Consider the following 57,306-nt stretch of genomic DNA (forward strand, 5'->3'; position numbering starts at 1 on the left):
GGGAGGTCGTGGGAGAGTAGGACGCCGCCGGACATTCACACTGTTAAGGGCCACCCCACAAAGGGGTGGCCCTTAACATATGTCCGGACAACTTCGGCACGCGAGCCGCCTGCAGGGAAGCCCTCGATGGGGCTGATCGTTGTAGGTGGCGGTACGTTTGTCCGATTACTGCACTTCAGCATCGTTAGGAGTCACCGTGGCGACGCCACCTCGCAATCCTCACTCCGGTTCAGGGGACCGTCGCGGTTCCTCCGGAGGCAGCGGCCGTTCCGGCCGTGCCGGTGGTGGGCGTTCGGACTCCGGTTCCGGTCGTTCTGGGTTCGGTTCGGGCCGTTCCGGCTCTGGTGGCCCTCGCTCTTCGGGCGGCGGGCGCGCCGGCGGGACTGGCGGTTCCGGTAGCTCTGGTGGGTCGCGTTCCTCTGGTGGCTACCGGGGAGCCTCGAGTCGTGGTGACGGACCGCGGGCCGGTGGGCCGCGTGGCGGTTCGCGTTCTGGTGGGTCTTACCGGGACGGGGATCGTGATGACGCACGTTCCGAGAACCGGCGGGGTTTTGCCGGCGGACGTGGCGATGACAAGGGTGAGCGGGATCCGTTCGGTGGTCAGTTGTCCGGTCAGGGCGGCGGTGGACGCGGCTCCGGTCGAGACGACCGCTCTGGTGGCTACAACAGAGACGATCGAGGCGGTGCGGGCCGTAGTGCCGGCGGTGGCCGTGGTGGTCCCCGTCGAGACGACCGTAACGAGCGGTCCGGTGATCGTGGTGGCTACCGCCGCGACGACAGGTCAGGCTCCGGCGACCGCGGCGGCTATCGCCGCGACGACCGTGGTGGTGACGATCGCGGCGGCTACCGACGGGATGATCGTGCTGGCGGCGACCGTGGGGGCTACCGACGGGACGACCGCGCTGGGCGCGACGACCGTGGTGGCTTCCAGCGAGACGAGCGTTCCGGGTCAGGCGACCGCGGCGGCTATCGCCGTGACGACCGTTCCGGGGGCGGGGACCGCGGTGGGTATCGCGGGGATGACCGTTCAGGCGGCTCGGATCGTGGTGGTTACCGCCGTGATGAGCGTGGTGGCGGTCGGCGCGACGACCAGGGGTTCCGGCGTGATGAGCGTCCCGGCGGTGGCGATCGCGGTGGCTATCGCCGTGATGAGCGTGGCGGTGACGACCGCGGTGGCTACCGGAGGGACGACCGGTCCGGACGCGACGACCGTGGCGGTGCCCGGCGGGACGACCGTTCCGGCTCTGGCGACCGAGGTGGCTTCCGTGGAGCTGACCGGTCTTCGGCTGGCGACCGGGGCGGATTCCGGCGTGATGAGCGTGGAGGGTCGCGGTCTGACGACAGGTCTGGGCGGAGCGGTGCTCGTGGCGGCGCGCCGGCTCGTGGCGAGCGTGGCGCGTTTCGGCGAGATGAGCGTGGGGGTGACTCGCGCGGCCGCGGTGGTTCGCAGCGGGACGGGCGGGATGATCGCCGCGGCGGTTTCCGCAGGGACGACCGTGGAGAGGAGAAGGCCGGCCCGCGTCGGGACGACCCAGCGATTCCGGAAGGGATCACCGGAGCCGAGCTCGACCGCGGTGTGAAGGCGGAGCTGCGGTCGTTGCCGCGGAGCCTCGCCGACCTCGTCGCACAGCACCTGGTGGCGTCCGGGCGGCTCCTCGATGACGACCCCGAGCTCGCGTACAAGCACGCCCGTACCGCACGGCGGTTGGCCGCGCGGCTGGGCGGCGTACGGGAGGCTGTGGCAATCACGGCGTACCTGGCTGAGCACTACGACGAGGCGCTGACCGAGTTCCGGGCAGTACGGCGGATGACCGGGAACCACGAGGTTCTCGCGATGATGGCCGACTGCGAGCGGGCGCTCGGGCGGCCGGACAAGGCGCTCGCGCTGACGCGGGACAAGCACGTCCACGACGTCTCGGAGGCCACGCAGATGGAGCTGCTGATCGTGGCCGCCGGTGCGCGCCGCGACATGAAGCAACTCGCGGCCGCGATCCAGACCCTCGAGGTGCCGGAACTCACGAAGCGCACGCGCGCCGAGTGGTTGCCGCGACTGCGCTACGCGTACGCCGACGCCCTCGAAGCAGCCGGCCGCACCGAAGACGCCCTCGAGTGGTTCCACCGAGCCGCCGCAGCCGACGCCGACGGCTCCACCGGCGCCGCCGAACGAGCCGCCCAACTAGAAGGCCTAGAGTTCACCGACCTAGACGAAGAAGACGACGACTTCGAACAGCAGCCCGCTGACTCCGACCAATCAGCCGAACCCGAGCCCACAGACGAACCGGAGCTCACGGACGAAGCCGACCTGACCGACGAATCCGAGCTCATGGACGAATCCGAGCCGGAGCTGGCGGACGAAGCTGGCGCTGCCGACGAGGCCGAGCTCGTGGACGACAAGCCCGTCGACGAGGCGGAGCTGGCAGACGAGCCGGCCGACACCGAAACACCCGACAAGCCGGAGAACTAACCGCGTAGCCGCCGACCGGCGCCCACGCGGTGGTGGGGGAGCGGCACGGCAGGCGCTGGAATGTGGCGCGGCCGCGCTACACGCGTTCGAGCGGTGGTAGGGCCAACACGGCTGCGAGACAGCCCGGCGGCTGGCCGGCGGTGATGAAGGCGTACACGGCGCGCGCTGGATCGTGATGTGCTGCACGCGTTTGCGGGGTGGGTCGGGAGCGGCACGGCGCCTTGATAGCGCTGCGCCTGGCCGGGCGGTGGTGAAGGCGCGCTGGACGGGAGCGTGGCGTGCTGCCCGTTTGGGTCGTGGTGGGAGCGGCACGGCCGCGAGCAGGGTGGTTGGGGTGAGGCGGGTGTTGGGGGTTGAGGGGGAAGACGTGGGGGTGGGGAGGTTCTCCTTGTTGGTGGGGGTCGGGAGAATGGGGTAATGGGTGACAACTTGGGTGGTTGGGGTGGGGGCTTGAGTGCTGAGGCTCCGGTGGGGGTGTTGGTGGGGAATGCGCTCACCAAGGGGGCTGCGCGGTTGCAGGGGGCGGTTTTGATGGTGGAGAAGGGCGAGGATGACGCCATCCATCAGGTGCGGGTCTCGTGCCGGCGGTTGCGCAGTGATCTGAAGCTGTTCCGGAAGTTGCTGGCGGGGGACTGGTCGACGAAGCTGCGGAGCGACCTGTCTGCGTTGGCTAACGCGTGTGGGGAGGCGCGCGATCTCGAGGTGATCGCGGCGCTGGTTCGTGAGACCGCGAACAGCGAGGACGACGAGGAGCACGTCGAGACGATCCTGACGACGCTGACTCTGGGGCTGGATCGGGCTGCCAAGCGGTCGGCTGAGGTGGTGACTGGTGAGAGTACGGCGGAACTGTTGCAGACCCTCGAGGTGGTCGCGGCCGCTCCCGAACTGAAGCCGGAGGCGAGCAAGCCCTGCGGCGAGGTCCTACCGGAGCTGCTGGCCGCGGCCAACGAGACGTTCACTCAGGAAGCCGACAAGCTGAAGCCATGGACGGTTGACGACGACTGGCATGAGGTACGTCTGTTGGCCAAGAGAGTCCGGTACGCCGCTGACACCAGTGCAGCTGTGCTGGGGGATGAGGCGAAGGCGACCGCGGCCCAGGCTGCGAAGTACCAGGAGTTGCTGGGCCAGCACCAGGACCACTGTGCCGCCGCAGACGCTCTGACCGCGATGGCAGCGGATGCGGCTGCCCAGGACGACCCAGAGCTCTCGTTCACCCTCGGCCGACTCACAGAGCGCCAACGCGCCGCCCGCAAACCCCTGCGCGAAGAGTTCCTGAGCCTCTACCACCGGCCCTAGCCCCTCAGGCGGCGCTAGGCGGTTACAGCGTGCGGAACAGGAGGCCGACGCGTGGCTTGGGGCCGAATGAGGTTGCTTTTTGGGGCATGACGACGCCTTGCGCGGCGGAGCGTAGTACCTGGTCCATTCGGGGCGCTGTGAGCTCTACAGCCGCCTGGTGAGGGCCAGCGAGCGCCAGAGCGTCGGCAAGGGCGTGGTGGAAGGTGATGTCTTCCTCGATGACGCCCCACGCCGGCAGCAGCTCTCCGTGCAGCATCGAGACTGTCGGAGCCTCCTGCCCAGCCGTCGACCGTACTGTCACCCAGCTGGACCCGTCCGTCACCGCGATCCGGTCTGGCACACCCTCCACACGTCCAGGCAGCACCTGCCAGCCGGCCGGCGTACGCGAGCCGACCGTGGCCAGGTCCAGCCCCGGTATGACGCGGTGGATCGGGTCCAACGTGAGCGGGTGCCGGCTGTGGTCGACGAGCATGGCCAGACCGACCGACGTCCCCTGCCGGCCAGGCTCACGCTTCTGCCGTTCCAGGTACGCCGCATAGCGGTGGTGGCCGTCGGCAATGAGCGCCTCGTGCTTCGACAGTTCGTCGGAGATGGTTGCCAGCACAGCTGGGTCCTCGATGCGCCAGATGCGGTGCAGGGCGGTGCCGTTCTGCGTCTCCGCCTCGACCCACGGCTCTCCGGCCCGTGCCGCGTCGACAGCGTCGCTGGCCGCGCCTCCGTCGGCGTACGCGAGCAGGATGGGCTCCAGGTCGGCGTCCGTCGCCTCCATCAGCTTGAGGCGGTCGTCGACCCAGTGCGGCATCACATCCTCATGGGGTAGCACCACTCGGCGGGCCGGATCCAGGCTGAGGGACCCGACCAGGCCGCAGAGCACGGCACTGCCGAGTTGCTGCTCGTACACGTAGAGCGCGGGCCGCGGGTCCTGCACAACCACGCCGGCATCTTGCCAACCGGCCAGCCGTCGTGCGGGCTCGTCGTACCGGCCGGAACCGAGCTCCGGATCGCGTGGAAGGATGAGCCTCACCATGTTGTGCAGATCAGAGTCAGTCAGCCGCCGGACGATGGCGGGTTCGAGTACGTCGTACGGCGGCGAGGTGACCGCGCCGAGCGCACTCACCTTCCCGGCCACGAACCGCCACGCCCGCAGTGGGTCGAGTCGCAGCACGCTCCTCCTCGAATCCGGCATGGGCGGCATCGTACGGCGGGAAGCATGAGCGCGGAACGAAATGCACCCGCGCCGCTGTCGGCGTGTGACGAACCGCTCGCCAGCCGGTACGACGTGGCGCTGCTCGACCTGGACGGTGTCGTGTACGTCGGGCCGGACCCGGTGCCGGACGCGCCCGAGAACCTGCGCAAGGCCTCCAAGGAGGGCATGCGGATCGGGTACATCACCAACAACGCGAGCCGGCCGGCGCGGGTCGTTGCCGAGCACCTCGCATCGTTCGGCCTGGAGGTGATCGCGGACGACGTCGTCACGTCCGCGCAGGCGGCGGCGAAGCTGGTCGCGAACGACTTCCCGCAGGGATCGCCCGTCCTCGTGGTCGGCGGAGAAGGGCTGTACTCCGCGCTGGAGGAGTACGGGATGAACCCGGTCCGGAGCAGCGACTCGCACCCGGTGGCCGTCGTCCAAGGGTTCCACCCGGAGGTGAACTGGGTGATGCTCGCGGACGGCGCGCACGCGATCAACGAGGGCGCGAAGTGGTACGCGACCAACCTCGACCTGACCATCCCGACCGCGGCCGGGATGGCGCCGGGCAACGGCACGCTGGTGCAGGCGATCCGGGCCGCCGTCGGCGTGGACCCGATCGTGGCCGGCAAGCCGGAGCCGCCGCTGCTGGAGACGAGCATCGAGCGGCTCGAGGCGAAGCGGCCGTTGATGATCGGGGACCGGCTGGACTCGGATATCGCGGGCGCGCACGCGGTCGGCATCGCGAGCCTGTGGGTTGCGACCGGTGTGAATGACCCGCACGACTTGGCTCGCGCGCCGAAGAACCAGCGTCCGACGTACATCGCGCCCGACCTGAGTGCGTTGGCGGAGAAGCAGCCGGGCGTGACGATCGAGGGTGGCAAGCACACCTGTGAGGGCTGGACCGCCGAGGTTGTGAACAACGCCGTGTCGGTGAAGGGCGAGGGGGCGCCGTACGACGGCCTGCGGGCGATCCTGTCCGCGGTGTGGGCTGCGGTCGACGCGCCGCCGAAGCCGGCCGCCAAGACGGCCAAGGCTGCCGGCCGCAGTCGCCGGCCGCTGCCCAAGCCCGCCCCGACCCCCGACTCGATCGCCATCGACGCCGCGCTCCACCGCGTGGGCCTGGAATCCTGAGGCGCTAAACCGCTCAAGGGCGGTGGCTGGGTGGTGTTCGGGTGGGGAGGCGATACCGTTGCTGGGACGAAGCGAGGAGGCAGTCATGGTTCTGGACGCACTGCGCGGCTACGTACAACTGGCGAGCGGACTGACCGAGGTCACCAGGCAGAGAGCCCAGGCGGCGGCGAAGGCGCTGTTGCAGCAGACCGGCGCGGACACGCTGACGACCGGGCTGACCAGCAAGGTGAGCGAGCTGACCGACGAGATCGTTGCCACCAGCAAGAGCAACCGTCAGCTGCTGCAGGCGATCGTGTCGAACGAGGTCGAGGGCGCGGTGGCGCGGCTCGGGTTCGTCCGCTCGGAGGAGGTCGCAGGGCTGACCCGCCGGGTGCAGAGGCTGGAGCAGGAGCTCGCCGAGGAGCGTGCAGCCCACCCGGCCGCCGATGTCGACGCACACGCACCGAAGCATCCGGCCAAGAAGGCCGCGGCGAAGAAGGCTGCGAAGAAGGCTGCCGCGAAGAAGGCGGCGGCCAAGAAGACGGCGAAGAAGGCGTGACGTGACCGAGCATCCTGGCGAGCAGTTCCCGCCGGACGTCGACCCCGACGTCGAGCCCGGGTTCGAGCCCAGCCCGGCCGAGGAGGCGCCGGCCGCCCCCGATTACGACGCCGAGCCCGGCTCACAAAGCTTCGAGTCCGGCGAGGGATCCGGCGACGAGTACGCCGAGGCGCCAGGCGAACCGACTGGCGACGAGCCGGCGCATGTGGATCCGGCCGAGGTGGAGTTCGGGCCCGAGTTCGCGCGTGAGCCTGGGCAGGAGTACGAGCACCCCTACGAAGCCGAATCCGCCGAACCCGAGCACCAAACCGGACCCGAGCACCAAGCCGAGCCCGAAGACCAAGCCGAACCCGAGCACCAGGCCGAGGCTGAGGAGCACGAAGGTGAGGCGGGGCATCCGTTGGTGGACGAGGTGATGGGCCGGTTGGACGAGTTGCGCGAGCGGCCCGTGGACGAACATGCCGACGTGTACGCCGACCTGCACGAGCGACTGCAGACTGCCTTGGTGGAAGCGGATGCCGAGCACGGCGACCGTGGCTGACCGGAAGGTCTGAGTGGCCAAAGGAGTCAAGCGATCCCGGCTGGACGCCGAGCTGGTACGGCGCGGCCTGGCGCGGTCCCGGGAGCACGCGAGTGAGCTGATCGCGGCCGGCAGGGTGAAGGTGTCCGGCACCGTCGCCTCCAAGCCCGCGACCGGTGTCGGTGCCGACGCGCCGATCGTCGTCGACACCTCGGAGACCGACGACCCCGGGTACGCGAGCCGTGGCGCACACAAACTGGTCGGCGCACTGGAGGCCTTCAGCGCCGTTCAGGTGAAGGGCCGCCGGTGTCTCGACGCGGGCGCGTCCACCGGCGGATTCACCGACGTACTGCTGCGCAACGAGGCGGCGCACGTGATCGCCGTCGATGTCGGGTACGGCCAACTGGTGTGGTCGTTGCAGACCGACGAGCGGGTCACGGTGATGGACCGGACCAACGTCCGCACGCTCACCCTCGACGATATCGGTGGTGAACCGGTTGATCTCGTCGTCAGCGACCTCAGCTTCATCTCGCTCACGCTCGTCCTGCCCGCGCTGATCGGGGTGGTGACGCCGGACGGCGACCTGATGCTGATGGTGAAGCCGCAGTTCGAGGTCGGCAAGGAGCGGCTCGGCAAGGGCGGCGTGGTCCGGGACCCGGAGTTGCGCGCGGACGCGGTCCGGGGCGTCGCGGCGAAGGCCGCCGAACTCGGCTGGGGTATTCAGGCAGTGGCCGCCAGCCCGTTGCCTGGTCCGTCAGGAAATGTCGAATACTTCCTGTGGATACGCCGGAATGCACCGCCTCTCGATGAGACGATGCTCCAGACCGCCATCGAGCGCGGTCCGCAGTGAAGGAGGCAGGGTGGTAGAGCACGAGCCGCGGCGCGTGCTGGTGGTGACGCACACCGGCCGGGAACAGGCGGTCGAGGTGGCCCGGGCGGCGCACCGGCTGCTGACCGGCGCCGGTCTGCAGGTCCGCCTGCTCGGCGACGAGGCCGAGGCGCTGAAGCTCGAGCCGGCCGAGGTGGTCGACGACCACGAGAAGGCTGCGCTCGACGTCGAGCTGATCATGGTGCTCGGCGGCGACGGCTCGATCCTGCGCGGTGCCGAGCTGGCCCGCCCGCACGGTACGCCGGTGCTCGGCGTGAACCTGGGCCATGTCGGGTTCCTGGCCGAGGCCGAGGTGGACGACCTGGAGCGGATCGTCCAGGTGGTGGTCGACCGCAGCTACACGGTCGAGGAGCGGATGACGCTGGCCGTCGAGGTGCGGCTGGCCGGCGAGCTGATCTTCGACACCTGGGCGCTGAACGAGGCGAGTATCGAGAAGGCGGCCCGCGAGAAGATGCTCGAGGTGCTGGTGGAGGTGGACGACCGCCCGCTGTCGCGGTGGGGTTGCGACGGCGTCGTGGTGGCGACACCCACCGGCAGTACGGCGTACGCGTTCTCCGCCGGCGGTCCGATCGTCTGGCCTGAGGTCGAGGCGATCCTGATGGTGCCGCTGAGCGCGCACGCACTGTTCTCCCGGCCGATCGTGGTGGCGCCGACATCTCGCCTGTCGATCGAGCTGGTCCCGTCCTGGCACGGTCGCGGCGTGCTGTGGTGCGACGGCCGCCGGATGGTCGAGGTGCCACCGGGCGCCGAGATCGAGGTCCGGCGCGGCAAGACCCCGGTCCGGCTGGCCCGGGCGCACGAGGCGCCGTTCACCGACCGGCTGGTGGCGAAGTTCGACCTCCCGGTGCTCGGCTGGCGCGGCGCCGCCGAGCGCAAACGCAACGGCAACACCAACACCAGCGGCAACACCAACGACAGCACCATCAGCAACAGCAGCGACAACGGCAACGGCAGCAACAGCCAACAGGAGACCTGATGCTCTCTGAGATCCGCATCACCGGGCTGGGCGTGATCGAGGACGCCACGCTGGACCTCGATCCGGGCTTCACCGCGGTGACCGGCGAGACCGGTGCCGGCAAGACGATGGTCGTGACCGGCGTGAACATGCTGCTCGGCGGCCGAGCGGACAGCGGCCTGGTGCGGCACGGGACCCGTCGCGCACGGGTCGAGGGCCGGGCCAGTGCTGTGCCGAAGTCGATTGTCCAGCAGGCCGAGGACCGCGGCGGCGAGCTGGATGACGACGAGTTGCTGATCGCTCGCGAGCTGTCCGCCGAGGGCCGCTCCCGTGCGTTCCTCGGTGGTGCCTCCGTACCGGTGTCCGTGCTGGGCGAGGTGTCCGGTGACCTGGTCGCGATCCACGGCCAGGCGGACCAATGGCGGCTGCTGCAGCCTGCACGGCAGCGTGAGACCCTGGACACCTTCGCCGGCAAGCCGTTGCTCGTGCCCCTGCAGGAGTACGTCGCTGCCTACAAACGCCACCGTCAGGTCGAGGCGGAGCTGACCGAGCTGACCACACGCCAGCGTGATCGCCTGGCCGAGGCGGACCTGCTGCGCTTCGGTCTCGACGAGGTCGCCAAGGCCGAGCCGCTGCCGGGCGAGGACACCGAGCTCGCCGCCGAGGAGGACCGTCTGGCGTACGCCGATGGCCTGCGTACGGCGGCCACCACGGCAGCCGATGCACTCGCCTCCGAAGCGGACCAGGACTCCACCCGGCCGAACGACGTACTCGGGCTGCTGGCCCTCACCAAGCAGGTGCTGGACGCGGAACGCGAGCACGACCAGAAGCTCGCGGATCTCGCGGACCGGGCCGGTGAGCTCGGTTACCTGGCAGCCGATCTGGCCGGCGAGCTCTCGTCGTACGCCGCCGATGTGGACACCGATCCGGCACGGCTGGCGGTGGTGAGCGAGCGGCGGGCGTTGCTGACGAGTCTGGTCCGCAAGTACGGCGCTGAGCAGGGCACTGTGGACGAAGTGCTCGAGTGGACCAAGCGATCCGCATCCAGGTTGGCCGAGCTGGACGGCAGCGACGAGCGCGTCGAGCTTCTGACCGGCGAGCTGTCCGAGCTGGACGCCAAACTCGCGGAGCTCGGCCGGCAAATGCGGGAAGCCCGGATCGAGGCGGCCGAGCGGCTGGGTGTCGCAGTGTCCGAGGAGCTGACCGGACTGGCGATGCCGCACGCGAAGCTCTCGGTCGAGGTGCACGAGACCACGGCCGGGCCGTTCGGCATCGACGAGGTCGAGTTCTGCTTCGCGGCGAACCCGGGCAGCCCGGCCCGCCCGCTGCAGAAGGCCGCGTCCGGTGGTGAGTTGTCCCGCGTGATGCTCGCGCTCGAGGTGATCCTGTCCGACACCCATCCGGTGCCGACGCTGGTGTTCGACGAGATCGACGCGGGCATCGGTGGCCGGGCCGCGGTCGAGGTCGGCAAGCGGCTGGCCCGGCTGGCGGAGAAGGCGCAGGTGATCGTGGTAACACACCTGCCGCAGGTGGCCGCGTTCGCGGACCGTCACGCTGTGGTGCTGAAGAGCGACGACGGCTCGGTCACCACGAGTGGTCTGGTCGCGCTGGACGAGGACGCGCGGCTGAAGGAACTCTCCCGGATGATGGCCGGCCTGGAGAATTCCGACGCCGCGCAAGCGCACGCCGAAGAATTGCTCGCGCTCGCCGCCGAACGGCACAAACCGCGCAAGAAGAATCGTTCCAAAGGATGATTTGACGCACAGTCACCGTTAATTCAGTGCGTGAAGGGGGCCCCGCCCGGGTAAATGGCCTGGGTAGGGGCTCTTGACATGGCAGGATGAGAGCGCGATGAAACTGCCCAGCCTGCGGAGAGCACGACCCACTGAACTGCCCGGTATCGCCGGTGTGGTCCGGCTCGATCGCCGTACCAAGAATCTCACCAAACGGCTCAAGCCGGGCGAGATCGCCGTCATCGACCATGTCGATCTGGACCGGGTCAGCGCCGAGGCGCTGGTCGACTGCCGGGTCGCCGCCGTCGTGAACGTCGCCGACTCGATCAGCGGCCGCTACCCGAACCTCGGTCCGGAGATCCTCGTCGAGGCCGGCATCCCGCTGGTGGACGGGGTCGGCCGCGAGGTGTTCTCTGTCCTGCACGAGGGCGAGCGGGTCCGGCTGAACGAGGGCTGCCTGTACCGCGCCGAGGAAGTCGTCGCGAAGGGTGTCACGCAGGACAGCCAGTCGGTCGCGGAGCTGATGGACGACGCCCGGTCGGGCCTGTCGACCCAGCTGGAGGCGTTCACTGCCAACACCCTGGAGTACCTGCGCCGCGAGCGCGATCTGCTCCTCGACGGCGTCGGCGTACCCGAGATCCACACGCCGATGGACGGCCGGCACGTGCTGATCGTGGTCCGCGGGTACGACTACCGCGAGGACCTGGTCGCGCTGCGGCCGTACATCCGCGAGTACCGGCCAGTCCTGATCGGCGTCGACGGCGGCGCCGACGCTCTGGTCGAGAACGGCTACGTCCCGGACTTGATCGTCGGCGACATGGACTCGGTCAAGGACGAAACGCTGAAGAGCGGCGCCGAGGTCGTCGTGCACGCGTACCGCGACGGCCGGGCACCCGGTTCGGAGCGGCTCGAGCGGCTCGGCGTCGACTCGATCGAGTTCCCGGCCACCGGCACCAGCGAGGACGTCGCGATGCTGCTGGCCGATTCCAAGGGTGCGTCGCTGATCGTCGCGGTCGGCACCCACAACTCCCTGGTGGAGTTCCTCGACAAGGGCCGCTCCGGCATGGCGAGCACCTTCATCACCCGGTTGCGGGTGGGTGCCAAGCTGGTGGATGCCAAGGGCGTCGGCCGGCTGTACCGCAGCCGGGTCTCGACGCTGCAGGTGGTCGCGCTGGCTGTGGCCGGCCTGTTCGCGCTGGGCATGGCGTTGGTCGCCATCGGCGCCGACGACGTGCTGTGGTCGATCCTGCGGGCGCGCTGGAGCGACTTCGTCTACTGGATCCGGGAGCTGTTCACGTGATCGACTTTCGCTACCACATCGTCTCGATCGTGGCGATCTTCTTCGCCCTGGGCGCCGGTGTGGTGCTGGGTGCCGGACCGCTGAAGGGCACCGGCAGCGAGCTCGTCCAGAGCCAGGCCGAGAAGGACCGCCAGCAGCTCGCCGACGCGCGGGCCGAGCTGGTCCAGGTGAAGGCGCTGGACAAGTACCGCGACGACTACGTCGCCAAGGTCACCGCCGGGCTCACCGACGGCAAGCTGGACGGCAAGCGGATCGTGGTCGTCACCATGCCGGGCGCCGACGGCGACCTGACCAACGGGCTGCAGGACGAGCTGGAGCAGGCCGGCGGCCAGGTGACCACCCGGGTCGCGCTGGACGCCAAGCTGTTCGACCCCGGTCAGCGTCAGCTGGTCGAGCCGCTCGTCACCGATCTGGTGACCGCGGACAACCCGTTCCCGCCGGACAGTACGACGTACGAGCGGGCCGGGCTGATCCTGGCGCGTGGTGTCGCGGCGAAGGAAGAGGGCATGCCCGCCGACGCCGACTCCACCAAGATCATCAGCGGCCTGACCGGCGCCAAGCTGTTGTCGCTGAAGCCGGCGCAGATCAAGGACCGGGCCAGCCTGATCGTCGTGGTCGCCGCGAAGCCGCCGACCCCGGCCCCGGACAACTCGTCGTACAGCGATGCCGTCGACTTCATCACCGGCCTCGACCAGGCCAGTGGCGGGGTCGTGGTGGCCGGTACGCCGGAGACCGCGCAGAACGGTGGCCTGCTCAAGGCCTTGCGGAGTGACTCCGAGGCCACCAAGATCGTTTCCTCCGTGGACGTGGCCGACATCCCCTCCGGGCGGATGACTGTCGTCTTCGCGCTGGCCGAGCAGGCGACCGGGAAGGCAGGGCAGTACGGCGCCATGGACGCCAAGAACGGCGTAGCGCCGCCGGCCGTACAGACGAAGGACAACTGACGTGGGAATTCTGAGCGCTGCCGTCGCGGCAGCCGCCACCGCTGCGCTCGAGCGTGCCGCGGAGAAACTGCCCAAGGAGAACCGGGAGCCGTTCGAGCGGACCAACCACCGGGGCGAATCGGTCACGCTGCTGGAGGGCCCGATCGCGGTCCTCGGCGCGTTGGCCGGCGTAGCCGCGGCTGGGAAGACGCCAGGCAAGGTGAAGGCCGCCGCGATCCTCGCGGGATCGGTCTCCGGCGCGGTCGGTGCGTACGACGACCTGCGCGGGACCACGCAGGCCAAGGGCTTCCGAGGCCACCTCAGCGCGTTGAAGCGCGGTGAGGTGACCAGCGGCGCGGTCAAGATCCTCGGCGTCGGTGCGGCCGGTCTGGCCGCCGCCGCATTGCTGCCGCGGAAGTCGACCGGGGTGAAGGCGCTGGCCGGTGTTGTTGCCGACGGCGCCTTGATCGCGGGTACGGCGAACCTGACGAACCTGCTCGACCTACGGCCCGGCCGCGCGCTGAAGGCCGTCGCCGCGGTGAACGCTCCGCTGGCGGCCGTGAACGGACCGGCCGGCGCAGTCGTCGGTGCGGCCGTGGTCTCGGCGCCTTCCGACCTGGGTGAGCGCTCGATGCTCGGCGACTGCGGTGCGAACGGCCTGGGCGCGATCACCGGGACGGCGCTCGCCGCGTCGTTGCCGCGGCCGTTGAAGACGCTCGCGCTGGCTGCGGTCGTCGCCCTGAACCTGGCCAGCGAGAAGGTCAGCTTCACCAAGGTCATCGCGGAGAACCCGGTGCTGGACAAGATCGACCAGTGGGGCCGACGACCCAGGTGAGCACGGGCGGTCGGGTCGCCCGCGCCGCACTGCTGATCGCCGCGGTGACCGTGCTGGCGCGGGTAGTGGGATTCGGCCGCTGGCTGGTGTTCTCGAAGACTGTCGGTGCGGGCTGCCTGGCCGAGGCCTATGCGACCGCCAACCAGCTTCCGAACATCCTCTTCGAGGTCGTCGCCGGTGGAGCTCTGGCCGGTGCGGTGATCCCGGTGCTGGCCGGCCCGGTCACGCGCGGCGATCGTGTCGCACAGGGCCGGATCATCGGTGCGCTGCTGTCCTGGTCCCTTCTGCTGCTGGCGCCGTTCGCTGTGCTGTCGTGGGTGCTGGCGTCCACCTACACCGACGCGATGCTGGACCCGGGCACGGACTGTGGCGGCTCGACCGCGACAGCGACCCGCATGCTGGTGATCTTCGTGCCGCAGGTGTTCGGCTACGCGATCGCCGTGATCGCGACCGCGGTTCTCCAATCCCACAAGCGTTTCGCGGCCGCCGCGTTGGCGCCGCTGATCTCGAGCCTCGTGGTCGTTGCCACCTACCTCCTGTTCGCGGCCGCGGCTCCCGACGCGGACGCGGCCTCCACTGATGCCACCAATCTGCTGGCGTGGGGGACTACGGCCGGTGTGGCCGCGCTCGCCCTCACCGTGCTGATCCCGATGCTCTGGATGCGCCTGCCGATCAAGCTGACACTCTGGCTGGATCCTGGCGTCGGTCCGGTGCTGCGGAGGCTCGCGCTCGCCGGTCTCGCCGTACTGATCGCGCAGCAACTCACGTTCGTCGTCACCACCTATCTGGCCAACCACAGAGGCGTTGCGGGCAGCATCGCCGTCTACTCGTGGGCGAACGCGATCTACCTGCTGCCGTACGCCGTACTGGCAGTCCCGATCACCACAGCGGTGTTCCCACGACTCGCTGCGGCCTTCGACGCGGGGGAGCGGTTCGAGACGTACGCCGCGGCGTCGACCCGGGCAGTCATGCTTGCCGGTGGAGCCGGAGCCGCCTTGCTCGTCGGTACGGCGATCCCGGTCGCGCGGATCTTCGCGTACGACGACGGTGCGGTGCAGGAGTCGAGAGCGGCCTCGCTGGCCAACGCGTTGTTCGCTTTTGCGCCCGCTGCCATCGGATTCGCAGTCCTCATGCATGTCGGCCGGATCCTCTACGCGCGGCACTCCGGTCGTGAGGTCGCGGTGGTGACTTCTGCCGCGTGGGTGCTCGTGGCCTTGTCCGGTGTGGTGCTGACGGCGTCCTGGGATGCCGTGCCTGCCTTGGCGGCTGCCATGTCGATCGGAATGGTGGCCGGAGCGATCGTGCTGCTGGTCGTCCTGCGCCGGGAGGCTGGCGCTGATGTGCTCGCCGGATTGACGCGTGCCACGCTGGCAGCGCTGATCGGTGCTGTGCTTGCCGGTGCTGCGGGCTGGGCCGTGTCGTTGCCGTCCGGAGACGCCGGAGTGGGGAAGGCAGTCGTGTTCGCGATCCTCTCCGGCCTGGCCGTCGTCATCGTGTACGCCGCGGTCGCGGTGGTCCTGGATCGCGCAGGCACCCGCGCACTGCTCCGTCGGAATCTCGTAGAGGAGACGCAATGAGGATCGGCCTGCTGCTCGCGGAGTCGCGGGGTGGCATCGGGCAGCACGTCGCCTCACTCGTACCGCGGTTCGTGGCGGCTGGCCACGAGGTGGTGGTCTGTGCACCGCCTGGTACCGCGGAGCACTTCGACTTCGGCGCTGCCACGGTCGTGACCCAGGCGCCCGCACTCCGCGGGTCCGATGTGATCCACGCGCACGGCTACCGCGCCGGGATGGCTGCGCTGCGGGACCGCTCCCGGCTGCGGCCGCTGGTGGTCACCTGGCACAACGCGGTGATCGCACCCGGACCGCGTGGACTGGTCATGCGGCTGGGCCAGCGGCTCGTGGCCAAGGGCGCGGACCTGACTCTAGGAGCCTCTACCGACCTGGTGGACCTGGCGAAGAGCCTGGGCGCTCGCCAGGCTCGGCTGGCGCCCGTCGCGGCTCCAGCGATCCCAGAGGTCCGTACGCCGGCCGCCGACGTACGTCAGGCACTCGGACTCGGTGACCAGCCTCTCGTGGTCACTGTGGGTCGCCTGGCGCCGCAGAAGGACTATCCGACTCTGCTCACCGTGGCTGCCCGGGTGCACGAGTCCACTCCGGATGCCGTGTTCGTGGTTGTGGGCGACGGACCGCTGCGTGACAACCTGCAGGCGCGGATCGACGCTGAGCGACTGCCGGTGCGGCTGCTGGGACACCGGTCCGACGTGGCTGACCTCCTCGGCGCGGCCGACGTCTTCCTGCTCACCTCCCACTGGGAGGCCCGTGCTCTGGTCCTCCAGGAGGCGATGCAGGTGGGCGTACCGGTGGTGGCTACGGCGGTGGGCGGCGTACCCGAGCTGGTCGGCGACAGCGCCGTACTGGCGTTCACCGGGGATGCGGACGGGCTGGCCGACGGGGTCCGGGCGGTGCTGGCGGAGCCCGACACGGCGAACGCTATGCGGACGCGGGGCCGGGAGTTGGCCGCCAGATGGCCGGACGAGGACGCCGTGGCGAAGAATCTGCTCGACATCTATGCGGGTCTCGTTTCGACCAGCCCTTGACAGCAGGTAGGCTGAAGGCCCGTGGACAGGGCTTCGAACTCCCAGCAGACCAAGCACGTTTTCGTCACCGGTGGTGTGGCGTCCAGCCTCGGCAAGGGGCTGACAGCGTCAAGCCTCGGCAGTCTGCTGACGGCACGGGGCATCCGGGTCACCATGCAGAAGCTGGATCCGTATCTCAACGTGGATCCCGGCACCATGAACCCGTTCCAGCACGGCGAGGTGTTCGTCACCAACGACGGCGCCGAGACCGACCTGGACATCGGGCACTACGAGCGATTCCTCGACCGCGACCTGTCCCAGGTCGCCAACGTCACGACCGGCCAGGTCTACTCCAGCGTGATCGCCAAGGAGCGCCGCGGTGAGTACCTCGGCGACACCGTGCAGGTCATCCCGCACATCACCAACGAGATCAAGGAACGGATGCTGGCGATGGCCGGCGCCGATGTCGACGTCGTCCTGCACGAGATCGGCGGCACCGTCGGCGATATCGAGTCGCTGCCGTTCCTGGAGGCGGCCCGGCAGGTCCGCCACGACGTCGGCCGGGACAACGTCTTCTTCCTGCACATCTCCCTGATCCCGTACCTGGCGCCCAGCGGTGAGCTGAAGACCAAGCCCACCCAGCACTCGGTCGCCGCGCTGCGCTCGATCGGTATCGCCCCGGACGCGGTCGTCTGCCGCGCCGACCGGCCGATCCCGGACGGCGTGAAGCGGAAGATCTCGCTGATGTGCGACGTCGACCAGGAGGCCGTGGTCGCGGCCGTCGACTCGCCGAGCATCTACGACATCCCCAAGGTCCTGCACACCGAGGGTCTCGACGCGTACGTCGTACGCCGGCTGAACCTGCCGTTCCGCGATGTCGACTGGACCCGCTGGGACGAGTTGCTGCGGGTCGTGCACCACCCGAAGGACGACGTCACGGTCGCGCTCGTCGGCAAGTACATCGACCTGCCGGACGCGTACCTCTCGGTCGCGGAGGCGCTGCGGGCCGGCGGCTTCGACAACGACGCGCGGGTGAACCTGCGCTGGATCGCCTCCGACGAGTGCGCCACCCCCGAGGCGGCCGCGCGGTTGCTCGGTGACGTCGACGCGGTCTGCATTCCGGGTGGCTTCGGCGTCCGCGGTATCGAGGGCAAGATCGGCGCGATCCGGTACGCCCGTGAGCAGGGCATCCCGATCCTCGGCCTGTGCCTCGGCCTGCAGTGCATGGTGATCGAGGTGGCCCGCGATCTGGCCGGCTTGGTAGAGGCGAACTCCAGCGAGTTCGACCCGGATGCCGAGCAGCCGGTGATCGCGACGATGGAGGAGCAGAAGCACATCGTCTCCGGCTCCGGCGACCTCGGTGGCACCATGCGGCTCGGCCTCTACCCGGCGAACCTGGCCGACGGCTCGATCGTCCGCGACCTGTACGGCGCTCCGTCGGTGCAGGAGCGGCACCGGCACCGGTACGAGGTGAACAACGCGTACCGGGACAAGCTGGAGACTGCCGGCCTGGTGTTCAGCGGACTGTCGCCGGACAACGAGCTGGTCGAGTTCATCGAGCTGGACCGGTCGCAGCATCCGTACTTCGTCGCCACCCAGGCTCACCCCGAGCTGCGGTCCCGGCCGACCAAGCCGCACCCGCTGTTCTCCGGCCTGGTCGCCGCGGCGCTCGTCCGCCAGCGCGAGTCCCGACTGCCCGTCGAGGAGCCCGCTGTCGCCAAGAAGCCCACGGCCAAGGCCAAGCCCGAAGCGGTCAAGGCTCGATGAAGGAGCACCCCGAGCTGCGGTTCGGCGGCGGGCTGGAGGACGTCCCCGAGCGGTGGCCGGTCTCCTCGTCCGAGGTGGTGCACCAGACCGGCCGGGTGATCTCGGTACGGCGGGACACCGTGCAGCCGGTCGGACGCGACTCGTTCGTCCGTGATGTGGTCGTCCACCCCGGCGCCGTCGGGGTGGTGGCCCTGGACGGTACCAACCGGATGCTGCTGGTCCGCCAGTACCGTCACCCGGTCGGCTACCGGCTGCTCGAGCCGCCTGCGGGGCTGCTCGACGTACAAGGTGAGCAGTACCGGCTCGGTGCGGAGCGGGAGCTGTGGGAGGAGACCGGCACGAAGGCCGCCGACTGGCGGGTGCTCGTCGACGCGTTCACCTCACCCGGCCTCACCGACGAAGCAGTCCGCATCTTCCTGGCCCGCGACCTGTCCGAGGCCCCCGACGCCTTCGAACGCCGCCACGAGGAGGCGGACATGGAGACCGTCTGGGCCCCCTTGGTCGACGTCGTTGGCGCCGCCCTGGCCGGCCACCTCCACAACCCCATCCTCGTGATGGGCTCCCTAGCCGCCTGGACCGCCCTCAACGGCCCCGGCCTCGACTCCCTTCGCCCCGCCGACACCCCCTGGCCGCCCAAGGACCGGTAGGCCCGCTGGCGGGTTGTTTGACGGATGCCGGGACATCTTCCGGTCAGGCGTGACATAACCCGCTAGCGACCCCCTGGTTCCGGAACCTGCCGGGGGTTGACCGGCGGGAGCGGCCGGGGTATTTGTTGCTGACAACGATGTCACCTCCTCCGCCCAAGGGGTCCGCCCATGCGTCGTTCTGTCCTGTCTGTGTTCGTTACCGGTGTCCTGGTCGTCGGGGTTGCTCCAGCCGCCCAGGCGATGCCTTCACCGCCGCCTGATCCCACCACGCTCCGAGTCCCGGAGGAGGTCGGGAGTAGCCGGATCGCGGTGGTGTCGGGGGATCCGGTTGAGCATGTGGATCCTTTGATCGGTACGTCGAATCTTGGGGATGTGTTCCCGGGAGCGGTGACGCCGTTCGGGATGTTCTCGTTCAGCCCGGAGACGAGTCGGGGCAATGCGTATCGCACGGCCGCGCCCGGTGGATATCTGTACTCCGCCACCACGATCCGCGGGTTCAGCCTCACGCACATGAGTGGCACCGGCTGCGCCGGCGGATCGGGCGACATCCCGATCTTCCCGTACGTCGGTGACGTGACCAGCTCGCCGCAGTCCGACGCGAAGGACGCGATCTACGCCAGTACGTTCGACCACGCCAACGAGGTCGCCAAGCCGGGCTACTACAAGGTGGGCCTCGACTCGGGCGCGACCGCCGAGTTGAGCGCGACCACGCGCACCGGCTCGGCCGCGTTCACGTTCCCCGCGGACACGGCGAAGACGCTGCTGTTCCGTACGTCGAACTCCGAGGTCGGCTCCAGCGACGCGGACATCAGCATCGACCCGGCCAGGCGAACAGTCTCCGGATCGGTGACCAGCGGCAACTTCTGCGGCTATCTCGCCAGTGTCGGCCGCCGCAGCTACTACACCCTGCACTTCGTCGCCGAGTTCGACCAGCCCTTCAAGAACCAGGGCACCTGGACCGACACCACCGTCACCCCAGGCAGCACCAGCGCCTACGGCGGTACGTCGTACGGCGTCGACGGCTGGATGCCGCCGGACAAGGGCTCCGGCGGGTACGTCGGGTTCGACAGCAGCAAGGTGACGATGCGCATCGGCATCTCCTACGTGAGCACAGCGAACGCGCTGGCAAACCTGCGAGCCGAGAACCCACGCGGTACGTCGGTCTCGGCGACGGCCGCCAAGGCCAAGCAGGCGTGGCGGAAGCAACTCAGCCGGATCGAGATCACCGGCGGGACCGCGGACCAGCGCACCACCTTCTACACCGCGCTCTACCACGCCCTGCTGCACCCGAATGTGTTCAGCGACGTCAACGGCCAGTACTGGGGGTTCGACCAGAAGCCGCATCGCCTCGCCCACGGCCAGCAGGCGCAGTACGCGACCTTCTCCGGCTGGGACGTCTACCGCTCCCAGTTGCAACTGCTCACGTTGCTCGAGCCACGCAAGGCCGGCGACATCGCGCAGTCCTTGCTCAACCAGGCGTCGCAGAACGGTGGGATCTGGGATCGCTGGACGCACGCGTCCGGGAGTACGTCGGTCATGACCGGCGACCCGTCCGCTCCCGCGGTCGCAGGGATCTACGCCTTCGGTGGCACGAACTTCGACGCCCGGGCGGCGCTCAAGTCTTTGGTGAAGGCAGCGACCGTCCCGACCGAGAAGGACCTGAGTTCGGCCGGCAAGCCGGTGATGTCGATCGGGCAGCGGCCGTCGCTCGACAAGTACCTCGCGCTGCACTACGTCCCGACCAAGTCGAACGCGTGGGGCGGTGCGGTCGAGACGCTCGAGGACGTCACCGCCGACTTCGCCCTGGCCCAACTGGCTCAGCGCACCGGCGACAAGGCGACGTACCAGCGCTTCCTGGACAGGTCGCAGTACTGGCAGAACGTGTTCAACCCGGAGAACGGCGGCTACATCCAGAACCGGGACGAGAACGGCGCATGGCCCGCGTTCACGCCGTCGACGGGTGATGGGTTCGCCGAGGGGAGCAGTGCGCAGTACACCTGGATGATCCCGCACAACCGGGCTGGGCTGGTTGACGCGATAGGTGGCGTGGACAAGACCAACCAGCGGCTGGATGCGTTCTTCAAGAACCCGGACGGCACGTGGGCGCTGACCGGCGCGGGCGAGTTGCACGCCGAGATGGACAACGAGCCGTCGATCAACACGCCGTGGATCTACAACTACACCGGCAAGCCGTACCAGACGCAAGAAACGTTGCGCCAGGCAATGAACCAGCTGTGGAACACCAGCACGGGTGGCATCCCCGGCAACGACGACCTCGGCGCGATGTCGTCCTGGTACGTGTGGACCGCGCTCGGCCTCTACCCCGACGTACCGAGCCGCGCGGAACTGCAGGTCGCGGCGCCACTGTTCCCGCGCGCTGTCGTCCACCGCGACGGCGGCCGAACGATCCGCATCAACGCTCCCGGCGCGGACGCGCACTACGTGCAGTCCCTGAAGGTGAACGGACGTACGACGACCAAGCCGTGGCTGCCCGAGTCGTTCGTGCAACGCGGAGGCACCCTCGACTTCCAGGTAGGCAACACCCCCAATACGAGCTGGGGTGCAAGCGCGGCAGACGCACCGCCATCGTGGCGGACCGGTGAGATCCCGTTCCAGACCTCAACCGACACGAGCCGAGTGGTCGTTGCCCCCGGCACCACCAGCGCACCGATCGCGCTGAAGGCACACCGGCTCAGTGGGACGGCGCAGGACGTCACCTACACAGTCACAACCCCCACCGGGCTCACTGCCTCGCCAGCCAGCGGCACTTTCCACGTGGACCAGGACGGCAGCGCACCCGTGATGATCACGGCGGCCGCCGGCACACCCAACGGCCGCTATCCGGTGACCGTGTCGATGAAGGCAGCCGATGACACGCCACTTCCGCAGGTCGGCTTCACCGTGGTCGTCGGCCAACCCAACTCGTTCTTCGTACTGCGCGAGGGTGTCGCCATCTCCGACGACACTGGCGACCACACCGAGGCCGACTTCGATGGTGGGGGCGTGAGCTATTCGCGACAGGCGCTGGCTGCGGCCGGGCTGGTGCCCGGCGGTGCGACCACTGTGCAGGGCTTGAGCTTCACCTGGCCCGACGTACCGACCGGAGATCCGGACAACGTCCCGGCCGACGGGCAACTACTCAACCTGGACGTCCCGGCCGGTACCACGAAGCTGTCGTTCGTCGGCAGCGCGGTCAACGGCAACCAGGAGGGCACCGCGACGCTGAACTACTCCGATGGCACCACCAGCCAGCTCGACCTGTCCTTCAGCGACTGGACCCTCGGCGGGGGTGGCGACACGGTCCACTTCGGCAACGTGATCGTCGCGACCACGCCGTACCGCAACGAGGCCGGCGGGGGCCGGGACAACGTCAGCACGCACATCTTCGCGACCGCGCCTGTGACCTTGACGAAGGTCCCGGTCAGCATCACGCTTCCGGAGAACCGCGACCTGCGGATCTTCACACTGGCCACCGCCTGAGGGGATTGACCATGAGACTCGCGAGTGTGATCGCCTGCGCAACGCTGACCGTCACGTCCTTGCTCGTCGCCACGGGTCCAGCGAGCGCGGCACCACCGAGCACGAATGGCCCTTGCGGCTACACGAGTACGCCGGACGACCCGCCCGCGCGGCCTGTCTCGCTGCCGCCGGACCCGAAGCACACGCCGGACAAAGGCATCGTGAAGGTCGTGGTCGCGACCAACCAGGGTCCGATGCTGCTGTCGCTGGATCGTGCCAAGGCACCATGCACCGTGCAGAGCTTCCTGCACCTGGCCAAGAGCCGGTTCTACGACTTCACCACGTGCCACCGCCTCACGCTGTACCCGACTCTCCAGGTCCTGCAGTGCGGTGACCCGAGCGGCACCGGCGAAGGCGGACCCGGCTACTCCTACAAGGACGAGTTGCCGACCGATCTGCCGAACTGGCCGACCGACCCGACCGGGACCAGCAAGGTCTACGCGCGCGGGACCGTTGCGATGGCCAACGCCGGTCCGGACACGAACGGCAGCCAGTTCTTCCTCGTGTTCGCGGACTCGCGACTGCGCCCCGACTACACCGTCTTCGGGTCCGTGGACCGGCTCGGCCTGAAGGTCCTGGACCGCGTCGCGGCCGGTGGCGTCGTACCGACACCGGACGACCCGGCACCGGTCGACGGCACCCCACAGCGCAAGACCGACATCCTCATCGCCCGGTCGCTCGGCGTCAGGTAGTCAGCTCCAGGCCGATGCCCATGGCTTCGCCGCCGTCCTCCACCAGGGCGGCGGCGACCAGCCGCGCGTTGGCCTCGAGTTCCTCGGCGGGGATCTTCGGCAGCATGTCGTCCCAGGCCGCGATCATCGCCCCGCGCAGCTGCATCATCCCGAGCGGCCGCGCCAGGAACCACAGATGGAAATGCTCGCTCCCGTCACCCCACCGGCTGAAGTGGGTCCGCCCCACGCCGTCGATCCGCCGGATCGCGTTCGCCACCCGCTGGATCACCGGCCCCAGTGTCGCGGTCAGCTCGGGTGGCATGTCGTCCAGCCGGTAGTGCTCCGCCGGCTCCAGTATCGCGACGAACGGCAGCCCACCCGGCTCGAAGGTCTTCAGCTGCCACTGCTCGTCCCGCCAGATCGCGAACCGGTCCGGATCCGAACACTTCGGACACGGCTCGCCGCCCTCCTCACCCCGCCTCGGCGGTTCCGGCAACACCGGATCGGCCAGCGGGACGACCTGGAGATCTCCCTCGAACGGAAAGAACGGCCCACCCAGCAAGGGGTCGGCCGACAGGCGTTCGCCGTACGGAAGCCGGCGGTGGTACTCGGACGGAAGCTCGGTCATTCCCGCATTCTGCCCGACCGGCCGGGCCGGGTCAGCTGGGTTCCTTCGCGGCGGCGATGACCCGGGTCAGGCGTTCGTGGAGTTGCATCAGCTCGTCGACGTCCATGCCCAGGCGGTCGACGATTGCCGGCGGCACCTTCAGGGCCTCCTTGCGGAGTGCCCGTCCCTTCTCCGTCAGGGAGACAGCGAGTGAACGCTCGTCCCGGCTGTCGCGATCGCGGCGCAGCAGGCCCGCGCTCTCGAGACGCTTCAGCAGCGGGGACAGCGTCGCCGGCTCGAGCTGCAGCATCCCGGACAGGTCCTTGACCGAGACCGGCTCGAACTCCCAGAGCGCCAGCATGACGAGGTACTGCGGGTGCGTCAGCCCCATCGGCTCGAGGACGGGCCGGTAGAGGGCAATGACGCTGCGGGCGGCGATCGCCAGGGCGAAGCAGACCTGGTGCTCGAGTGCCAGTGGGTTCTCGAGGTCGGTCTGTCTCGTCTGTCGTTCGGCCACACCGTGAGTGTACCAATCTTGCGTACGCTAACGGTTAGCGCACTAACTAAAGAGGAGTAAGGCCCGAGAGCATGTGCTGGTCGATGGCGACTGGCTCGAGAAGCAGCTGGACGACCCCGCGGTGGTGGTCTTCGAGGTGGACGAGAACGCCAGCGCGCACGCAGCCCGGCACATCCCGGGTGCCCTCGCACTCGACTGGCGGACCGATCTGCAGGATTGCCCGAAGCAGCCGGTGCCGCGCGACGGGACGTCGTACCGACAACACGCCGTCGGATGACAGTTCGACGGCGTCGTCGGGTCCGGGTCGCTGGCACAAGCCCGGCTGGAGAAGACCTGAGAGGTCGAAGCCGAAGTACGTCGGTCGCGCGTCGTCCTCGGCGAACACCAGGTCGCGCAGGGTGCTGGCGCCGCCCAGTACGAGCATCGAGTCCACGCCGGCCGCACTGGCGCCGGCGATGTCGGTGTCCAGGCGATCGCCGACCATGATGGTTTCGGAGCGCTCGGATCCGAGCCGGGAACGGGCGAGGTCGAACAGCGCCGTACCGGGCTTGCCCGTCACGGTCGCCTTGAGGTTCGTGGCGACACGGTGCACGGCCGGCTCGGCGTACCGGTGGTGGCGACCGACGACGAGCTGATAGTCGGCGACCGGCGGATCCTGGTCCTGCGGGCGAACCACCCGGGGACCTGCCGTGGTCGTCGCTCGGGGTCGACGTGATCGGCGACCCGCGGTCGTGTCCCTGCAAGACATCGAGTCGCACGGCGACGCTGTCCGCGTGTTCGGCTGGTACGACAACGAGTGGGACTACGCCAACCGGCTGCTCGACCTGGTCGAGATGGTGACGCTGCGCACCAATGTCAGGCGTCCCGTGGCCGACCTGTGGACGCCCGCTCCGCTCTGGTGCGGCGATCAGTTCCGGCGTTCGGGGAGCGACACCCACACTGCCTTGGTGGCGCGTCCCGACGGGGTGCGCCAGGAGTGGCTCTCCTCGGAGCGGAAGTGCAGCGAGTCTCCGGCGGTGAGGCGGTAGGTCTGAGCTCCCACCGTCAGCTCCAGCGAACCCGACTGCACATGTACCAGGGTCTCGCCCGCCGAGCGCCGTTCGTCCTCGGCCGACTGTGCGCCCGCTGCGATCTCGATGACACTCGCCGTCAGGTCGAACGGCCCGGAGTCCGCGGAGATCGATCCGAGCACCACATCCCCATCGTGTGAGGTGTGGATCCGGCGCTGGTCCTTGGGGGTGAACGTCACCGGCGTGGCCGGAGCGTCGGTCTCGTCGATGAAGTGCGCGACCGGCACCTGGAACGCCGCCGCCAGCTTGAGCAGTGTGGTGATGGTCGGAACCATCGTGCCCTGCTCCACCTTGTGAATCGCGGCCGGCGACACGTCGGAGCGCTCGGCCAGTTGCTGCAGCGACAGGCCGAGTCGCGCGCGCAAAGCACGCAGCCTCGGACCGATGCCGGAGACGACCTCGGAGACGGCCGACTCCGGCAGCGGGGCCCCGGTGGGGCGCTCGGCCGGCTCGTCGTCGCGGATCCGTGCGGACCGCTGCGATGGAGGTGTCACTGGTCGCTCCTTCGTCGTCTGCCCCGGCGTTTAGTAGACGCAGTCTATCCGATGGTTGACGCCTGCCTGTGTCTCTCATAGTATTTCATATATCCGATAAGAGATTCGGGGTCATTCCACTGCTGAACAAGTACCGGCGTCCGTTGCTCGGGGCAACCATCAAGCCGAAGCTCGGGCTGTCCGCCCGCAACTACGGCCGGGTCGTCTACGAGGCCTGCCGCGGCGGCCTCGACCTGACCATCGGCTACACCGTAATGCAGTCGATAGCGCACTGGGCGCGACAGAACGGCGTACTGCTGCACCTGCACCGGGCCGGGCACTCGACGTACACCCGGCAGAAGACGCCGTGAGCTTCCGGGTGATCTCGAAGTGGTGCCGGCTGATGGGAGTCGACCACGTCCACGCCGGGACTGTTGTCGGCAAGCTCGAGGGCGACCCGGCCACGACCCGCGGCCGGGTCGCGCTCGAAGCCGTCGTCAAGGCCCGCAACGAAGGCCGTGACCTGCTCCGCGAAGGACCCGACGTACTGGGAGCACCGAGTCTCCGGGTCCGTTCACAAGCGCACAAGGCTGATCTTCGGCTCACCCCCGCATTCACCCATCGGGCGAAAGGGAGGCGGGGAGAACGCTTGTAGATGTAGGTGGTGGACATCAGGATCAGGCGCGGCGCGGGCGAACTCGAAGGCGCGGTACCGGCCCACACCATCCTGACCAGGCTCGGCCGGAAGCGTCTGGTCGCCAGCGTGCAGGCGCGCTATCACCCGACCAAGGACGCCGCGGAACTCGTGGCGGAACAGATGCGCGCGGCGCTGGAACTCGGAGCCGATCAGGCCGAGGTCCTCCGGCCCTTCGTCCGATCGCTGGACGACGCCGACGTGGCCGCGGTGCGAGCCTTGCCGGCCCGAGAATGAACGCATGGACAAGCCTGCGTTGGCGGAACTGCTGGGCCTGGAGCCGCATCCCGAGGGCGGTTGGTATCGACAGACGTGGCGGTCGGAGGTGGAGTTCGAGCCCGAGGGGTACGGCGGAACGCGCGCCAGTGCGACCGCGATCTACTTCCTGCTCGCGCCGGGCGAGGAGTCGCGCTGGCACCAGGTCCGGTCGGCGGAGATCTGGCTGTGGCACTCGGGCGGCCCATTGACACTCGAGTACGGCGACACCCCCGAGACTGGCGAGGCAGTCACCCTGGGACCGGACGTGCGCTTGGGTCAGCAGCCCCAGGTGGTGATCCCACCCGACGCGTGGCAAGCGGCACGTCCGGCCGGCGACGAACCTGTCCTGGTGTCCTGTGTGGTCTCACCAGGGTTCGACTTCGCGGATTTCAGGATGCTCTAGGCACTTAGGTCTGCGGTACGACACCCTCGCCGGCGGTCACCTCCGGAAGGTGTTCGCGCACCATGTAGCCGCCGGCGCAGACCAGCCAGACCGACGACAGCAGCAACGGGACCGTGGTCATCAAGGTGCCACCGGCAACGAACGTGCCGTCGGAGACGAACACCCCGAAGGCGCCGGCGAAGGACACCACCGCGGCCAGCAGGCCCAGGTACCCGAGCCAGTTCGGCATCAGCCGGGTCCGCAACACGCCGATGCCTGCCGCGGCCAACGGCAGCGCGGCGGCGAACCCGATCATCGTGGTCATCACCGCGGTCACCTCGAACAGCATCAAGGAGAAACCGGCGTCCCGGCCGTCGACGCCGAAGGCGGTCGCGCCGGTCAGTGCGGCGTTCACGAAGATCGCGCTGCCGACCAGCACCGAGCCGGCCAGCAGGGCCAGGTGGACGTCACTGCGTTCGGCCCGCTCCCGCATCGCCTCGGCGAACGCGGCGGCGAACCAAATGATCAACCCGGCCGCAGCGCACCACATCAGCGAGCCGATCAGGATCGAGTTCCGGTGGTCGGTCAGCCAGCCAGTGATGGTTCCGTCCGAATCGCCGACCGTCGGAGGGGTGCCGGGCAGGAATCTGCCCAGGAGAGCCAGGACGACGAAGGCCAGTCCGGCGAAGCCGCCCCAACGCAACTCATGTCGCTCAGTCATGGGGAAACACCTCCACAGCGCACCGCACGATGTGGTGCGTCTACTGCCGATGTTCCCTCGTTCCGGCCGGGATTCAAGGGGTGCCGTCCGGCGAACAGGCGCGTCGTCGGACGGCTCCGTCGGCCCCTATCCGAGAACCGTTGCCAGCGCCTCGTATCCGGGCAGCAGATCGACCCCCTCGGGCCCCAGCAACTGGATCGCGACGTGGTCCGCACCGGCCTCAAGATGCGCGTTCAGACCCTCCGCGACCTCCACCGCCGAACCGTGCAGCACCATCGCGTCGACCAGCCGGTCACTGCCGCCGTCGGCGATGTCGTGGTCGGTGAACCCGAACCGCTTGAAGTTCGAGGTGTAGTTGCTCAACTGCAGGTACGACGCCAGCCGGTCGCGGGCCGTGGACCGCGCGATCTCGTCGTCGGTCTCCAGCACGATCATCTGCTCCGGCGCGAGCAGCACCCCGCCGCCGAGGGTCCGGCGTGCTTCGCGGGTGTGCTCCGGCGTGGTCAGATACGGCAGCGCGCCGGCCGTCCGGCTGCCCGACAGCTGCAGTACCTTCGGCCCGAGCGCGGCCAGTGCTCGCCGGTCGGCCGGCACCTTCGCGTCGTCCAACTCGTCGAGGTAGCTCACGATCGTCTCGTACGGAGACCGGTACGTGCCGGTCCGCTCCGGGTGGCCGATGCCGACCCCGAGCAGGAAGCGCCCCGGATGTTCGTCCTCCAGCCGGTGGTACGACGCCGCCACCTCCGCCGCCGGCGACTTCCACATGTTCACGATGCTGGTGCCGACAGCAACCGAACTCGTTGATGCGAGCAACACTTCCGCGTCGCGCAGGTCCGCCTCGGGCGATGCGCCCAGCCACAGGGTCCCGTACCCGGCCTGCTCCAGCCCGGCCGCCAGTTCCGGGCCCCAGTGCAGCGATCCGTGCCAGACCCCGAACCGTCCCAGTTCGACCGCCACGTCGTTCTCCTCTCGTCGACCGATCTCAGGGTGCAACCCGGGGCGGGCGGGCTCCATGGTCAAGCATCCCCGACGACGCGGAGGGGGCGTCAATGATGGTTGTCACGTCAAAGGTGGGCGGCGATCTCCGGGACCCGTCGCTGCAGGTCCTTCAGCCGGTGTTCGGTGCGCTCCGGTTCGCCGACTGTCGCGAGGTTGAGCATGCCCGGATCGCCGGCCAGTTGACCGGCGCGGATGACGCGGGCAGACCGTTGCGCGCGCAACGGAGCGCCCTCGAGGATCTGCAGTGGCGTGAACACGTCACCGCCGTACGCCGTCGCCATCAATCGCAGCCGGGCGGCCTGGTAGGCGGGGTCCATCGGCATCGCGAGTGGTGCGGTGTTCCAGGCGGTGAAGGCGATGTCGTCCAGCGGTACGCCCGGGCCGGCCATGTCCCAGTCGATCACGCCGCTGAACCCGTCCTCGGTGCCGATCCAGTTGTAGTACCCGTAGTCGTGCATGCAGACGATCTGATCGGCCGCGAGTTCACCGCGACTCGTCCGCCAGACGACCTCGCCCACAGGCCGGTACGACGCGACTACACGGTGGTACTGCGCGAGCCATCGCATCGCGTCGGCCAGTACGTCATCGGGCACCTCGGGGCCGTACGACGTACCCGGCAGGAAATCGAGGATCTCGCGTCCGCGGTCGTCGAAACCGTGGACCCGAGGTACGCCGGTCAGGCCGGCGGCGGCGAGGTGGTCGAGCAGCCCATGAACGGCCGGTGTCCACGGCCCGGTGGCACGCCGCACGGTGTCGCCGACGCGGACGGCACCACCGACGTTGCCGCCCGGCAGAGCGATCTCCTGATCCATGTCACGACCTTCCAACGGGCGTTTCAACTGGGGTACCGCAGGTGCGCGGAGGTCCGCCCTTCGGGGCAGTGCAAAACTGGCGTTAAGACAGAAATGGAGATTGCGTCAAGATTGCGCAAAGCCTGCGGGCAAAGGGGATTCCGGCGTCAACGTCACCGGGTGCCACGGCGTCTTACATGAGTGTAACCGAACCGCCGCGCAACGATTCAGCGAGTCGTGTCACGATCAGACCATCCGATCAGGTGGTATGAACTTCGCGGGCTTACACTCGGCAGCGACCTGGCAGCACACCCCTCACCGCCGGGCCGCGGACACAACGACGTGGGCCGCACACCTGGAATGTGAAAGAAGGGCGAGTTGTGAAGGTCGGAGTTCCGAAGGAAGTCAAGAACCACGAATACCGGGTGGCCATCACCCCGGCCGGTGTGCACGAGTTCGTGCGCAGCGGACACGAGGTTCTGATCGAGCGGGATGCGGGGGCCGGTTCACTGATCCCCGATGACGAGTTCGTGGCGGCCGGAGCACGGATCCTGCCGACCGCGGACGACGTCTGGGCCGAGGCCGAGCTGGTGCTCAAGGTGAAGGAGCCGGTGGCCGAGGAGTACCACCGGATGCGCAAGGACCAGGTCCTGTTCACCTACCTGCATCTGGCCGCCAGCCGCGAGTGCACCGACGCGCTGCTGACGTCGGGGATCACCGGTATCGCGTACGAGACGGTCCAGCTCTCGGACGGGTCGCTGCCGCTGCTCGCGCCGATGAGCGAGGTGGCCGGCCGGCTGGCCCCGCAGGTGGGTGCCTATCACCTGATGCGCAGCGGCGGTGGCCGCGGCGTGCTGATGGGTGGCGTCTCCGGCGTCCACCCGGCGCGGGTCGTGATCATCGGCGCGGGTGTCGCCGGGATGAACGCGGCCGCGATCGCCCTCGGCATGCAGGCGCAGGTGCAGTTGTTCGACCGCAACATCGCGCGGCTGCGCGAGGCCGACCGGATCTACCAGGGGCATCTGCTGACGATCGCCGCGAACGCGTTCGAGATCGAGAAGGCCGTGCTCGAGGCGGACCTGGTGATCGGCGCGGTGCTGGTCCCAGGCGCGAAGGCACCGAAGCTGGTCAGCAACGACATGGTCAGCCGGATGAAGCGGGGCAGCGTGCTCGTCGACATCGCCATCGACCAGGGCGGCTGCTTCGAGGACTCGCACCCGACCACGCACGCCGACCCCGTGTACCAGGTCCACGACTCGCTGTTCTACTGCGTCGCGAACATGCCCGGCGCGGTCCCGAACACCTCGACGTACGCACTCACCAACGTGACCCTGCCGTACGCCGTCGAGCTCGCGAACCTGGGTTGGCGGGAGGCGCTGCGGCGGGACCACAGTCTCGCGCTCGGTCTGAACACCTTCGACGGCCAGGTCACCTACGGCCCGGTCGCCGAGGCGCACGACCTGCCGCAGTTGAAGCTCGACGAGGTGCTGGTCTGAGCATCGGCCGGGCGGTCAGCGCGTACCTGGACCACCTCACGGTCGAGCGCGGCCTGGCCGCGAACACGCTGGCGTCGTACCGGCGTGACCTGCGCCGGTACGACGGTTACCTCGCGGCGGCCGGGATCGACGATCTCGGCCGCGTCACCGAGGCAGTGGTGAGTGACTTCCTGATGCGGCTGCGGGAGGGCGACGCGGACCACCCGCCGCTCACCGCATCGAGTGCCGGGCGCACTCTGGTCGCAGTCCGGGGCTTTCACCGGTTCTGTCGGCGTGAAGGGCTGACCGCTGTGGATCCGGCGGCCGCGGTGAAGCCGCCGGCGCCACCGCAGCGGTTGCCCAAGGCACTCTCCGTCGACGAGGTCACGCGCATCCTCGCTGCGGCTGCAGGAGCCGAGGCGGAACCCGCCGTACTCGCAACGCGGGACGCTGCGCTGCTGGAGTTTCTGTACGGGACCGGCGCCCGCATCTCTGAAGCGGTCGGACTGGCTGTCGACGACATCGATCTGGAAGCCGGTGCGGTTCTGTTGCGAGGCAAGGGCAGCAAGGAGCGGGTCGTCCCGGTCGGGTCCTACGCCCGCGACGCGTTGTCGGCGTACCAGGTCCGTGGTCGTCCGGATCTGGTGCAGCGCGGGCGCGGTACGCCGGCGCTGTTTCTCAACGCGCGGGGTGGTCGGTTGTCGCGGCAGAGCGCATGGACCGTACTGCGCCGGGCCGCACAGCGTGCGGGGATCGCGAAGGAGATCTCACCGCACACGCTGCGCCACTCGTTCGCCACCCACCTGCTGGACGGTGGTGCCGACGTCCGCGTGGTGCAAGAGCTCCTCGGCCACGCGTCCGTCACCACCACGCAGGTCTACACGCTGGTCACCGTCGACAAACTCCGCGAGGTCTACGCGACGTCACATCCCCGTGCTCTGTCGTCCTGACGCTTAGTGTGAGCGCCGTGACCGAGCAGACGGAGACTGCTGAGGAACGGCATGCCAGCTGGTTGGAGCTGTTCTTCGACCTGACTGTGGTGGCGGCTGCAGCGCAGATCGCGCACCGGTTGCATGGTGCCGAGAGTGTCGGGCAGATCGCGGCTTGTGCCGCCTTGTACTACGCGGTGTGGAGCGTCTGGACGACCACCAGCGTCTACGCGAACGTGGCGGGGGAGCGGACCCGGCAGCGCGCCGTACTGCGGACCATGCTCGGCATCGCGATCATGGCCGCGGCAGTGCCCGGTGTCTGGCCTGAGCTGCTGGCCGGCGAGCATGACGACGTACCTCATGGACGTACGGCGGTCTTCGTCGTCGCGTTCGTCCTGTGCCGGCTGATCGCAGCTCGGTCGGCGGCACGGGACGGGCAGGTGGTGACGTTCTGGCCCGCCACGCAGAGTGTGGCGGTGACGCCGTGGATCGCCTCGATCTTCGTACCGCAGACGGTCGCCTACTGGCTGTGGGGTTTCGCGATCACCGTCGACCTCGTCTTCTCGATGTTCGGCGCGCGGAATCCCCGCTCGGTCGCGCGGATGACCGAGAACGCGCGGCGGCGGCAGGACGAGCGGGACAAGCGCACCGCTCGCAAACTGGCCCATCTGATCCGCCGGGGCGTCTCGCCGGACCGGCTGCCGGACGCGTCGCCGACGCTGATCTCGGTCGCGCAGGTGGAGCGCGGTCACCTCACCGAACGGCTCGGGCTGTTCGTGATCATCGTGCTCGGTGAGGCACTGGCGCAGGTGGTGGCCGCCAACACCGAGCTGGACTGGACCTGGGCTGTCATCGCGTCGTCGTTCGCCGCGTTCCTGATCGTGGTGAAGTTGTGGCGGCTCACCACGCTGTACGGGTTCACTCCGGCACCGCTCATCGCCAAGCCGCTGGAGCCCTGGCAGGCGCTGCCGGCGCACCTCGGCGTGACCGCAGCGATCGTGGCGATCGCGTCCGGCCTCGGTGTGCTCATCCCGGACGCGACCGAACGCCTGCACGCCACGGACCGCTGGTACCTGTTCGGCGGACTGGCGCTCTACCTGCTGACCAGCGTCTTCGCCGCACTGGCCGGACGCGCACCGCTCAAGTGGTACCTCGGCTGGGCCTTGCCGAGCCTGGTTGTCTCGGTGCTGGCCGGCGTACTCGGGCATGCGGTGCCCGCGTGGTCCCTGGCCGTTCTGGCGTACGCCGTACTCGTCTGGTTCGCGTCGTACGACCGGCTCGTGAAACCGTAGCCCCGATGCGGTCGTTGCAGGGACGGTGTGCGATCATCTGACTACGGTTGGTCATCCTGGCGCGGTGATCGACCGCGCTTGGAGCCATGTCGACAAACCACCCCACCCCGGTGCGGAGTGGCTGGTTGAGAGTGCTTGAATGCACGCTTACAGTCGCTGGGATCGCCCGTATCGGTTGAAAGGTTTGACGAGTCATGAACGAGTCGACATTCCCGGGCACCGAGCAGCTGCCGACGCCTGCCCAACCGATCGCGCCGCAGCGGAATCTGACCGTACCCGACAACTATGCGGAGATGCCCCGGCCGACGGCCAAGCTCACCGCGGAGGACATCGCACCTGTGACTGATGCGCACGGCCCGAGGAACAAGATCGGGCCGACCGGCCGGCCACTGCCGGACCTGCCGGTGCCGCAGCGGCCGGAGAAGACCGGCCCGGCCCAGGTGATCGCGATGTGCAACCAGAAGGGTGGCGTGGGTAAGACCACCACCACGATCAACCTCGGCGCGGCGATCGCCGAGACCGGGCGCAAGGTGCTGCTGATCGACTTCGACCCGCAGGGGTCCGCCTCGATCGGCCTCGGCGTCCAGCCGCACGACCTGGAGCTGTCGGTCTACAACCTGCTGATGCAGCGCGACATCACCCCGGCCGAGGTGATCCGGCCGACCCGGGTGGAGAACCTCGATCTCCTGCCGGCCAACATCGACCTGTCCGCGGCCGAGGTGCAACTGGTCCAGGAGGTCGCCCGGGAGTACACCCTGCAGCGGGTGCTCGAACCGATCATCCCCGACTACGACGTGATCCTGATCGACTGCGCACCGTCGCTCGGTCTGCTCACGGTGAACGCGCTGACCGCGTCGAACGGCATCGTCGTACCGCTGGAGTGCGAGTTCTTCGCGCTCCGCGGCCTGGCCATGCTGACCGACACGATCGGCAAGGTGCAGGACCGGCTCAACCCGAAACTGGAGATCGTGGGCATCCTCGGCACCATGTTCGACGGGCGTACGACGCACGCCCGGGAGGTCCTCGACCGGGTGGTCCAGGCCTTCGACGAACGCGTCTTCCACACCGTCATCCGGCGTACCGTGAAGTTCCCCGAGACCACGGTCGTCGGCGAGCCCATCACGACGTACGCCCCGTCCTCGTCGGCTGCCACGCAGTACCGCGATCTTGCCAAGGAGGTGCTGGCGCGTTGTCCCGCCGGGTGAGCCTGCCAGGTGCCAGTGAACTCTTCGGGGGTGCGGCACCGAAGCAGACCAGACCCGAGAAGCGCACCACCACAGACAGCCCGACGCCGGCCGGAGTCCGGTCGCGCACGGCTGTTGTCGACGACCGCAAGTCCAGCGGTCGGATCCGGCACGACACGAAGATCACCGTGTACGTGACGGAGGAGGAGCTGATCGGCCTGGAGAAGACCAGACTCGCGTTGCGCGAGGAGCACGGCCTGAACGCCGATCGCGGCCGGATCGTCCGGGAGGCGATCGACGTGCTGCTGGCCGACTTCGTCGACCACGGACCGGACTCGGTGCTGGTACGGCGGCTCAAGGCCTCGGAGTGACCGTGGTTCCCGAGTCGCTGCCGTTGGATCTGCCGTCCGGTGAAGGTGGGGCGGCTGTTGCCGAGGGCAAGGGCTTCAGTGTTCACCTGGTCAACTTCGAGGGTCCGTTCGACCTGCTGCTGCAGCTGATCAGCAAGCACAAGCTCGACATCACCGAGATCGCCCTCTCGGTGATCACCGACGACTTCATCGCGCACATCAAGGCGCTCGGGTCGGAGTGGGACCTGGACCAGACGTCGGAGTTCCTGCTGATCGCGGCGACACTGCTGGACCTGAAGGCGGCGCGGCTGCTGCCGAAGGGCGAGGTCGAGGACGACGAGGACCTGGCGCTGCTCGAAGCCCGGGATCTGTTGTTCGCGCGGCTGCTGCAGTACCGCGCGTTCAAGCAGATCGCGGCGCTGATCCAGGAGCGCATGGCCGCCGAAGCGCGCCGGTTCCCGCGGGCGGTCGGGGTGGAGCCGCGGTTCGCCGAACTGCTGCCTGAGGTGCTGCTCGGGATCGATCCGGCCGGGCTGGCTGCGCTGGCCGCTCGTGCGCTGGCTCCGAAGGACAACCTGCCGGAGGGCGTGTCGCTGGCGCACCTGCACGCGCCGACCGTCACAGTCCGCGAACAAGCTCTCGTCATCGTCGACCGCCTACGTCGGCAGCGGAGCACCACCTTCCGCGCGCTCGTCTCGGACTCCCCGGATACCGTCACCACCGTCTGCCGGTTCCTGGCGTTGCTGGAACTCTTCCGCGAAGCCGCCGTCTCCTTCGACCAGGTCACTCCGCTCGGCGAACTCACGATCCGCTGGACCGGCACCGACGAAGGCGAGATCGACGTCAGCGACGAGTTCGACGAACTCCACCCACCCGACCCCGAAGACGGTGAGGCCCCCGAGGTCCCCGACGACCCAGACTTCCTGGAACCCGCCGAACCCCCCACCGACCCAGAACCAACCGAGACGGTGACCCAGTGACCAACCCCCAAGACCCACCCCTGGCCACCGCCCCCACCTCCGACCAAGCCGCAACCGCAGCCAACACCACCCCGACCGCACCCACGGGAACAGCCGAACCGACGCCCACCACCCCCACGGCAACCGAAGAACCAACCGCCGCATCACCGACCCCCGAGGCCAGTGGCGCGGATGCCGGTGACCCCTACGCCGAGGACACCGACTACGCGACCGCGGTAGGTGAACCCACGGACGACGGTGCGGCTGGGGAGGACGCTGGCTCGGATTCGGTGGAGACCGGGGACCTAGCGGGTGAGGTTGCGTCGGACACCGGGAATGCAGCGGGTGAGGTCGCGCCGGACGCCGAGGACGCAGCAGGTGTCGCGGCTCCTGGGGAACCAGGTGGTGGGGACGAGGATTATCTGGCGCCGGGGCAGACTGAGGTGCCGGTGGGGGATGAGGTTGTTGTTGATGACGACACCATGCGGCGGGCGTTGGAAGCGATTCTGATGGTGACGGACGAGCCGTTGCCCGTCCTGACGTTGGCGCGTGCCGTCGGCCGCCCGACAGGCGACATCTCCGCAGCACTAAACACCCTGGCCGAGGAGTACACCGAGCAGGGTCGCGGCTTCGATCTCCGTGAGGTGGGTGGCGGTTGGCGCTACTACACCCGCGTCGAGGCAGCGCCGTACGTCGAGCGCTTCGTCCTCGACGGGCAGCAAGCCCGCCTGACCCAGGCAGCACTCGAGACGCTCGCGGTCGTCGCGTACAAGCAACCCGTCAGCCGGGCGCGCGTCTCCGCAATCCGCGGCGTGAACGTCGACGGCGTCATGCGCACCCTCGTAGCCCGCGGCCTGGTCGAGGAAGCCGGCGCCGACACCGAATCCCAGGCGACCCTCTACCGCACCACGACGTACTTCCTCGAACGCATGGGCATGCACTCCCTGGACGACCTCCCCGAACTCGCGCCGTACCTCCCCGAAATGGACGACATCGAGGAAGAACTAGCCGCCCAAACCATCCCCACCCCCGCCAACCAGCCATCCGACGATTCCCCCGAACCACCCGCAGCCGACGCAGACCCCACCGAGCCCGCCGCGGACGCGGCGACCGCGGGGGATTCAGAGGATGAGCTCCCCGCATACGTCGACGCTGGCGAGGTCGTCGAGCGAGACCCCGACGAAGAAGCTCCCGAGCATCCCGCCGACGCGGATGCCCAAGCCCCCACGTACGCCAACCAGGAGGCCTCCGACCAGCCGGCTGAGCCGGCAGATGAGCCTGCCGCCGATTCCGACGATGCGGGTAAGCGGGAGTCCGAGGACGGGCCTGGTGCGAACGCGGCGTACGACGCCGATCCCGCAGACGCGGGCGAGCGGGAGTCCGAGGATCAGACGGATCCCGGGATCGACGGGGATCTGGACGCTGCGGATGGCGGGAGCCCGGGGGTTGACGGGGATCTGAGCACCGCGGAGTCGGATGAGTTCGGTGAGGGCAGCGCCGACGCCGGTGAGGCTGGAACGGATCCTGTCGACGGATACGACGGGGAGCCCGCGGACGAGACCGACGCTGGGATTGACGGCGACCTGAGTTCCGTCGGCGCGGATGAGCAGGACCCCGGGAACGCCGGTCCGAACGCTTCAGACCAGGCGGATGAGCCCGAGGACCAGTCCGCCGCGAACTCGGCGTACAACAAGGATCCTGCGCACGCGGGTGAACGTCAGTCCTCGGACGACGCGGATGCGCTGGATGCGGGGATTGACGGGGACTTGGACACCACGGAGCACGACGACACCACTGAGCACGACGACGCCGCGGAGCAGGCCGGGACCTCGGATGAGGACGAGTGGGCCGGCGGTGGGGCGGGTGCTGTGGATGGCGTGGTTGGCGGGGATGGCGTGAGTGGGTTGGGGTCTGGGGTGGTTGGGGTTCGTCGGTCTGATGGGTGAGGACGGGGTTCGGCTGCAGAAGGTTCTGGCTCAGGCGGGGGTGGCGAGTCGGCGGAATGCCGAGTTGCTGATCGAGCAGGGGCGGGTCGAGGTCGACGGGGCGGTGGTGACCGAGTTCGGGGTGCGGGTGGATCCGGAGGTCTCGGTGATCCGGGTCGACGGGGAGCGGATCCCGCCGGTCGGTACGCACGTGTACCTGGTGCTCAACAAACCCCGCGGCGTCGTCACCACGATGGCGGATCCGCAGGGCCGGCCGTGTATCGCGGACTACGTGCAGGACCGGCCGGAGCGGCTGTTCCACATCGGGCGGCTCGACACCGACACCGAGGGGCTGTTGCTGCTCACCAACCACGGTGAGTTCGCGCACCGTCTGACGCATCCGTCGTACGAGGTCTCCAAGACGTACGTCGCCGAAGTCGAAGGCAACGTCAAACCGGCAGTACTCCGCACGCTCCTCGACGGGATCGAACTCGACGACGGCCCGGCCCAGGCGGACACGGTGAAGGTCGTCTCCAGCGTCCGCGGCCGCACCCTGATCCAGATCAGCCTGCACGAGGGCCGCAACCGCATCGTCCGCCGCATGTTCGACGCGATCGGCCACCCGGTCAAACGCCTCACCCGTACCGCGATCGGCCCAGTACGCCGAGGCAACCTCCACACCGGCGAACTCCGCCCCCTTGACCCGAAAGAACTAGGCCAACTCCTAGACCTAGTCGACCTCTGACCCCACCACTCGAGCCGCCCACGCCCAAGACGTTCGACCGTCAACACCCACTGATGCCTGTGAACAGGTCACGTCCTGTCGACAGCCCCCAGAACCTGTCCAAGGCCCCGGCCGCCCGCCCTCGCCTGCCGACGACCTCAGTCGCTGACAGACCACGGTGCGCCGGCGGCCTCGGCGCTGACAGATCAGGGTGCTGGGTGCGACTTGTGCACGGGTCGACCACATGAGCGGGCTTGGCCTCAACCGGGCGTTTGGTGGTTGATCGGTGCACAAGGTCCTGGACGTAGGCGCATTGGCTGGGTGGGCTAGTGGCGGGCGAGTGCTACCAGGTGGCGCAGGGTGTGTAGTTCTGAGCGTTCGTGCCAGGCCAGGCGGCGGAGGACCTTGACGGTTGTCCACAGCTCGCGGTCGACTCGGCGTACCAGGTCCGGCAGCATGGCGGCGACGGTACGGCGGACGTGGTCCGCGGACTGGTCCAACTCATCTGCCAGATCCGGCAGCGAGTCCCGGTAGGGCAGGCCGAGTGACGGGAGGTAGTACCGGCTCTCGGTGTCGACGATGTGCCAGGCGAGCTGCCGCACCGTCTGCCAACCGGCGAACGACGGCAGCACTCGATCAGGATCCGCGAAGTCGAGCATCGCGCCAGAGCAGGAAGCGATCAGCCCTGCCGTCTCCTCCCGGCACCGCGAGAGAATCTCCAACGTGGCCGCCCGTTCGGCCTCAGAAGCAGGAACCAGATCACGCTCGAACGCCTGCTCGTCACCCACCACCCGCTCCACCACCACAAACCGCAGCTCGGACCCAAGCTCCGCACCAAGCGGGTCGGATTCAAGTTCCGTAGCGAGGTTGTCGAGGGCTGCAGGCTCGTCTGGGCCCTGGCCGCAGCGGCCCCAGTGCGAGGTTTCGAAGGCCCAAGCGGCTGTTCCGTCGTCCATCGCCATCTGTACGCCGGTCTCGACGTACGCCCGCACGTCCACCACCCACCGGATGCTAACCACGAGCTCCGACAAAGCAGACTGCCGCTGCCCAAGACACATGGGCAGCGGCAGTCCGGTTCCGCTGCCCGGTGCCCCTCAACGCCGGTCAGCGGCTGATTTCACTCGCCGAACAGGTCCCCGCCGTGCTCCTCCGGGTGGTACCGGAAGTACGTCGGGTCGGCGAACGTGGTCGGCACCTTGCCGAGGCCCTTGATGACGGTGCTGGCGCCAGTTGCGTGGCTCACGGCGTACAGATAGCCGGAGTGGGTGTCCTTGTCGATGCCGACCAGCAGAGTGCTCTGGGTCCCGCACTTCTCGGCGATCAGCGTCTCGAACCCTTGCCACGTGGACGACCGGACCAGCTTCACCACCGGCGCGCCGGTCTTCGGCACCCGGATCGTGTAGAGCGAACCGCCAGTCATGTTGGCGAGGAAGGTGTCGTACGTCGCGGTCTGGCTGATCAGCGCCATCGTCTTGACTGCGCCGAAGCCCGGGTACGTCGCGTGGGCGCTCCAGGTGCCGGCGTTGACGTTCCACCGGTTGAGGGTGTCGCCGTAGAGCGAGTACGTGTGCCCCGTCGTGCTGCCCGAGTACCGGGATTCCTCGAGGTACCGCGGGCCGTTCCGGTACCAGCCGCCACCGATCTTCGTCTTGCCGAGCTCCTCGATCAGCTTGCCGCTGGTGGCGAAGTAGCTGGTGGCGAACAGTTCCTGGCCGATCACCACGTAACCGGTCCGGCGGACAGTGTCGCCCGTGTAGTCCTGGTAAGCGAGCGACCCCGCGAGCCAGGCCTGACCGTCGGGAAAGAGATCCTTCGGACCTTGGGACACCAACGCCGAGGCCGGCGGCGCGGACGAGATCCAGTTGACGTTGTGGTCACCTCCGGCCGTGATCGAGCCGAGCTGCAGCAGGCAACCGCCGGCCACAGCCGACGGTGTCGGCGTCGCACTCGCTTGAGCCGGCACCAGCGCCGCGGCCAGCAACCCGGCCCCGATCAGCGCGGACAGACCACCCAGCAGTTTCCTTCGAGACATTCCCCAGGCCCCCAGTTCCCCCGCGGGTGTCGCGGGTCACACGGTTCGACGCCGGCACCCGCGAAAAGGTTGGGGTCAGTCGCCGTTCAGGTTGCCGGAAGAGTCGAGGGTGTTGACGAAGACACGGGCGTGCGCGACGCCGGTGAAGTCGGCGCCGGTCACCTTCCCGAGGCCCTTGATGACGGTGGCGGTCCCGTTCGCGTGGCTGACGGCGTACAGGTAGCCGGAGTTGGTGTCCTTGTCGATGCCGAGCAGCAGTGTGCTCTGGCTGCCGCATTTCTCCGCGATCAGCGTCTCGAAGCCCTGCCAGGTCCGCGTCCGCACCGGCTTGACGACCGGTACGGCGTTGCTCGCGATCGGGATCCGGATCGTGTAGAGCGAACCACCGGTCAGATTCGCCAGGAACGTCTCGTACGTCGCGGTCGTACTGATCAGCGTCATCGTCTTGACCGCGCCGAAGCCGGGGAACAGCTTGACCTTCCAGCCTGCGCTCCAGCGCCAGAGCACGCCGTCCCAGAGGGCGTAGACGTTGCTCCGGGTGACGGTCCCGCCGGTGTTGTAGTACAACGACGAGTCGAAGTACGTCATCCCGCGGGTCCAGCCTCCGCCGATCTTGGTCTGCTCGTAGGAGCCGGGTTCGAGCACCTGGTACGAGCCGTCGGTGCGGTAGTAGTACGAATAGAGACTGGTGTCGTTGGTGACGAGCCCGCGCCGGTGCTGGCCTGCCGCCACGGCCTCTTCGGTGGCGACCGAGCCGAACAGTCTCCAGTCCTCGTCCTGGTAGAGACCCTTCGGCCCGTCCCAGGTGCTGGTCACGCTCGGCGGGGAGGTGGCAGCGATGTGCTGGACCCGGAGGTCCCCGCCGGCAGTCACCGATCCGACGCTCAGGCTGCAGACGGCGGCCGCCGTACCCTGTGGCGTTGCGGCCGCCGACGGCACGAGTGTCGCAGCCAGGAGTGCTGTCGCGGCGGCCAGTGCGGCCGCGACGGGTATCCGCTTCATCTATCCGTACCCCCAGGAAATTGTTCAACTGTCCTACCTACCCCGATGCCAATGGCTTGCGGAAAGTTGGGTCCGTTGACATCAAAGGGGTAACGCCGGGAAACGGCGCGCCTGCGACATGGCCCGGTTGTCGGAGCGGCACCGTACTGTGGGTGTGTGAACCGGCGAATCTTCGGTCTGGAGAACGAGTACGGCGTCACCTGTACCTTTCGCGGTCAGCGCCGACTGACCCCCGACGAGGTGGCGCGGTACCTGTTTCGGCGCGTCGTGTCCTGGGGGCGGAGCAGCAATGTCTTCCTCCGCAACGGGGCCCGGCTCTATCTCGACGTGGGCTCCCACCCGGAGTACGCGACCGGGGAGTGCGATTCGGTCACCGACCTGATCGCGCACGACAAGGCCGGTGAGCGGATCCTCGAGGGTCTGCTGGTGGACGCGCAGAAGCGGCTGCACGACGAGGGCATCTTCGGCGACGTCTACCTGTTCAAGAACAACACCGACTCGGCCGGCAACAGCTACGGCTGCCACGAGAACTACCTGGTCAGCCGGCACGGCGACTTCGCCAAGCTCGCCGACGTACTGATCCCGTTCCTGGTCACCCGGCAGCTGATCTGCGGTGCCGGCAAGGTGCTGCAGACGCCGCGCGGCGCGGTCTACTCGGTGTCGCAGCGCGCCGAGCACATCTGGGAGGGCGTCTCCAGCGCGACCACCCGGTCCCGGCCGATCATCAACACCCGCGACGAGCCGCACGCGGACGCCGAGCGGTTCCGCCGGCTGCACGTGATCGTGGGCGACTCGAACATGTCCGAGACCACGATGCTGCTCAAGGTCGCGAGCACCGACCTGGTACTGCGGATGATCGAGGCCGGCATCGTGATGCGCGACCTCACCCTGGACAACCCGATCCGCGCGATCCGCGAGATCAGCCACGACATGACCGGCCGCCGCGAGGTCCGGCTGGCGAACGGTCGCGAGGCCAGTGCCCTCGACATCCAGACGGAGTACCTGACCAAGGCGCGCGACTTCGTCGACCGCCGCGAGCTCGGGACGCCGGCCGTCGAGCGGGCGCTGTCGCTGTGGGAGCGGACGCTGAAGGCGATCGAGTCCGGCGACCTGAGCGGGATCGAGCGCGAGATCGACTGGGTGATCAAGTACCGCCTGATCGAGCGCTACCGCCAGCAGAACAACCTCGGCCTGGCCAGCCCGCGGGTCGCCCAGCTCGACCTGGCGTACCACGACATCCACCGGCCGCGCGGGCTGTACTACCTGCTCGAGCGCAGGGGTGCGGTCACCCGCGTCGTCGACGACCTGCGCGTCTTCGAGGCCAAGTCGGTGCCGCCGCAGACCACCCGGGCGCGGCTGCGCGGCGAGTTCATCAAGCGCGCGCAGGAGCGCCGCCGCGACTTCACCGTCGACTGGGTGCACCTGAAGCTCAACGACCAGGCCCAGCGCACCGTGCTGTGCAAGGACCCGTTCAAGTCGCACGACGAGCGGGTGGAGAAACTGATCGCTAGCATGTAGCTGTAAGTTCGCAGGATGCGTCATCTGCTCCAACTGGACACCTGGGCAACTCCCGACATCGAGAACGTGTTCGAGCTGGCGCGGGAGTACGCGGCCGGTGGCGGCCCGCGCTTCGACGGCGCCGCCGCCTTGTTCTTCCCGGCCTCCAGCCTCCGCACCCGCGTCACGTTCGAGCGGGGACTGGCCGTGATGGGGTTGCAGCCGATCCTCTTCCCGCCCGAAACTCTCGACAAGTCCGAGGCACTCACCGACGTCGCGAGCTATCTGGCGCAATGGTGCGACATCGCCGTCGTGCGCCACGACGACCTCGCGACCCTGACCGGGCTCGCTGCTGCTGACGCACTGCCCGTGGTCAACGCGATGACCAGCGTCAATCACCCCTGCGAAGTGCTCTCCGATCTCTTCGCCATCTCCGAACTGGGACGCGACATCACCGCGCTGAGGTACGTCTTCGTCGGGGCCGACGGCAACATCGGTCGAGGCTGGGCCGAAGCGGCTCGGGCCCTCGACCTCGACCTCGTCCAGTCCTGCCCACCGGAGATCGCCATCCCCGGCGTCGAGCTCCAGCCCGATCTGGACAAGGCGATGGCCGGAGCGGACGTCATCCTGACCGATCCCCCCGGCCGTCATGACGAAGTCTTGGCCGCCTACCGGATCACCGCGGCCCACCTGGCGCTCGCGGCCGACGGACACCTGCTCAACCCCTGCCCGCCGTTCGTGCGGGATCGCGAGGTCGCGGCCGACGTCATCGACACTCCCGGCGCCTGGGTAGGGCACGAGTTCAAACGGGCCCTGCTACCCGTGCAGCAAGCCATCGCGGCGATCTGCATCGGCACGCCCTGACCTGGCGGCGGCTCTGAATGCACTCGCGGTGGCCACGCCCGTCCAGCAGTCACCGGCCGCGTGACTGTGCGTGGCGTGACCGAACGGTGACGCGGCCGGGCGGTGGTGGGGTTGGTCACGCAGGCTAGGGTGGGCCGCGTTGTTGCCCCCTGTGTCGAGCGGCGCGGACCGCGCCGGGATGTTTCGAGGTGCTGGTTTCGTGCGCAAGTTGTTGAGTCTGGTCGTTGTGGCGGTACTGGGGTCCTCCCTGGTTGCCTGCGGCTCGGATAAGCCCGACTTCGGGGCGGGCGGGATCAAGGTGACCTCGGACTTCGGCCAGAAGCCGACCGTCACCCACCGCGACGGCGGCCCGGAGAAGAGCCTGGTGACCGATGTCCTCAAGGAGGGCGACGGTCCGGAGGTGAAGAAGGGCGAGTTGCTCACCGCGAACTACCTCGGCCAGATCTGGCGCGACGGCAAGGTGTTCGACAACTCCTACGACCGCGGTGCGCCGTCGTCGTTCCCGATCGGGGTCGGCGGGGTCATCGGCGGCTGGGACGAGGGTCTGGTCGGCAAGAAGATCGGCAGCCGGGTGATGCTGTCCATCCCGTCCGACAAGGGCTACAAGGAGCAGGGCAACGAGCAGGCCGGGATCAAGGGTGACGACACGCTGATCTTCGTCGTCGACCTGGTCAGCGCGGCCGGGAACGACACCCCGCTGGACGCGACGCCGGCCACGTCGGCGGCGACCAAGATCAAGATCACCGGCGGGCTGAACGCGGAGCCGAAGGCGACCGTCCCGGCCGGATTCAAGGCGCCGGCCAAGCCGGGCAAGCCGGTCGTGATCGCTCTCGGCAAGGGCAAGCCGATCGAGAAGGGCAGCCAGCTGATCACCCGGTACGTCGTGTTCGACTACGCCGGCAAGAAGCAGGCCAGCACCTGGGACGGCCAGCCCGCCACCCAGACCTCGCCGGCGCAGCCGCCGGCCCCGACCGACCAGCTCCAGGTCGGCCCCGGCCCGAACGGTCAGGCCGGTCCGGTCGACGGCCTGGCCGGCATGCCGGTCGGCAGCCGCGTCCTGGTCGAACTGCCCCCGTCGAAGGACGCCTCCGGCAAGTCCATCTCCGCCTTCGCGGTCATTGATGTCCTGAATGCCTTCCCGGCTCCCAAGCAGCAAGGCCAGTAACCGGCCTTCGGCCGGGAGGTAGGGGAGGGTTCCCGCACCCAGTAGTCGTTCACATCAAGGCCGGTCTCCCCAGGTGGGGGACCGGCCTTGGTTTGTTCAGCGGTGGAACCAGCGGGTGGTGTCGGGGTGGAACGTCAGCGCCAGGGCAGTCACCACCGCGGTGATGTGCACGCCGCGAACCGCAGCTGAGGCCACGAACTCCACCGACCACTGCAGCGTCGTGAAGTCTCCGCCGTCGAGCAGCCAGGTCACCGGCCCATAGACAAGAGACGCGATCCCGACCGTGCCCAGCAACCCGGCCAACAGATAGCGGGACCAGGGGACACCGTGGCGGAAGAAACGGTCGATGACGACGAACAGTGCGCCGTAGATGAGGCTGCGGACGGCGATCTGCATCACCAGGGCCGACGGTGACACACCATCCGCGATCGCCCCGGCGACTCCGACCACCGACTCCGCAACCCCGGCGCCGACCGCGAGCAGCCACATCAGAGTGGCCCACCGAGCGGTCAGCGGGGCTTCAGGAGCAGCGATGATTGCCATGCTCCCAGCGTGACCGCCGCAGCCGCCCGGATCAGGAGTACTGAGACCCCACTCCAGGTGGTGGAACGTCTACCAGCCCCGCCGCGTGCCGCCCGGCCGCCGCCGCTGCCTCGAAGTACGCGCGGTCGCTGTCGAGATCACGTCCCATCGTCGACAACTTCACCGGTGCGGCCCGCAGAGCGTCGTACAGGCCGTCCAGCCCGACCCGGACGACCCGGTGCCGGGCCTTCAGCGGCTCGGCAGCGTCCCGTACGGCGTCCCCGAAGTCACCCGGCAGGTCGGGTACGACGACGTCCGCCGGCTGCAGAGCGACGCGACCGTACGCCGTCAGGCTGTGGTGTGAGATCCCCCGGTGCCGCGGCCGCGGGTCCGCCTCCGAGATCCGCAGTGACGCCACCGCTCGCCCGCGCAGCGTCCCGATCGCGTTGACCGCTTCACCTGACTGCACACCAGAGAACCCCCAGCGCGTCCCGGTCCCGAGGTTGCCAGGGCCCTGCGTGAGTACGACGAGCTCCGCCGCCAGCACATGTACGGCGGTCAGCAGCCCGGTGTGCACTGTGACAGCCTCCCGATCGCCGCCGTACGCCTGGCCGACCGTCACAGTCCCACCCAGCCAGCCACTGTCCCGCAGCGAGGCCACAGTGCGCGAGAACGCCATCGGCAGCGCCCCGCCGTCCGTCATCATGTACACGACCCGCGTGGTCGGCCGTGCCTCGTACACCCCGGCCAGTACGGCGGGTAGCGCCGAATGCAGGTCTGCCACCACGACCGGCGTACCGAAGAGGTCGTCGGCATCACGCAGTACGTCGTGGTCCGGTGAGTCCTGCTCATCCGCGCCGAGCACCATGGTCTGCAGCGGCGTGTACCGGGCCTTGACGAGGTGACCGTGCTCCGGAGGGTCGGCCGGCAGCCGGTCCGGTACGGCGACCACCAGCGCATAGCCGCCGGTCCCCAAGCCCTTGTCGAGCGCACCGACGTTGAGCAGCACGCGGTCCCCGGCCTCCGGCGCACCGACCAGATCGGGGTAGGCGAGGGCGCGCACAGACTGTGCGCCGACCGTCACAGTCAGCTCAACCGCACCGGCCCAGCTCCGCCCGACCGCACTCACCACACCGTCCCGCCATCGAATCACGCGCCGAGCGTAGCGGGTCGAACCGGTGTTCGAAGATTTCGGTGCGGGAGGGCGGGATTTGACGCTCTCAGGCCGTAAGGTGGTCGGGTGTCGGCGCGCAAGAGTGAGCGACTGCTCAATGTGGTCATCTGTCTACTGGTCGCGCGCACCTACGTGACCAAGGAACGCATCCGCGAGGTCGTCGAGGGGTACGCGGGCCAGACCGACGACGCCTTCGAGAAGATGTTCGAGCGGGACAAGGACGAACTGCGCGACCTCGGCATCCCGATCGAGATGGGCACGATCGACAAGTTCTTCTCCGACGAGGTCGGCTACCGGATCCGCCGGGACGTGTTCGAGTTGCCCGAGGTCCACTTGGAACCGGACGAGGCCGCCGTACTGGGCGTGGCCGCGCGGGTCTGGCAGCACGCCAGCCTGGCCGAGGCGACGACCTCCGCGGTGCTGAAGCTGAAGGCGGCCGGGATCCAGACCGACCAGTCCGCGCTGAGCGCGATCGAGCCGCACGTCGGCGCGTCCGAGCCGGCCTTCGACCCACTCTGGTCGGCGGTCGTGAGCCGGACTGTGGTGCGCTTCCAGCACCTCCGCAGCGGCGCCTCGGAGCCGACCACCCGGACGCTGGAGCCGTGGGGGATCGTCTCCTGGCACGGCCGCTGGTACGTCGTCGGCCGGGATCGCGATCGTCAGGCGACGCGGATGTTCCGGCTGTCCCGGATCGGTGGAGACGTGAAGACGGTCGGCGAGCCGGGCGCGTTCACCGTGCCTGAGGGCACCGACCTGCGTTCGCTGGTCTCCGAGCTCGGTCCGCCACGTCCGACGTCCGAAGCGAAGGTCCGCGCCCGCACCGGGTCCTGTGTCAGCCTCCGCCGCCGTGCCAACGCCATCGAGCCGTACGAGGAGGGCTGGGACCTGCTGCACGTCCCGTACGCCGACTCGGGCGTGCTCGCCGAGGAGATCGCGTCGTACGGCCCGGACGCGGTCGTCGAGGGCCCTGGGGACGTGCTGGACGGCGTGCTCTGGCGGCTGCGGACGGTGGCCGGCGCATGAGCAATGCTCGTGATCAGGTGCAGCGGCTCTTGGCGTTGGTGCCCTATCTGCGGGAGAACGACGGTGCCCGCGTCGACGATGTCGCGAAGGAGTTCGGCGTACGGCCGAAGCAGATCATCGCGGATCTGAAGGTGCTGTGGTTCTGCGGTCTGCCCGGCGCGCAGATGGGCGATCTGATCGAGATCGACATCGAGGCGGCCGAGGGCGACGGCGTCATCCACATCAACAACGCCGACTACCTGGCTCGCCCGCTGCGGCTGGCCGCGGACGAGGCGCTGGCGCTGCTGACCGCGCTGCGCACCTTGCGCGAGGTGACGGCCGGGAACGACCGGGACGCGGTCGACCGCGCGATCGGCAAGCTGGAGCGTGCCGCCGGAGAGGCTGCGGCGGCGAGCGAGGGCGCAGCCGCTCACGTGCACGTCGAGCCGGCCGATCCGGCGATCGCCGACACCGTGAACCGCGCCCTGGCGGGGAAGCGTCGCCTGCACCTGACGTACGACGTACCGTCGCGGGACGAAACCACCGAGCGGGACGTGGACCCGATGCGCTTGGTCGTCTCGGAGGGCCGCACGTACCTCGAGGCGTGGTGCCGGCTGGCCGAGGATGTGCGACTGTTCCGCCTCGACCGGATCGCGGCGGTGAAGCTGCTGGACCTGGCGAGCGAACCGCCGCCCGAGGCGACGCCACGGGATCTGTCCAACGGGATGTTCCAGCCGTCCGAGTGCGATCTGCTGGCGACGGTGAAGCTGGACCCACCGGCCCGCTGGGTCGCCGAGTACTACCCGAACGAATCCGTCGAAGAAGGCCCCGGCAACTCCCTGATCGTCAAGCTCCGCGTGGCCGACACCGGCTGGCTCCAACGCCTCGTCCTCCGCCTGGGCGGCGCCGCCACAGTCCTCGACCCACCCGATCTCACCACCCAAATAGCAGCCACAGCTCGAGAAGCCCTCTCGGCGTACGACGACTAGCTCTGGCTCAGCTGCTTCTCCAACGGGGCGCGGAACCGAGGCGTGACCCGGACGCCGGACAGCCAGGCGGTCCAGCGGGCGGCTTCGGCCTCGATCAGTTTGGTGGTTTCGCGGCCGACGTCCTCGAGGAGCTGGAAGCGGACCTCGCCGGACTCCGGCTGCCCCCAGCCGCCGACGATCCGGCCGTCCGCCCAGATGGTCGGGCCGATGTTGCCGGTGGTGTCGAACAGCTTCGCCTTGTGCTCGCCGAGGTACCAGTCACGGTCCTTCCAGCCCATCGGCGTGGGGTCCAGCGTCGGCAGGAACGCGACCCACGGCTCAACCGGCACCTCAGGCGCCTCGTCGCCCGGCAGCACGTACCCGCCCTGGCCGTCCAGATCCACCGCGACCGCCTCGACCGCGGTCAGCGCCTTCTTCGCCTGACCGGCCGTCCACCCACTCCACCACTGCAGGTCCGCCGCCGTACCCGGTCCGAACGTCGAGAGCCACGCCCGCGCCAGCGTCACCCGAGCCTCCTCAGCCGCCGGCTTGTCGCCCAACCCGCCAGGCAGCCAGTCCTCTGCCGGCGACCAGTGGTGCTGTCCGCTCAGCCATGTCCCCAGCGGCCGTCCGCGCACGATCCGGCCCTCGGCCGACAGTTGGAACAACACCCGGCTGGTCACATACGGCTGAGCGGCGTACGCCTTGCCGGTCGCCATGTTGAGCCGGGTTCGCAGCCGCGGCTCGTCCGCGGACAGCTCCTGCGCCGTAGCCGATCCGCGCAGCGTCAGGGCAGTCGCGGCCGACTCCTCGACCGCCCGCAGCCACTTCCCGGATGCGTCCGCATCGGGCCCGACCCCGGATTCGGTCAGGTGCTTGACCAGCAGCTTCCGCTGCTTGACCGCGATGTCGTCGGTGCACGCGGCCTGGACGATCGGCGCGAACGGCGTCGGTACGACGAACACGGTCCGGCGCATGCCGAGCATCCGGATCAGCGTGCGGTCGTCGTACAGCGCACGCTCCGTGCTCAGCACGTCACTCCCTGGCACGCGAGCGGCCACGGACAGGTGCACGGTGGCCGGATCGGTGGCGTGCAAGGCGACCATCGCCGCCGCAGCTTCCACCGGATCCGCCGCGTGGCAGGAAGACAGCAGCCGGTGCCGCCGGCCCAACCGGGTCCGCCGCTCCTCGACCCCGATCCGCAACATCAACTGCCCCCTCGTCTCGCCGTACCGCAGCCTCGTCCCCGCGGAGCCTGCCCACTGGCAGGGCCGGGCATGTCCCGCTGGAGACACTCGGTTTTACCATCACGTTCCGACACCGTTGTCCGCCGAGACGCCACGCGGGGCGTGGGCGATGGCCGGGAACCGGCTAGGCTCCTGGGTATGTACTGGTTCCTGCTCTTTCTCGCAGTCGCGGCGGTGTGGCTATCCGTCCTGGCTCTGCTTGCGAAGAAGGTATGGGGCCAGGCCAAGGCGCTGACGCGTGAGTTGGTCGCCGCCCAGTCCAAGCTGGAGGCAGCGCAGTCCACGGCCGGGTCCGGACAGACCCATCGGGGCGAGCACGTCCCGGCGTAGTATTCGGCCCACGACTCAGCGTTGAGCCACCAGGCAAGTGTGTGTGAAAGGGAGATCGACATGGCAGCACCGCTCATCGGTATGCCGCAGGGCGCGGAGTGGCTCGTCATCCTCGCGATCGTCGTGCTGCTGTTCGGATCGGCCAAGCTGCCGGCGCTGGTCAAGCAGCTCGGCAAGTCGAAGAAGATCTGGGAAGAGGAGGTCGGCCCGAAGAAGAAGGACTCGGAGCTGACCGAGGGCAGCAACGAGTCCGCCCAGGCGCCGACGCAGCAGGCGGCCCCGCAGGCCCAGCCGGCGCAGCAGCCGAACCAGGCCAACGGCCAGGCGCCGGGCGACGGCTTGCCGCCGACGCACACGGCGAACTGAGCCGAGCGCTCCAGCTGTGTCAATGGTGAGGTTCGGGCGGCGTAAGGAGAAGCAGGAGCGCCGCCCGAAGGACGACGAGGGTCGGATGACCCTGCGCGAGCACATCATCGAGCTGCGCAACCGCCTGCTCATCAGTGTGCTCGCCATCGTGGTCGGGACCATCGTCGGCTGGGTCTTCTACGACCAGGCCTTCGAGTTCCTGACCAAGCCGTTCCTGACCAGCGTGACCGAGCTGGCCAAGGAGGCCGGCAGTACGAAGCTTCCCCAGCTGACCTTTCCTGGGGTCGGCAACCCGCTGACGTTCCGGATCAAGATCTCGGCGCTGTTCGGGCTGCTGCTCGCTTCGCCGGTCTGGCTCTACCAGCTGTGGGCGTTCATCGCGCCCGGCCTGCACCGCAACGAACGCAAGTGGGCCTATCTTTTCTCCGCGATCGCCGCTCCGCTGTTCGCGGCCGGCGTCTGGGTCGCGTACTGGACCCTGCCGAAGGGCATCGAGATCCTGCTCGGCTTCACCCCGCTCGACATCCAGAACCTGGTCGAGCTGCCCGACTACCTCGACTTCGTGATGCGCACGATGCTGGTGTTCGGCGTCGCCTTCCTGATCCCACTCGTGGTCGTGCTGCTGAACATGCTCGGCGTGGTGCCGTCGTCCGCACTGCGCCGGTTCCGGCCGTACATCGTGCTGGTGATCTTCGTCTTCGCCGCGGTCGCCACACCGTCGGGTGATCCGTTCACAATGTGCCTGCTGGCCGTCCCCATGTGTCTGCTGTTCTTCATCGCCGAGGTGATCACGCGGATCCTCGACAAACGCAAGGCACGCAAGGCCGAGGAACTGCTGGCCGACTGATGACCAGACGGATCGCGCTGGTGGTGAACCCCACCTCCGGGCGCGGCCTCGGTGCCCGCGTGGCCCCGGTGGTCCGCGAACGGCTCGCGGCCGCGGGGATCACCGTCGACGTGCACGCCACCACCTGCGCGGAGGACGTCGGCCGCATCTCCGCCGAGGTGGTCGCGTCCGGTGCGGACGCGGTCGCGCTGATCGGGGGCGACGGCACGGTCCACCTCGGCGCCCAGGTGCTGGCGAAGTCCGGGATGCCGTTCGGCGTGATCCCGGCCGGTACCGGCAACGACTTCGCCCGCGGGATCGGCGTACCGCTGAAGGATCCGGCCGCGGCGGCCGACCTGATCGTGGCCGGCAAGACCCGCGCGATCGACTTGGCGGTGGCCAAGGACGAGTTCATCACCACGGTCGTGGCCGGCGGCTTCGACTCGTTGGTGAACAAGCGCGCCAACGCGATGAGCTGGCCGAAGGGCAACTCCCGCTACACGGTCGCCACCCTGGCCGAACTCCGCACGTTCAAACCCCTCGAGTACGTCGTCACCGTCGACGACGAGGTGATCGAGACCAAGGCGATGCTGGTCGCGGTCGGCACCGGGCCGACGTACGGCGGGGGACTGCAGATCTGTGCCGGCGCGGAGATCGACGACGGACTGCTCGACGTGACGATCATCCAGCCGGTGTCGCGGTTCACCCTGCTGCAGATGTTCCCGAAGCTGTCCAAGGGCACCCACGTCGGCCACCCGATGATGCGCACGGCGCGCGGCCGCTCGGTCCGGCTCGAGTCGCCCGGGATCACGGCGTACGCCGACGGCGAGGTCCTCGGCCCGCTCCCGGTCGACATCGGCATCGCCCCCGGCGCACTCACCGTTTTCGGCTGAGACACAATCTTCACGGAGTGAGGTGTTCTCAGTTCTGCCTCCGGTCTGATAGGAAAGCTTCCTAACAGTAATCCTCGGACGCCCCTCGGAGGAACCATGCAGACCCGCCCCACGCGCAGGACCGCGCTGCTGCTCGGACTGACCCTCGCGGCCGCCCCGGCGACCGCCCTCGTCTCCCGCTACGCCTCGCCCGCCGACGCCGCGGTCCAGGCCACCGGCCTCGACGATCCGGCGAAGAAGGAGATCGCGATGCAGATCGTCTGCAGCGCGGAGAACTCCTCGCTGGACTGGAAGGCGCAGTACAAGTACATCGAGGACATCGACGACGGCCGCGGCTACACCGCGGGCATCATCGGGTTCTGCTCGGGCACCGGCGACATGCTCGAACTCGTCGAGCTGTACGCCGACCGCAAGCCCGGCAACGTGCTGCAGAAGTACCTGCCCGCCCTGCGTGACGTCGACGGCAGCGACTCGCACGACGGCCTGGACCCGAACTACACCAGTGACTGGAAGACCGCGGCCAAGGACGCCGCGTTCCAGCAGTGCCAGAACGACGAGCGTGACCGGGTCTACTTCAACCCGTCGGTGTCACGAGGGAAGTCGGACGGCCTGCGCACCCTCGGCCAGTTCTGCTACTACGACGCGATCGTCATGCACGGTCCCGGTAACGGCGGCACCAGCTTCGGCGGCATCCGCAACCGCGCGCTGCAGAAGGCCATGCCGCCGGCGCAGGGTGGCAACGAGACGACGTACCTGAACGCCTTCCTCGACGCCCGCGTCTGGGCGATGAAGCAGGAGGAGGCGCACAGCGACACCAGCCGTGTCGACACCGCCCAGCGGGTCTGGCTCCGCGACGGGAACCTCGACCTGAACACGCCGCTCGACTGGAAAGTGTACGGCGACCCGTACCACATCGGCTGAGGCCCGACCGCCGCCCGACCGCCCTGCCCGGCGGTCGGGCGGCGGTCATCTGCCGTAGGCAGCCAGGAAGATCCGTACTCCGCTGCGCACCAGGTGATCGATCTCGTCCTGATCAAGGGGGACTGCGCCGTACCAGCTCCGGTTCTGGACGGGTCCGGTGACGAGCACGCCGAGGAACTCGGCCGCTTCGACCGGATCCGGTACGTCGAGCAGGCCGCGCCGGTGCAGTGCCTCGAGCCGGTCGGCCAGGGCGGTCCTGGTCGGCCGGTCCGCCAGTAACCGGGGGAAGTGGGCCGCCTCGGCGATCATCAGCCGCAGGATCTCGGTCCGCTCGGCCGACTTCGCCACCTCGGTCGCGAACACCCGCCCGAAGCGGAAGAGCGCATCCTCGAGGTCGGTGACGTCGTCGATGGTCTCCTGCAGCAGTGCCTCGAAGCCCTGCTCGTGGCCCGCGCGCGTCTCCGCGATCGCCGCCAGGAACAGCCGCTCCTTGTCGCCGTAGTAGTCGTAGATCGTGCGCTTGGAGACACCGGCCTCGGCCGCGATGGCGTCGACGCCGGCGCGGGCGTAGCCCTCGGCGAGGAAGACCTTCAACGCCGCGCGCACGATCGCGGCCCGTTTGGCCGGCGACCCTTCCCTGACCACCGCGGGTGCTCCTCCCGATCGACTACACCGTGCAGTGTAGCGCTACTACACTGCACGGTGTAGTGTGCTGGGAATGACCGAAGTCGCCCTGGATCGATCGATTCTGAAACTCGGCGGCGTGGTGATGGTCGGAGCCCTCACCCCGCTGCTCGACATGACGATGGTGACCGTCGCGCTGTCCCGGATCGCGGCCGGTTTCGGCGCGTCCGTGGTCACCGTTCAATGGGTCAGCGCCGCGTACCTGCTGTCGATCGCGATCACGATTCCGACGACCGGCCGGCTGGTGGAGCGGTTCGGTTCCCGGACGATGTGGCTGACCGCCCTGGCGGTCTTCTGTGCCGGCTCGGCGCTGTGTGCCACGGCCTGGTCGGCGGGCAGCCTGATCGCGTTCCGCGTCCTGCAAGGGCTCGGTGGCGGCATGATCGTCCCGCTCACGATGATGATCCTCGCCAAGGCCGCCGGTCCCGACCGCCGTGGCCGGGTGATGAGCCTGGTCGCGATTCCCGCCCAACTCGCGCCGATCGCCGGTCCACTGCTCGGTGGCCTGGTGGTGGACACGATCGGCTGGCAGTGGATCTTCCTCATCAACCTGCCGATCGGACTGACCGCGATCGCACTCGCCTGGAGAACCGTCCCGTCCGACGCCGTACGTCGCTCAGCCGGGCTCGACCTGGTCGGGCTGGCGCTCGTCTCACCGGCGATCGCACTCCTCGTCCTGTCCCTGAGCGGTACGGCGACGTGGCCGTCGGCGATCGGTGGTCTGCTGCTGCTCGCGGCGTTCGCGGTGCATGCGCTGCGAACGACGATCCCTCTGCTTGACCTGCGACTGTTCCGTCACCGTCCGGTGACAGTGGCGACGGTGCTGAACTTCCTGTCCCGCTTCTCGGTGTTCGGCGCGATGCTCCTGATGCCGCTGTATCTCCAGCAGGTTCGTGGTCACAGTGCACTGGAGGCCGGTCTGCTGCTCGCGCCGCAGAGTCTGGGCACGGTGCTTGCCCTGCCGTACGTCGGCAGGTTGACCGACCGCGTAGGCGCCCGGCCCGTGGCTCTCGTCGGAGTCGGAATCACCGTCGTTGCGACGGTCGCCTTCACGCAGGTGACGGACACGAGTTCGTTCGTCGTCCTCGCGATCGCCTTGCTGGTCTGGGGGATGGGGATCGCCGCGGCCACCGTGCCGGTGTCGGTCGCGGCGTATCACGGCCTGGATCCCGCGGCCATCCCCGGTGCGACGAGCCTCATCACCACGGTGACGACCCTCGGCGCCTCGGCCGGGGCCGCCGTGGTGACTGCGATCCTGCAGTCGCGTCTCGGTCAGCACGCCGGCGATCCCGCCGCGGCGTTCGCGGACACGTTCTGGTGGGTGCTCGCCTTCACCGCGGTGACGTTGCTCCCGGCAACGATACTTCCGGCGCGAGATGCCGCCTAGAGCTCGGGCGCCGGCTTGGGCTCAGCGCCGTTGGTGCGCGGGTCGATCTCGGCGCGTTGGCGCAGCATCGAGAGCATCGCGGCGAGCTGTTCGAGGTTCTCGGCCGGCAGCACCGAGCCGAGCCAGGTGTTCAGCTCGGCCTCGACCGTAGGCGTCGCCGCGGCGAGGATCTCGGCGCCGGCAGGGGTGATCTCGACCAGGGAGGAGCGGCGGTCGCCCGGGTTCGCGATCCGGCGGCAGCGGCCGGCGGCCTCGATCCGGTCGACGGCCTTGCTGGTGGCGCCGACCGTGATGGCGATGTCGTGCGCCAGATCGAAGACGCGCGCGGTCCCGCGGGCCTGGATCACCCGCAGGAACTCGAACTGGCCGAGCGGAAGGTCGTGCTCCGCCTTCAGTCGGGCATCGAGCACGTTGTAGAGCCGCGTCTCCAACCGGACCAGGTCCGTGAAAAGCTGTGTGAGATCAGTCACAGCCAACGCTCTGATTCATGGGAATTAGGTTCCTTGGAATGTAGTTATCAGGAACTGTATTCCTTGGAATCTATCACCAGTGGAGACTGACCATGAGCCAGGAACAACGCGCTGCGGCGCGGTCCATGATGAGCAAGGGCGAGCTCGGCCGGACGGCCGACGCCGAGCGCGCGGCCTACGACGCGCTGTTCGCCGAGCGCCCGCTCGGTGACGACGTCACCCTCACGCCGCGATCGATCGCAGGCGTGCCCGCTCTGGACGTCCAGGTGGCAGGGGCGGACGGCGACGGGCTGATCCTCTACCTGCACGGCGGCGGGTACGTCGTCGGCTCCGCGCGGACCGGAGCGAACCTCGCGGCCCCGCTCGCCCGGCGCACCGGCGTACCGGCGGTGTCGCTGGACTACCGGCGCGCGCCGGAAGATCCGTTCCCGGCGGCGGTCGAGGACGCGCTGGCGGCGTACAAGGAGCTGCTGGCGGGTGGTCGGCCGATCGCGCTCGCGGGAGAGTCCGCCGGCGGTGGGCTGGTGCTCGCGACGATTCTGGCGGCTCGCCGGGAGGGACTGCCGCTGCCGGCGGCTGCCGTCGTGTTCTCGCCCCTGGTCGACCTCACGTTGTCCGGCGAGAGCATGGACACGCGGGGTGACTTCGACCCGCTGTTCAGTCGCGACCACATCGCGGAGTACGCCGCTCACTACCTTGCCGGACACGATGCTCGCGACGAGCTGGGCAGCCCGTTGTTCGCGGACCTGACCGGCCTGCCGCCGCTGTTGATCCAGGTCGGCTCGGCCGAAGTCGTGCTCGACGACGCCCTCAGGCTGGCCACCCGGGCCGCTCGGTACGACGTGGACGTCAGCCTGGACGTCGTGGCCGGCGCTCCGCACGTCTTCCAGTACATGGTCGGCGTCATGGACGAGGCCGACGAGGCCCTCGACCGCGCCGCCGCCTTCCTGGGCCTGCGACTTCCTGTAGGTGCTGTCGCATAGCCTGTTGGCATGAGCACCCCGTCCGAGAAGTACGCCGTCTTCCGCTCGGACCAGGAGCATCCTTCGGTGAAGGAGTTCAGGGCGCTCTACGACTTCGCGCTGGACGAGTTCCAGTTGCGGGCCTGTGCCGCCCTCGAGGACGGTCACCAGGTGCTGGTGGCCGCCCCCACCGGCTCCGGGAAGACGCTGGTCGGAGAGTTCGCCGTCCACCTGGCCCTGCAGCGCGGGCAGAAGTGCTTCTACACCACCCCGATCAAGGCGCTGAGCAACCAGAAGTACGCCGACCTTGTCAGCCGCTACGGCTCCGACAAGGTCGGCCTGCTCACCGGCGACAACTCGATCAACTCCGAGGCGCCGATCGTCGTGATGACGACCGAGGTCCTGCGCAACATGCTGTACGCCGCCTCGACCACCCTGCTCGGACTGTCGTACGTGGTGATGGACGAGGTGCACTACCTGGCCGACCGGGCTCGGGGCGCGGTGTGGGAAGAGGTGCTGATCCACCTGCCGGACTCGGTCTCGGTGGTGTCGTTGTCCGCCACCGTGAGCAACGCGGAGGAGTTCGGCGACTGGCTGGAGACCGTCCGCGGCAACACCGTCGTCGTGCTGGAGGAGAAGCGGCCGGTGCCGCTGTTCCAGCACGTGATGGTGGGCAAGCGGCTGCACGA

General features: G+C 68.8%; 57 protein-coding genes and 1 pseudogene (1 of these 58 only partly in view). 42 read left to right on the forward strand and 16 right to left on the reverse strand.

The annotated features are described in order from the left end of the window. Positions 1–275: 275 nt before the first annotated feature. The 3 genes from E0H75_RS41695 (at position 276) to E0H75_RS41705 (ending at position 3,760) form a co-directional block, all read left to right on the forward strand. Positions 276–1,580 carry a hypothetical protein gene (locus E0H75_RS41695; RefSeq protein WP_131519268.1) on the forward strand — a complete coding sequence of 435 codons (1,305 nt, stop codon included), beginning with the start codon at positions 276–278 and terminating at the stop codon, positions 1,578–1,580. After that, positions 1,577–2,464 (forward strand): hypothetical protein, encoded by an 888-nt coding sequence (locus E0H75_RS41700; RefSeq protein ID WP_238163586.1) that lies wholly within the window; start codon positions 1,577–1,579, stop codon positions 2,462–2,464. Before E0H75_RS41695 ends, E0H75_RS41700 begins: the two co-directional genes overlap by 4 nt. A 450-nt stretch (positions 2,465–2,914) precedes the next feature. Further along, a complete protein-coding gene (locus E0H75_RS41705; protein WP_165554464.1) occupies positions 2,915–3,760 on the forward strand; it encodes a CHAD domain-containing protein in 846 nt (281 codons plus the stop codon). 22 nt (positions 3,761–3,782) lie between these two features. Here E0H75_RS41705 and E0H75_RS41710 read toward each other — a convergent pair whose 3' ends face one another. After that, positions 3,783–4,946, reverse strand: coding sequence for a DUF1015 domain-containing protein (locus E0H75_RS41710; protein ID WP_131519270.1), 1,164 nt, complete (start codon positions 4,944–4,946; stop codon positions 3,783–3,785). A 24-nt stretch (positions 4,947–4,970) separates the two neighbouring features. On the opposite strand from E0H75_RS41710, the gene E0H75_RS41715 reads away from it, so the two are divergent. The 15 genes from E0H75_RS41715 (at position 4,971) to E0H75_RS41785 (ending at position 22,976) form a co-directional block, all read left to right on the forward strand. Then, positions 4,971–6,080, forward strand: a complete 1,110-nt coding sequence (locus E0H75_RS41715) for an HAD-IIA family hydrolase (RefSeq protein WP_131519271.1) — start codon at positions 4,971–4,973, stop codon at positions 6,078–6,080. Positions 6,081–6,165: 85 nt separating this feature from the next. Further along, entirely contained in the window at positions 6,166–6,618 is a 453-nt protein-coding gene (locus tag E0H75_RS41720; RefSeq protein ID WP_131519272.1) for a polyhydroxyalkanoate synthesis protein PhaF, read from the forward strand. Between the two features lies 1 nt (position 6,619). Beyond that, positions 6,620–7,159, forward strand: coding sequence for a hypothetical protein (locus tag E0H75_RS41725; protein ID WP_131519273.1), 540 nt, complete (start codon positions 6,620–6,622; stop codon positions 7,157–7,159). A gap of 13 nt (positions 7,160–7,172) precedes the next feature. Continuing rightward, positions 7,173–7,988: a TlyA family RNA methyltransferase gene (locus E0H75_RS41730; protein WP_131519274.1), complete on the forward strand. Its 816-nt coding sequence runs from the start codon at positions 7,173–7,175 to the stop codon at positions 7,986–7,988. A gap of 10 nt (positions 7,989–7,998) precedes the next feature. Further along, entirely contained in the window at positions 7,999–9,003 is a 1,005-nt protein-coding gene (locus E0H75_RS41735; protein WP_238163587.1) for an NAD kinase, read from the forward strand. Beyond that, positions 9,003–10,736, forward strand: coding sequence for a DNA repair protein RecN (gene recN / locus E0H75_RS41740; protein ID WP_131519276.1), 1,734 nt, complete (start codon positions 9,003–9,005; stop codon positions 10,734–10,736). The genes E0H75_RS41735 and recN overlap by 1 nt, the downstream gene beginning before the upstream one ends. A gap of 97 nt (positions 10,737–10,833) precedes the next feature. Further along, on the forward strand, positions 10,834–12,015 hold the full coding sequence (gene steA, locus E0H75_RS41745; protein ID WP_131519277.1) for a putative cytokinetic ring protein SteA: 1,182 nt from the start codon (positions 10,834–10,836) through the stop codon (positions 12,013–12,015). Then, positions 12,012–12,959: a copper transporter gene (locus tag E0H75_RS41750; protein ID WP_131519278.1), complete on the forward strand. Its 948-nt coding sequence runs from the start codon at positions 12,012–12,014 to the stop codon at positions 12,957–12,959. The genes steA and E0H75_RS41750 overlap by 4 nt, the downstream gene beginning before the upstream one ends. A gap of 1 nt (position 12,960) precedes the next feature. Then, positions 12,961–13,773: a hypothetical protein gene (locus tag E0H75_RS41755; protein ID WP_131519279.1), complete on the forward strand. Its 813-nt coding sequence runs from the start codon at positions 12,961–12,963 to the stop codon at positions 13,771–13,773. After that, positions 13,752–15,350, forward strand: coding sequence for a murein biosynthesis integral membrane protein MurJ (murJ, locus tag E0H75_RS41760; RefSeq protein ID WP_238163588.1), 1,599 nt, complete (start codon positions 13,752–13,754; stop codon positions 15,348–15,350). The genes E0H75_RS41755 and murJ overlap by 22 nt, the downstream gene beginning before the upstream one ends. Further along, positions 15,347–16,372, forward strand: a complete 1,026-nt coding sequence (locus E0H75_RS41765; protein WP_131519280.1) for a glycosyltransferase family 4 protein — start codon at positions 15,347–15,349, stop codon at positions 16,370–16,372. Before murJ ends, E0H75_RS41765 begins: the two co-directional genes overlap by 4 nt. A 21-nt stretch (positions 16,373–16,393) precedes the next feature. Then, positions 16,394–18,118, forward strand: coding sequence for a CTP synthase (locus E0H75_RS41770; protein ID WP_131519281.1), 1,725 nt, complete (start codon positions 16,394–16,396; stop codon positions 18,116–18,118). Further along, positions 18,115–18,765 (forward strand): NUDIX domain-containing protein, encoded by a 651-nt coding sequence (locus E0H75_RS41775; protein ID WP_131519282.1) that lies wholly within the window; start codon positions 18,115–18,117, stop codon positions 18,763–18,765. The genes E0H75_RS41770 and E0H75_RS41775 overlap by 4 nt, the downstream gene beginning before the upstream one ends. A gap of 168 nt (positions 18,766–18,933) precedes the next feature. Further along, on the forward strand, positions 18,934–22,245 hold the full coding sequence (locus E0H75_RS41780) for a GH92 family glycosyl hydrolase (protein ID WP_131519283.1): 3,312 nt from the start codon (positions 18,934–18,936) through the stop codon (positions 22,243–22,245). An 11-nt stretch (positions 22,246–22,256) separates the two neighbouring features. After that, a complete protein-coding gene (locus E0H75_RS41785) occupies positions 22,257–22,976 on the forward strand; it encodes a peptidylprolyl isomerase (RefSeq protein ID WP_131519284.1) in 720 nt (239 codons plus the stop codon). Here E0H75_RS41785 and E0H75_RS41790 read toward each other — a convergent pair. The 4 genes from E0H75_RS41790 to E0H75_RS41805 form a co-directional block, all read right to left on the reverse strand. Then, positions 22,969–23,583, reverse strand: a complete 615-nt coding sequence (locus E0H75_RS41790; RefSeq protein WP_131519285.1) for an HIT family protein — start codon at positions 23,581–23,583, stop codon at positions 22,969–22,971. The genes E0H75_RS41785 and E0H75_RS41790 overlap by 8 nt on opposite strands. A gap of 31 nt (positions 23,584–23,614) precedes the next feature. Next, on the reverse strand, positions 23,615–24,079 hold the full coding sequence (locus tag E0H75_RS41795) for a MarR family winged helix-turn-helix transcriptional regulator (RefSeq protein WP_131519286.1): 465 nt from the start codon (positions 24,077–24,079) through the stop codon (positions 23,615–23,617). Positions 24,080–24,125: 46 nt separating this feature from the next. Beyond that, the gene (locus tag E0H75_RS44510) at positions 24,126–24,755 is read right to left on the reverse strand and encodes an HAD hydrolase-like protein (RefSeq protein ID WP_238163589.1); all 630 of its coding nucleotides are present in this window, start codon (positions 24,753–24,755) and stop codon (positions 24,126–24,128) included. A 231-nt stretch (positions 24,756–24,986) separates the two neighbouring features. Further along, positions 24,987–25,643: a helix-turn-helix domain-containing protein gene (locus tag E0H75_RS41805; protein ID WP_131519288.1), complete on the reverse strand. Its 657-nt coding sequence runs from the start codon at positions 25,641–25,643 to the stop codon at positions 24,987–24,989. Between the two features lie 68 nt (positions 25,644–25,711). On the opposite strand from E0H75_RS41805, the pseudogene E0H75_RS45195 reads away from it, so the two are divergent. The 3 genes and pseudogenes from E0H75_RS45195 to E0H75_RS41820 all read left to right on the forward strand — a co-directional run bounded on the left by E0H75_RS45195 (position 25,712) and on the right by E0H75_RS41820 (position 26,977). Beyond that, positions 25,712–26,277 (forward strand): annotated as a pseudogene (locus tag E0H75_RS45195) (RuBisCO large subunit C-terminal-like domain-containing protein). 9 nt (positions 26,278–26,286) lie between these two features. Then, complete coding sequence (locus E0H75_RS41815) at positions 26,287–26,553, forward strand: hypothetical protein (protein WP_131519289.1); 267 nt, start codon at positions 26,287–26,289, stop codon at positions 26,551–26,553. A gap of 4 nt (positions 26,554–26,557) precedes the next feature. Beyond that, positions 26,558–26,977, forward strand: coding sequence for a cupin domain-containing protein (locus tag E0H75_RS41820; protein WP_131519290.1), 420 nt, complete (start codon positions 26,558–26,560; stop codon positions 26,975–26,977). 4 nt (positions 26,978–26,981) lie between these two features. Here E0H75_RS41820 and E0H75_RS41825 read toward each other — a convergent pair whose 3' ends face one another. From E0H75_RS41825 to E0H75_RS41835, 3 genes are all read right to left on the reverse strand, one after another. Further along, positions 26,982–27,677 carry a DUF4386 family protein gene (locus tag E0H75_RS41825; protein WP_131519291.1) on the reverse strand — a complete coding sequence of 232 codons (696 nt, stop codon included), beginning with the start codon at positions 27,675–27,677 and terminating at the stop codon, positions 26,982–26,984. Positions 27,678–27,803: 126 nt separating this feature from the next. Then, a complete protein-coding gene (locus E0H75_RS41830; protein ID WP_131519292.1) occupies positions 27,804–28,634 on the reverse strand; it encodes an LLM class F420-dependent oxidoreductase in 831 nt (276 codons plus the stop codon). A gap of 107 nt (positions 28,635–28,741) precedes the next feature. Further along, positions 28,742–29,488, reverse strand: coding sequence for a phosphotransferase (locus E0H75_RS41835; protein WP_131519293.1), 747 nt, complete (start codon positions 29,486–29,488; stop codon positions 28,742–28,744). Positions 29,489–29,847: 359 nt separating this feature from the next. On the opposite strand from E0H75_RS41835, the gene ald reads away from it, so the two are divergent. The 8 genes from ald (at position 29,848) to E0H75_RS41880 (ending at position 38,326) form a co-directional block, all read left to right on the forward strand. Next, positions 29,848–30,963 (forward strand): alanine dehydrogenase, encoded by a 1,116-nt coding sequence (ald, locus tag E0H75_RS41840; RefSeq protein ID WP_131519294.1) that lies wholly within the window; start codon positions 29,848–29,850, stop codon positions 30,961–30,963. Next, complete coding sequence (gene xerD / locus E0H75_RS41845; protein WP_131519330.1) at positions 30,960–31,892, forward strand: site-specific tyrosine recombinase XerD; 933 nt, start codon at positions 30,960–30,962, stop codon at positions 31,890–31,892. Before ald ends, xerD begins: the two co-directional genes overlap by 4 nt. 17 nt (positions 31,893–31,909) lie before the next feature. Then, positions 31,910–33,163 carry a low temperature requirement protein A gene (locus E0H75_RS41850; protein WP_165554469.1) on the forward strand — a complete coding sequence of 418 codons (1,254 nt, stop codon included), beginning with the start codon at positions 31,910–31,912 and terminating at the stop codon, positions 33,161–33,163. Between the two features lie 194 nt (positions 33,164–33,357). After that, complete coding sequence (locus E0H75_RS41855) at positions 33,358–34,368, forward strand: ParA family protein (protein ID WP_272948989.1); 1,011 nt, start codon at positions 33,358–33,360, stop codon at positions 34,366–34,368. Next, positions 34,353–34,718 carry a hypothetical protein gene (locus E0H75_RS41860; protein ID WP_131356301.1) on the forward strand — a complete coding sequence of 122 codons (366 nt, stop codon included), beginning with the start codon at positions 34,353–34,355 and terminating at the stop codon, positions 34,716–34,718. Before E0H75_RS41855 ends, E0H75_RS41860 begins: the two co-directional genes overlap by 16 nt. A gap of 2 nt (positions 34,719–34,720) precedes the next feature. Further along, positions 34,721–35,677: a segregation and condensation protein A gene (locus tag E0H75_RS41865; RefSeq protein ID WP_202873451.1), complete on the forward strand. Its 957-nt coding sequence runs from the start codon at positions 34,721–34,723 to the stop codon at positions 35,675–35,677. After that, a complete protein-coding gene (gene scpB, locus E0H75_RS41875; RefSeq protein ID WP_238163590.1) occupies positions 35,674–37,602 on the forward strand; it encodes an SMC-Scp complex subunit ScpB in 1,929 nt (642 codons plus the stop codon). The genes E0H75_RS41865 and scpB overlap by 4 nt, the downstream gene beginning before the upstream one ends. After that, complete coding sequence (locus E0H75_RS41880) at positions 37,592–38,326, forward strand: pseudouridine synthase (protein WP_272948990.1); 735 nt, start codon at positions 37,592–37,594, stop codon at positions 38,324–38,326. The genes scpB and E0H75_RS41880 overlap by 11 nt, the downstream gene beginning before the upstream one ends. A gap of 305 nt (positions 38,327–38,631) precedes the next feature. On the opposite strand, the gene E0H75_RS41885 is transcribed toward E0H75_RS41880, so the two are convergent. The 3 genes from E0H75_RS41885 to E0H75_RS41895 form a co-directional block, all read right to left on the reverse strand. Then, positions 38,632–39,306 carry a DinB family protein gene (locus tag E0H75_RS41885; RefSeq protein ID WP_131519298.1) on the reverse strand — a complete coding sequence of 225 codons (675 nt, stop codon included), beginning with the start codon at positions 39,304–39,306 and terminating at the stop codon, positions 38,632–38,634. A 116-nt stretch (positions 39,307–39,422) separates the two neighbouring features. Beyond that, complete coding sequence (locus E0H75_RS41890) at positions 39,423–40,337, reverse strand: hypothetical protein (RefSeq protein ID WP_238163591.1); 915 nt, start codon at positions 40,335–40,337, stop codon at positions 39,423–39,425. A 75-nt stretch (positions 40,338–40,412) separates the two neighbouring features. Further along, positions 40,413–41,339 carry a hypothetical protein gene (locus E0H75_RS41895; RefSeq protein ID WP_131519299.1) on the reverse strand — a complete coding sequence of 309 codons (927 nt, stop codon included), beginning with the start codon at positions 41,337–41,339 and terminating at the stop codon, positions 40,413–40,415. 156 nt (positions 41,340–41,495) lie between these two features. On the opposite strand from E0H75_RS41895, the gene pafA reads away from it, so the two are divergent. The 3 genes from pafA to E0H75_RS41910 all read left to right on the forward strand — a co-directional run bounded on the left by pafA (position 41,496) and on the right by E0H75_RS41910 (position 44,865). Continuing rightward, complete coding sequence (gene pafA, locus E0H75_RS41900; RefSeq protein ID WP_131356294.1) at positions 41,496–42,857, forward strand: Pup--protein ligase; 1,362 nt, start codon at positions 41,496–41,498, stop codon at positions 42,855–42,857. Positions 42,858–42,872: 15 nt separating this feature from the next. Beyond that, a complete protein-coding gene (locus E0H75_RS41905) occupies positions 42,873–43,700 on the forward strand; it encodes an ornithine carbamoyltransferase (protein WP_131519300.1) in 828 nt (275 codons plus the stop codon). A gap of 199 nt (positions 43,701–43,899) precedes the next feature. Next, positions 43,900–44,865, forward strand: coding sequence for an FKBP-type peptidyl-prolyl cis-trans isomerase (locus tag E0H75_RS41910; RefSeq protein ID WP_131519301.1), 966 nt, complete (start codon positions 43,900–43,902; stop codon positions 44,863–44,865). Between the two features lie 96 nt (positions 44,866–44,961). Here the strand turns inward: E0H75_RS41910 and E0H75_RS41915 are convergent, their stop codons facing one another. Both E0H75_RS41915 and E0H75_RS41920 read right to left on the reverse strand, forming a co-directional pair. Beyond that, positions 44,962–45,408, reverse strand: a complete 447-nt coding sequence (locus tag E0H75_RS41915; RefSeq protein WP_131519302.1) for a hypothetical protein — start codon at positions 45,406–45,408, stop codon at positions 44,962–44,964. Between the two features lie 31 nt (positions 45,409–45,439). After that, positions 45,440–46,540 (reverse strand): DUF3866 family protein, encoded by a 1,101-nt coding sequence (locus tag E0H75_RS41920; protein ID WP_131519303.1) that lies wholly within the window; start codon positions 46,538–46,540, stop codon positions 45,440–45,442. An 87-nt stretch (positions 46,541–46,627) separates the two neighbouring features. Between E0H75_RS41920 and E0H75_RS41925 the strand changes: the two genes are divergently transcribed. After that, a complete protein-coding gene (locus tag E0H75_RS41925; RefSeq protein WP_131356281.1) occupies positions 46,628–47,584 on the forward strand; it encodes a helix-turn-helix transcriptional regulator in 957 nt (318 codons plus the stop codon). Beyond that, positions 47,581–48,552, forward strand: a complete 972-nt coding sequence (locus tag E0H75_RS41930; protein WP_131519304.1) for a helix-turn-helix transcriptional regulator — start codon at positions 47,581–47,583, stop codon at positions 48,550–48,552. Before E0H75_RS41925 ends, E0H75_RS41930 begins: the two co-directional genes overlap by 4 nt. Here E0H75_RS41930 and E0H75_RS41935 read toward each other — a convergent pair. After that, positions 48,549–49,739: a winged helix DNA-binding domain-containing protein gene (locus E0H75_RS41935; RefSeq protein ID WP_131519305.1), complete on the reverse strand. Its 1,191-nt coding sequence runs from the start codon at positions 49,737–49,739 to the stop codon at positions 48,549–48,551. The genes E0H75_RS41930 and E0H75_RS41935 overlap by 4 nt on opposite strands. Positions 49,740–49,916: 177 nt before the next feature. Here E0H75_RS41935 and E0H75_RS41940 point away from each other — a divergent pair, with 177 nt between their 5' ends. The 5 genes from E0H75_RS41940 (at position 49,917) to E0H75_RS41960 (ending at position 53,114) form a co-directional block, all read left to right on the forward strand. Then, the gene (locus tag E0H75_RS41940) at positions 49,917–50,108 is read left to right on the forward strand and encodes a hypothetical protein (RefSeq protein ID WP_131519306.1); all 192 of its coding nucleotides are present in this window, start codon (positions 49,917–49,919) and stop codon (positions 50,106–50,108) included. A 60-nt stretch (positions 50,109–50,168) separates the two neighbouring features. After that, on the forward strand, positions 50,169–50,474 hold the full coding sequence (locus tag E0H75_RS41945; RefSeq protein WP_131519307.1) for a twin-arginine translocase TatA/TatE family subunit: 306 nt from the start codon (positions 50,169–50,171) through the stop codon (positions 50,472–50,474). A gap of 22 nt (positions 50,475–50,496) precedes the next feature. Beyond that, positions 50,497–51,321, forward strand: coding sequence for a twin-arginine translocase subunit TatC (tatC, locus tag E0H75_RS41950; RefSeq protein WP_238163592.1), 825 nt, complete (start codon positions 50,497–50,499; stop codon positions 51,319–51,321). Next, positions 51,321–52,193: a diacylglycerol/lipid kinase family protein gene (locus tag E0H75_RS41955; RefSeq protein WP_131519308.1), complete on the forward strand. Its 873-nt coding sequence runs from the start codon at positions 51,321–51,323 to the stop codon at positions 52,191–52,193. Before tatC ends, E0H75_RS41955 begins: the two co-directional genes overlap by 1 nt. A gap of 96 nt (positions 52,194–52,289) precedes the next feature. Further along, positions 52,290–53,114, forward strand: coding sequence for a chitosanase (locus tag E0H75_RS41960; RefSeq protein ID WP_131519309.1), 825 nt, complete (start codon positions 52,290–52,292; stop codon positions 53,112–53,114). Positions 53,115–53,159: 45 nt separating this feature from the next. Here E0H75_RS41960 and E0H75_RS41965 read toward each other — a convergent pair whose 3' ends face one another. Further along, a complete protein-coding gene (locus tag E0H75_RS41965; protein ID WP_131519310.1) occupies positions 53,160–53,759 on the reverse strand; it encodes a TetR/AcrR family transcriptional regulator in 600 nt (199 codons plus the stop codon). A 73-nt stretch (positions 53,760–53,832) separates the two neighbouring features. On the opposite strand from E0H75_RS41965, the gene E0H75_RS41970 reads away from it, so the two are divergent. After that, positions 53,833–55,185 carry a DHA2 family efflux MFS transporter permease subunit gene (locus E0H75_RS41970; protein ID WP_131519311.1) on the forward strand — a complete coding sequence of 451 codons (1,353 nt, stop codon included), beginning with the start codon at positions 53,833–53,835 and terminating at the stop codon, positions 55,183–55,185. Here the strand turns inward: E0H75_RS41970 and E0H75_RS41975 are convergent. Further along, a complete protein-coding gene (locus tag E0H75_RS41975) occupies positions 55,182–55,655 on the reverse strand; it encodes a MarR family winged helix-turn-helix transcriptional regulator (protein ID WP_202873449.1) in 474 nt (157 codons plus the stop codon). The two genes, E0H75_RS41970 and E0H75_RS41975, sit on opposite strands and share 4 nt — an antisense overlap. Before the next feature lie 92 nt (positions 55,656–55,747). On the opposite strand from E0H75_RS41975, the gene E0H75_RS41980 reads away from it, so the two are divergent. Both E0H75_RS41980 and E0H75_RS41985 read left to right on the forward strand, forming a co-directional pair. Then, positions 55,748–56,638, forward strand: a complete 891-nt coding sequence (locus E0H75_RS41980; RefSeq protein WP_131519313.1) for an alpha/beta hydrolase — start codon at positions 55,748–55,750, stop codon at positions 56,636–56,638. A 9-nt stretch (positions 56,639–56,647) separates the two neighbouring features. Beyond that, positions 56,648–57,306, forward strand: the start of a protein-coding gene (locus E0H75_RS41985) for a DEAD/DEAH box helicase (protein ID WP_131519314.1). The gene runs 2,161 nt beyond the window's last position; the window shows 659 of its 2,820 coding nt (coding positions 1–659); the start codon lies at positions 56,648–56,650; the stop codon falls past the right edge of the window.

Origin of the sequence: Kribbella capetownensis (assembly GCF_004331485.1) — a bacterium.
Lineage (GTDB): Bacteria > Actinomycetota > Actinomycetes > Propionibacteriales > Kribbellaceae > Kribbella > Kribbella capetownensis.

What these genes read in the sequence shown, in the direction of transcription:
- E0H75_RS41820 (WP_131519290.1), top strand. Translation starts at nt 26,558, where the DNA reads ATGGACAAGCCTGCGTTGGCGGAACTGCTGGGCCTGGAGCCGCATCCC.
- E0H75_RS41980 (WP_131519313.1), top strand. Translation starts at nt 55,748, where the DNA reads ATGAGCCAGGAACAACGCGCTGCGGCGCGGTCCATGATGAGCAAGGGC.
- tatC (WP_238163592.1), top strand. Translation starts at nt 50,497, where the DNA reads ATGGTGAGGTTCGGGCGGCGTAAGGAGAAGCAGGAGCGCCGCCCGAAG.
- steA (WP_131519277.1), top strand. Translation starts at nt 10,834, where the DNA reads ATGAAACTGCCCAGCCTGCGGAGAGCACGACCCACTGAACTGCCCGGT.
- E0H75_RS41825 (WP_131519291.1), bottom strand. Translation starts at nt 27,677, where the DNA reads ATGACTGAGCGACATGAGTTGCGTTGGGGCGGCTTCGCCGGACTGGCC.
- E0H75_RS41715 (WP_131519271.1), top strand. Translation starts at nt 4,971, where the DNA reads ATGAGCGCGGAACGAAATGCACCCGCGCCGCTGTCGGCGTGTGACGAA.
- E0H75_RS41780 (WP_131519283.1), top strand. Translation starts at nt 18,934, where the DNA reads ATGCGTCGTTCTGTCCTGTCTGTGTTCGTTACCGGTGTCCTGGTCGTC.
- E0H75_RS41790 (WP_131519285.1), bottom strand. Translation starts at nt 23,583, where the DNA reads ATGACCGAGCTTCCGTCCGAGTACCACCGCCGGCTTCCGTACGGCGAA.
- E0H75_RS41890 (WP_238163591.1), bottom strand. Translation starts at nt 40,337, where the DNA reads ATGTCTCGAAGGAAACTGCTGGGTGGTCTGTCCGCGCTGATCGGGGCC.
- E0H75_RS41970 (WP_131519311.1), top strand. Translation starts at nt 53,833, where the DNA reads ATGACCGAAGTCGCCCTGGATCGATCGATTCTGAAACTCGGCGGCGTG.
- E0H75_RS41895 (WP_131519299.1), bottom strand. Translation starts at nt 41,339, where the DNA reads ATGAAGCGGATACCCGTCGCGGCCGCACTGGCCGCCGCGACAGCACTC.
- E0H75_RS41940 (WP_131519306.1), top strand. Translation starts at nt 49,917, where the DNA reads ATGTACTGGTTCCTGCTCTTTCTCGCAGTCGCGGCGGTGTGGCTATCC.
- E0H75_RS41945 (WP_131519307.1), top strand. Translation starts at nt 50,169, where the DNA reads ATGGCAGCACCGCTCATCGGTATGCCGCAGGGCGCGGAGTGGCTCGTC.
- E0H75_RS41905 (WP_131519300.1), top strand. Translation starts at nt 42,873, where the DNA reads ATGCGTCATCTGCTCCAACTGGACACCTGGGCAACTCCCGACATCGAG.
- E0H75_RS41765 (WP_131519280.1), top strand. Translation starts at nt 15,347, where the DNA reads ATGAGGATCGGCCTGCTGCTCGCGGAGTCGCGGGGTGGCATCGGGCAG.
- E0H75_RS41775 (WP_131519282.1), top strand. Translation starts at nt 18,115, where the DNA reads ATGAAGGAGCACCCCGAGCTGCGGTTCGGCGGCGGGCTGGAGGACGTC.
- E0H75_RS41855 (WP_272948989.1), top strand. Translation starts at nt 33,358, where the DNA reads ATGAACGAGTCGACATTCCCGGGCACCGAGCAGCTGCCGACGCCTGCC.
- E0H75_RS41720 (WP_131519272.1), top strand. Translation starts at nt 6,166, where the DNA reads ATGGTTCTGGACGCACTGCGCGGCTACGTACAACTGGCGAGCGGACTG.
- E0H75_RS41710 (WP_131519270.1), bottom strand. Translation starts at nt 4,946, where the DNA reads ATGCCGGATTCGAGGAGGAGCGTGCTGCGACTCGACCCACTGCGGGCG.
- E0H75_RS41935 (WP_131519305.1), bottom strand. Translation starts at nt 49,739, where the DNA reads ATGTTGCGGATCGGGGTCGAGGAGCGGCGGACCCGGTTGGGCCGGCGG.
- E0H75_RS41930 (WP_131519304.1), top strand. Translation starts at nt 47,581, where the DNA reads ATGAGCAATGCTCGTGATCAGGTGCAGCGGCTCTTGGCGTTGGTGCCC.
- E0H75_RS41785 (WP_131519284.1), top strand. Translation starts at nt 22,257, where the DNA reads ATGAGACTCGCGAGTGTGATCGCCTGCGCAACGCTGACCGTCACGTCC.
- recN (WP_131519276.1), top strand. Translation starts at nt 9,003, where the DNA reads ATGCTCTCTGAGATCCGCATCACCGGGCTGGGCGTGATCGAGGACGCC.
- E0H75_RS41915 (WP_131519302.1), bottom strand. Translation starts at nt 45,408, where the DNA reads ATGGCAATCATCGCTGCTCCTGAAGCCCCGCTGACCGCTCGGTGGGCC.
- E0H75_RS41960 (WP_131519309.1), top strand. Translation starts at nt 52,290, where the DNA reads ATGCAGACCCGCCCCACGCGCAGGACCGCGCTGCTGCTCGGACTGACC.
- E0H75_RS41955 (WP_131519308.1), top strand. Translation starts at nt 51,321, where the DNA reads ATGACCAGACGGATCGCGCTGGTGGTGAACCCCACCTCCGGGCGCGGC.
- E0H75_RS41835 (WP_131519293.1), bottom strand. Translation starts at nt 29,488, where the DNA reads ATGGATCAGGAGATCGCTCTGCCGGGCGGCAACGTCGGTGGTGCCGTC.